Raw genomic sequence first — 56,662 nt, 5'->3', positions numbered from 1 at the left:
ACTACTTTGACCCATGCAAGGTGGAGGCAGAAGACATCCGATACGTCCTGAAGTTGCTTCTAAAGCGCCGGCTGATAGAGCCACTTGAGCCGGATCGCGACGACTACTACGATTCTTTGAAGGTTGGCATCACACATGCTGGAGAAGCTCACCAGGAACTCGCTTTTTGTGACGTGGTCTATGCTGAGCAGATGGCCGTCGCAACGGGTGTCCGGTCGGAGGCCTTAAGAAGTAAATTAGCGCTGTTGGCCCGTAATATGGGAGATAGAGAAACGAGAGGCGCCCTCTTAAGTACCTTCCTTGATCACCTCTCAGATGAGGATGCGCGCAAAATAGCTATCCCGCCGTCGGCGCCATACGCCGCCCAACGCAAACTGAGGTCCGAGCTCAAGGGAAGACGGACGTAGTCACCCTCAAAGCCGCCCACACTCCATCCGTCATCTAGATTTTTCAAGAGGGAGGCCGGCCTAGCGGATTACGCTGCGCTACCCGCCTCACCCGGCTGAGACTTAGTGGCCCGCGCTCCAACCCGCAGACAAGGCCTTACGGCTGGAGGATGGCCTCGATCTGCCCCACTCGTCATGCGCGGGGGGCTTGACCTGCGCATCCACGTCGTTCTTGCTCGTTGAGAGACGTGGATGGCCGGGTCAAGCCCGGCCATGACGATGGAGAGAGGCGGGCCATAACGCGCGTCAAGACCACAACTCGTAGGGCGGCTTAGCCGTAGGCGTAAGCCGCCGCGCTTTCGTCTTGGCTAACAATGGCGGATGACCTTGCGCTGATCCGCCCTGCTCTCTACGCCGCCTCAGCTCGCCTTCACGCTCACGATGAACGCGTCCACCTCGCGCTTCAGCGTCTCGGCCTGTTGCGACAGGTCGCCGGCGGCGTCGCGGGCCTCCGAGGCGAGGCGGCCGGTTTCGGCCGAGGTCGAGGAGATCTGGGCGATGTGGTTGGAGACGTCGAGGGTGCCGCGGGCGGCTTCCTGGACGCTCCTGGAGATGTCCTGGGTGGCAGTGCGCTGCTGCGAGGTGTCGACCTCGATGCCCGACATGATGGCGCTGATCTCCGACAGCGTGGTCGAGATGCCGTCGATGGCGCCGCGGGTCTCGGCGGTGATGCCCTGGATGCTGGCGACGTGGGCGGAGATCTCGTCGGTCGCCTTGCTGGTCTGGTTGGCGAGGTTCTTCACCTCCGACGCCACGACCGAGAAGCCCCGGCCGGCCTCGCCGGCGCGGGCGGCCTCGATGGTGGCGTTCAGCGCCAGCAGATTGGTCTGCGAGGCGATCGCCTGCACGAGCTGGACGACGGCGCCGATCTTCTCGGCGGCGTCCGACAGCGCGTGGATGGTGTTCTTGCTCTTCTCGGCCTGCGAGGCCGCGCCCTCGGCGCGCTGGGTCGCATCGGAGACGCGGCGGCTGATGGTGCCGATCGAGCTCGTCATCTCCTCGGTCGAGCCGGCCACGGTCTGGACGCTGCGATTGGCGTGGTTGGCGGCGGCCTCGACCGCATTGGCCTTGGCCGAGGTGTCGTTGGCGGCGCGCGACAGGGTCTCGGCATTGCTCTTCAGCCGGATGGCCGACGATGCCACGCTGCCGACGACGGATGCGACGAGGTCGTTGAAGGAATGGATGCGGCCGTCGAGAAAGCGCGAGCGCTCGCCCTGGCGCTGCGCCTCCTGCAGCTCGCGCGCGGTGAGGCGCTGGCGCTCGATGCCGTTGGTCTTGAACACCTCGAGCGCGCCGGCGAGCTGGCCGATCTCGTTGCTGAGGCCGAGGCCGGGAATGGGCGTGTCGTATTTCTGGCCGGCGACGTCGCGCATGGCCGAGACCATCGCGGCGAGCGGCCGCAGGATGCCGTTCTGCACGGCGGCATAGGTCATCAGGCAGACGGCGCTGGCGAACACGGCGATGGCGACGCAGGCCATCAGGAAATAGGAGAACGCCGACTGCGCCTGCTGATAGATCAGCATCGCATGGTCACGGGCGGGACCGCTGAGATTGGCGAAGTCCGACGACAGGCTGGTGATCTGGTTGTTGAGATAGAGCACCGCGATGAAGCCGGTGCCGCCGCCGATCGCCAGGAGCATGAGGAGAGAGGCGACGACGCCTCCCACGAGGAAGCGGATCGTCAGATGACTGTTGGAGAACATGGACCTTGCCCGGACGCGTCAGACGGAATGTGCTGCGCACCCTTCCAGACAAAGGTAAAATAAGCTGAAAGCGCGGGTAGGCGCGGAGCACGGGAAAGCACGGGGTTTTGCGGATCCACGGCGCGTTCCCATTTGCTGCGCTCGCTTCTTACTCGCGACAGCCGGCCTTCGCACCACGCGCTTTCAGCCCGCCTCTCTCCGTCGTCATGGCCGGGCCTGACCCGGCCATCCACGTCGTCCGGCACTTTGGGATCCACGTGGATGCCCGGGTCAAGCCCGGGCATGACGGAGTAACTAACTGGCAGGGGATCGTGGCGTTAGCGGACCATCATGTCGCCGGCGGCTGCTGCTCGGCGGCCATCAGCGCGGCGAGGCGCGCCTCCTCCTCCGCGGTCAGCTTCGGCGTGGCCTCCGGGCCGCGCTGGCCGCGACGGCGCACCTGCCACCACAGCGCCAGGCCGCCGCCGAGCAGCAGCACCGGCGGCAGCAGCCACAGCAGCAGGGTCTGGCGCTCGAAGCGCGGCTTCAGCAGCACGAACTGGCCGTAGCGCGCGACCAGGAAATCCAGCACCTGATTGTCACTGTCACCGGCGGCGAGCCGCTCGCGCACCAGGAGGCGCAGGTCGCGCGCCAGCGGCGCATCGGAATCGTCGATCGACTGGTTCTGGCAGACCATGCAGCGCAGCTCGCGCGACAGCGCGCGGGCGCGCTGCTCCTTGGCGGTGTCGGCCATGACCTCGTCTGGCTGCACGGCATGCGCCACCGGCGAGCTCAACAGCAGCAGCGCGAGCGCGAGGAGGCTGAGACTGCGTCGCATCCGCCCTACTCCGCCGGCTGCAGCGCGCGCGCCGCACGCGCCGGCCGCGGCGCGCCGACGCGCAGGCGCCGGTCGGACAGCGACAGCAGGCCGCCGAACGCCATCAGCACCGGACCGAACCAGATCAGCAGCACCAGCGGCTTGTGATAGATGCGCACGGCCAGCCCGCCGTCGGCGGTGGCATCGCCGAGCGAGACGTAGAGCTGGCTGACGCCGCCTGTCATCAGCGCGGCTTCCGTCGTCGACATGCCGCGGGTGGCGAAGCTGCGCTTGCTCGGCGTCAGGACGCTGAGCTGCCGGCCGTCCTGGCTGATGACGAAGGTGCTGACGACCTCGCTGAAGTTCGGGCCCTGGCGCTGGCTCATGCCGTCGAACTTGATCTGGTAGCCGGCGAGATTGCGGACGTCGCCCGGACGCAAGGTCGAGATCAGCTCGCTGTTCCAGGTGGTCTCGCAGACGATGCCGAGCAGCGCGACGCCGAGGCCGGCATGGGCGAAGGCGGTGCCCCACACCGACCGCGGCAGGCCGCGGGTCCGGTGCAGCGCGGTCTTGAACGGCACGCGGGCCACGCCGCTGCGCTCGACCAGATCGACGACCGAGCCGGTGATGACGAACACGCCGAGGCCGATGCCAAGCGGCGCCAGCGCGCTGCCCCCGCGCGCCCAGGCCCAGACGATCGCGATCGCCACCAGCGCGGTGACGCCGGCCGCGAGCAGCCGCTGCGTCGCCGCGACGAGGTCGCCGCGCTTCCACGCCAGCATCGGGCCGAACGGCACCATCAGCAAGAGCAGCGCGAACAAGGGGCCGAAGGTGATGTTGTAGAACGGCGCGCCGACCGAGAGCTTGAAGTCGAGCGCCTCCATGATCACCGGGTACAGCGTGCCGAACAGCACGGTGGCGCAGGACACGGTGAGCAGCAGGTTGTTCAAGACCAGCGCGCCCTCGCGCGAGATCGGCGCGAACAGCCCGCCCTGCTTCAGCGCGGTGGCGCGGCCGGCGAACAGCGTGAGGCTGCCGCCGATGAACAGCACGAGGATGCCGAGGATGAACACGCCGCGCGTCGGATCGCTGGCGAAGGCATGGACCGAGGTGATGACGCCGGAGCGCACCAGGAAGGTGCCGAGCAGAGACAGCGAGAAGGTCAGGATCGACAGCAGGATGGTCCAGACCTTGAGCGCGTTGCGCTTCTCCATGACGACGGCGGAATGCAACAGCGCGGTGCCCGCGAGCCAGGGCATCAGCGAGGCGTTCTCGACCGGGTCCCAGAACCACCAGCCGCCCCAGCCGAGCTCGTAATAGGCCCAGTACGAGCCCATGGCGATGCCGAGCGTCAGGAAGATCCAGGCCATCAGGGTCCACGGCCGCACCCAGCGCGCCCAGGCGGCATCGATGCGGCCTTCGAGCAGGGCCGCGATCGCGAACGAGAACGAGATCGAGAAGCCGACATAGCCGAGATAGAGCATCGGCGGGTGCACCGCGAGGCCGATGTCCTGCAAGACGGGATTGAGGTCGCGGCCCTCGATCGGCGGGTTGGCGAGGCGGGCGAACGGGTTCGAGGTGGTCAGGATGAACAGATAGAACGCGGTCGCCACCCAGGCCTGCACCGCGAGCACGCGGGCGCGCAAGGACAGCGGCAGGTTGTTGCCGAACATCGCGACCATGGCGCCGAACAGCGCCAGGATCGACACCCACAAGAGCATCGAGCCTTCGTGGTTGCCCCAGACGCCCGTGATCTTGTAGAGCAGCGGCTTCATCGAGTGCGAGTTCTCGAACACGTTGGCGACGGAGAAATCCGAGGTCACGTGCAGGGTGACCAGCGCGATGAAGGAGAGACCGGCGAACAGCAATTGCGCCAGCGCGGCCGAGCGGCCGACATTCATCAGGGCGATGTCACGTTGATGCGCGCCGAGCATCGGCACGGTGGACTGGATCAGCGCCAGCGCGAGCGCCAGCACCAGGGCGTAATGTCCGCTCTCTGCAATCACTGCGTCGCTCCTGCCGCCGTCTTCTCGGCGCCTTCGCGCATCGACACCGGGCTTGGCGTGGCTGCGCCGGCTGGCTTGGCCGCCGCGCCGGGTTTGCCGTAATCGTCCTTCCAATGGCCCTGCTTCTTCAGGGCATCGGCGACTTCCTTCGGCATGTAGGTCTCGTCATGCTTGGCGAGCACGGTGTCGGCCTTGAACACGCCGGCGGCATCGAGCGCGCCCTCGGCGACGACGCCCTGCCCTTCGCGGAACAGATCCGGCAGAATGCCCTTGTAGGCGACCGGCAGCTTGGCGCCGCCATCGGCCACTTCGAACGTCACGGCGAGATCGTCGCCCTTCTTCAGCGAGCCCGGCTGCACCAGGCCGCCGAGCCGGAAGCGCTTGCCCGGGCCGATATGCTTCTCCGCCACCATGGTGGGAGTCGAGAAGAACACGATGGAGTCGCGCAGCGCATTCAGCACCAGCCCGGCCGCGACCGCGAGCACGAACAGCGCCCCGCCGATGATCGTCAAACGCCTCTGCTTGCGTGTCATCCCTTGATCCCGTTGGCGGCGGAAGCGCCGCTCATCCATCCAAGCCGAAAGTCTTCACGCCCTCGTTGAGCTGCCGCAACCGCTCGGCGTCGCCGGACACCGCCTGCCGCGCATCCGACAGCGCGCCCTTGGCCTTGTCGAGATCGCCCATCACGACATAGGCGCGCACCAGCCGCAGCCAGCCCTCGACGTCGTCGCCATTCTGCTTCAGCCGCGCCGCCAGCCGGTCGACCATGCCGCGGATCATCGTCTCGCGATCGCCTGCGCTCATGTCCTTGGCCGCGGCGACCGTCTCGCTCGGCAGCGCCGGCACCTCGCCGCCGCCGACGCGGGCCAGCGCCGCCGTCACCAGCGGCCGCCACGGCGCATCCGCCGGCGCCTTGCCCAGCATCGCCCGCCAGATCGCGCCCGCCTCGTCCTTGCGGCCGTCCTGCTCGGCAGAGAGGCCGAGATAGTAGTTCGACTTCGGCTCGTCGGCCTCGAGCGCATGGGCGCGCTCGAACTCCGCCTTGGCCTCGGCGGTGACGACGCCGCCGGCGGCCGCGGTGATCATCTCGCCGAGATCGGCGCGCTTGGCCGCACCGTCGCCGGCGTAGGTGATCATGTTGCGATAGGCCCGAATCGCGTCATCGGTGCGGCCGAGCCGCGCCAGCACCGGGGCGAGCACGGTCCAGCCGCGGCCGTCGGTCGGGTTCTTCTGCAGGTGCTGCTCGACCTGCGCCACCAGCGTTTCCAGCGGCTGCGTCCCGTTGGGCGCCGCGCGGGCGGTGAGCGGGAAATCCGGCAGTTGCGGCGAGCCGAGCGGGAGGTAGACCGCGAGCGCCACGATCGGCACGCCGATCAGCGCCAGCACCGCCGACGCGCGGCGCAGACCGAGGCTCGGCTTCACCGCAGCCTCGTCCTCCTGGTCGGCCGCGGCCAGAAGGCGGCGGCTGATCTCGACCCGCGCGGCTTCCGCCTCGACCTTGCCGATCAGCCCGGTTTCGACGTCGCGCTCGATCTCCGCCAGCTGGTCCTTGTAGACGGCGACCTCGCGCCCGTCCGACGCGGCCCGCGCGCCCAGCCCGAGCGGCAGCAGGACGGCGAAGATCGCCGCGGCCGTCATCACGGCGAACACGAACCAGAGAGTCATCGGACAGGGTTCCAGTCAGCGCCTACCGGCAGGCGCGCCTCGCGCCGCTTTTAACCAGCACCGTTCCCGGCGGCAATTCACATTTGCCGCCGTGGTAGCCCAGCCGTCCGAGCCGAAAAACTCAGGACAATTACGTAATTAGGGGACCTCGAACTCGGCGCTCTTGGCGAGATAGCTGCCGTGCCCGTTCAGGGCCACCAGGAAATAGGTCCCCGGCCGGACATGGTCGGTGAGCCTGATCCGCAGCGACCCGACCGGGACCGGAGAGGCGATGGTGGTGACGGGATCGGGGAGTGGCGCCCCGCTCGTCTTGTCGACGAGCACGACCTTGGCCTTGATCATGAGGTTGCGATAGGTCGCGCGCACGACGCGGTTCTCGACCTCGACGAAGTTGATGACGGAAATCATGGTCTTGATGAAAACGGATGGAACCTGCGGGAACCTATGCGTGGCCCCGGGGCGGGGTCAACCTGAAATTGCAAAAATCAAAACGTGGACAGACTAGCAGAAAATCTCAACCGGCGCGCGAGGATTTTCGCTCGCCGTTCATCGCGTTCTCGGCCGCCCTGCTCATCAATTGGGCGTAGTCGTTGCCGAACAGGACGTGACAGAAGCGGATCGCCGCCGACACCTGCGACTGCCGATAGGCGCGCGCCCGCGCGTCGCCCGAGCGCAGCGACTGCACCAACGCTTCGGTGGCCTTCTCGACATATTGCTGCAGATCGGAATAGGTCCGCAGCGTCACCTCGTTGATCGCGAGCTCGCTGGCATAGTTGCGGCAGACCGCGACGAACTCGATCAGCGCCGCCACCTCCTCGACCTCGCCGCCGTCGACGCCGGCGCCGGCCGGAATGTCCTTGTCGGCGCGCTGGCGCAGGATGCGGCGGACGCGGCCCGGCACGCTGTCGATCTCCGATTGCAGGGCATTGGAGATGTCGGCGCGGATCGCGGTGAGCTGCTTGCCCCAATTCGATTCCGAGCGCAGGTCGAGCTCGGTGCGCAGGCCGCGAACGCCGTCATGCAGCGTCTTCAGCGTATCGCCGAGATTGGAGAAATGACCGCGCCGGATGTCGGCGCGCAGCACCGAGGCGAGGCCGGCGAGATCGTTGAGCGCGATGGTGACGGCGACGCCGAACGGGGTCGCCGCCACGCGGATCTCATCGTCCGATGCCGCGATCTTGGTGGCGAGCCGGATGATCTGCCAGGGCGCGGCGAGCCGCTGCATCACCAGCGACAGTGCGAACGGCAGCATCGAGGGCGTCTGCAGTGACGGCACGTTGATGGCTTCGGTGACGGAGGCAATCTGCGAATCGCCGAGCACGCGGATGATGCCGGGCAGCCGGCCGTTGAGGCCGTCGAGCGCCTCGCGATTCTGCAGCACCAGCCCGATCGGCAGCAGATCCTCGATCACGCTGGGTGCGCCGATGCGGGCGAGCGCGCGCTGGCGGTCGCCGGTCGCGTTGGGGCCGACGAGGTTCATCAGCGCCTCGGCGGCGGCGCGCTGCAGCTTGCGTGCGGCCATCTCGACCTCGCGCGAACTGTCGCCGGCGACCGACATCGCGGCCTCGAATTCGGCGTAGCGCTCCGGCGCGCCTTCGCGGCCGAGCCACTGCCAGACCGGCAACAGCGAGGCACGGCGGATCTGGCCGGGACGGAGAGGACCAGTGGAATCGGTGAGGAACGGGTCGAGCGGCCGGAACAGCCGACGCGGGCCATCGCCACTCTGGCGGCGCTCCTCGCGGGCCGGCGGACGAGCGACCTCGATGGCGGGTTGGGGACGCACGGGATCCAATGTTGGAGCGGGAGCCGGCGGCGCGACGGGCCGCACCACCTTGCGCAACTGCTCGAGCACCAGGGTCGCCACGGCGACGTCCTGGCCACGCTCGATGGCGCGCTCGAATTCGCGCATCAGGAGCGACTGCGCGTTCGGCGGCAGCTGCCCGAGATATTCCCTTAACCGCTCGTGAGCTGTCTGACCCATGCGCCGGCGTGCAAATTTCCACGGCGAGAGCGCACATCGCGCACCCCTGCCCGGACCATACGGTCCGCGGTATTAAGAACACCTTTAGGATGGCGAAATTCGCCGCCCCGTCAAACGCCGGGCAATCTCAGCTCCGCCCGCAGTCCCCCGGTCGGGGCATCGCCCAGGGTCAGGCGGCCGCCATAGAGCGCGGCCAGATCGGTGACGATCGACAGCCCGAGCCCCGACCCCGGCTTGGATTCGTCCAGCCGCTGGCCGCGCCGCAGCACCTGGGCACGCTCGGCGGCCGAGAGGCCACGGCCATCGTCATCGACCACGATCCGCAGCATCGGCGAGGCCCCGGACTGGGCCGGCGGCTCCACGGTGAGCTCGACCGAGACTCGCGAGGTCGCCCATTTGCAGGCATTGTCGACCAGATTGCCGACCATCTCCTCCAGATCCTGGCGCTCGCCACGAAATCTCGCCGCGGGATCGGCGGTCGCCGCGACCACGATGCCGCGGTCGCGGTAGATCTTTTCCATGGTGCGGCGCAGCGCCTCGATGGCCGGCGCCACCTCGGTCACGGTGGACACGATGGTGACGCGCGCGGCGATCCGCGCCCGCTCGAGGTGGTGGGCGACCTGGTCGCGCATGACGTCCGCCTGCTCCATCACCTTGGCGGCGAACGGGTCCGCCGCATGGGTCGCCGCTTCATTCACGATGACCGAGAGCGGCGTCTTGATGGCATGGGCGAGATTGCCGACATGCGTGCGCGCCCGCTCGACGATCTCGCGATTGGCATCGATCAGGGCATTGGTCTCGCGGGCCAGCGGCGCGATCTCCACCGGGAACTCCCCTTCCAGCCGCTCGGCGCGCCCGGACCGGATGTCGGCGATCGATTCGGAGATGCGTTTCAGCGGCGCGAGGCCATAGCGGACCTGGAAGATGGTCGTGAGCAGCAGCACGATCCCGAGCGCGGTGAAGGTGCCGCCGAGGTAGTAGTCGAAGCTGCGGGTCTCGTCGAAGATCTCCGAGGCATCGCCTGCGACGCTGACCAGGAACTTGCCGTCGGAGCCGAGATCCACCGGGCGCTCGACCATGCGCAGGTCCTGGTTCTCCGGCCCCTCGACATAGCCGATCCGGATCCCGGCCGCCGTCAGCTCGATCCCCTGCTCCTCCAGCTTGGGCAGCTTCTTGTCCCACAGCGAGCGCGAGGCCCGTACCTCCGGCTTCTCGGCGTCGGTACGGGTGATCTGCCAGTACCAGCCGGACAGCGGCAGCTCGAACAGTGGCTCGCCCAATGACTGGAATTGGCGGTCCGGCGGATCGTCGGGGGTGGCGACCTCGGCGATCAGGGTGCGCAGATAGAGATTGAGCCGGCGATCGAAGGCGCGCTCGGTCGCGTTGCGATACACCGAGGACAGCACGATGCCGGTGATGGCGAGAATGACCACGAGCCACGCGGTCGCGGACAGGAACAACCGGGTGGCAAGTGAGCTCTGGCGCATGACCGCAAACTAGCGAAACGGCCGGCGCCCGGCCACCGCGAATGGCTGGCTCCGGAAACGGATCAGGCGCCTGCGGCCGGCGGCGGGGTCAGCAGATAGCCGAGGCCGCGCACGGTCTGGATGACGTCGCAGTCGAGCTTCTTCCTGATGCGGCCGACGAACACCTCGATGGTGTTCGAGTCGCGGTCGAAGTCCTGGTCGTAGAGATGCTCGACCAGCTCGCTGCGCGAGACGACGCGGCCGGAATGATGCATCAGATAGGACAGCAGGCGGTATTCATGTGAGGTCATCTTGACGGGGTTGCCCGACACGCTGACCTTGCCGGTGCGGGTGTCCAGGGTGACCGGCCCGCAGGTCAGCTCGCTCTGGGCGTGGCCGGCCGAGCGGCGCAGCAACGCGCGGATGCGCGCCAGCACCTCCTCGAGGTGGAAGGGCTTGGCAACGTAGTCGTCGGCGCCGGCGTCGAAGCCCTGGACCTTGTCGCTCCAGCGGTCGCGCGCGGTGAGAATCAGGACCGGCATCGCCCGGCCATTGCGCCGCCACGCCTCCAGCACCGAGATGCCGTCCATCTTGGGCAGGCCGATATCCAGCACGACAGCGTCATAGGGCTCGCTGTCGCCCAGATAGTGCCCTTCCTCCCCATCGAACGCACGGTCCACGACGTAGCCGGCGTCGCTCAGGGCCGTGGTGAGCTGACGGTTGAGATCCGGATCGTCCTCGACAACGAGCAGACGCACGCTTGCCTCCAAAGCTGAACTGCACGATTTCCGCCCTCAAGATGAACCGGAAGGCCGTGAACCGTGCATGAACGGAACCCGAGCGACCAGGTTACTTTTTGGTCATCTCGATCGGGACCGCCGGCAGGGGCCGACAGAATTGGGGCGGATATAAGCTCCGGGACACCACGATGAAAAGCCCGGCCATGGGAATGGCCGGGCTGGATTTCGTGACCAGGCGAAGGGCGTCGGCCGCGGCGTCACGCAGCCGGCCGACCTCGCGATGTGCCTCTCAGGTGTGGAAGAACACGAACCACACGAGGCCCAGGACCAGCAGTGCCAGCCCCGTGGAGATGGCCAGCATCGCGAGGACCGACGGGCCGGGCTCGCCCTGCCGCGCTTCGGTTGGAGTTTCGACGATCTGCGACCCTCGTCTTGTTGCCATGGCGCCCTCAGCTCGCTGCTGTTCGATATCGAGCGCGGTATCGCGCTCCCTCACTTGCTCCCGTTGGCAACGTCGACCGCCAGATGATGTTCCGGGACGGACACGGCTGCGACCAGTTAACGCCGCTCTCAGAATCTGCAGCTACGCTTGTTGAATCCGGGGCCTGCGGTGTTATCCTCGCGGCAGCTACCGACAACTATGTCCGCAGCAGCCCGGTCCCGGGGGAGCACGCCCGTCAGTTTGCAGTTGAGTGGAGTTGAGGAATGGCCCCGCGCGCCAATTGGAAGGGTTTTCTGCGCCTGTCGCTCGTGACCTGTCCGGTCGCGCTCTATCCGGCGACGTCCGAGTCCGAGAAGGTCTCCTTCAACCAGATCAACCGCAAGACCGGCCACCGCATCAAATACAGCAGGGTCGACGCCGAGACCGGCGAGGAAGTCGCCAGCGACGACATCGTCAAGGGCTACAAGGTCGACACCGACACCTACATCGAGGTCACCAAGGACGAGCTCGACGACATCGCGCTGGAATCGACGCACACGATCGAGATCGACGAGTTCGTGCCGCGCACCGACATCGACAGCCGCTATCTGATCCGCCCCTATTACCTCGTGCCCGACGGCAAGGTCGGCCATGATGCCTTCGCGGTCATTCGCGAGACCATCCGCAGCATGGACAAGGTCGCGATCGGCCGCGTCGTGCTGACCAACCGCGAGCACATCATCGCGCTGGAGCCGCTCGGCAAGGGCCTGATGGGAACGCTGCTGCGCTACCCCTACGAGGTGCGCAGCGAGGACGAGTATTTCGACGACATCCAGGATGTGAAGATCACCGGCGACATGCTGGATCTCGCCAAGCACATCGTCGAGAAGAAATCGGCCGACTTCCAGCCGGAGACCTTCGAGGATCACTACGAGGCCGCGCTGATCGAGCTCATCAACAAGAAGCGCAGCGGCGTGACGATCGCCGCCAAGACCGCGCCGAAGTCGAGCGGCAACGTCATCAACCTGATGGACGCCCTGAAGCGCAGCCTTGCCGGCGAGGGTGACAAGGCGCCCGCCGCGGCCGCCCCCGCGCCGAAGGCCAAGGCCAAGAAGCCGAAGAAGCGCGTCGAAGGCCAGCGCGAGATGCTGCTGCCGATCAGCGGCAAGAAGGCCAAGGACGAGCCGAAGAAAGCCGAGGAGCCGAAGAAGTCGGACAAGACCGCGCGGACCACCGCACGCTCGCGCAAGGCCAGTTGAGAGCGACCTCCGAACCTTCGCACGGCGTACCGATCCTGTGCATCACGATCGCTCGGCGGCGAGTTCCGAGTGTTGCCGCGGGTTCGCCACCGCGTGTGGCGCCACCGCGTTCCGATTGGCGCAGGAAATATCTGCGTTGGTCAGGTAAGTCGATCCGGCGATGGCGATCCGGCGATCAGGCGCGGATTCGTGATCGTTTCGACATCACTTGGATGCTTGCGGAATGATCACGTCGCGCCTAGCTCTGCCCCGCGGGATGGTGATCCGGGCGTCAGCTTCCTGACGGAAGATCGATGTGCCTGATCGGTCGGGACGACGCTGGCGAAGTCGTCCCAGCCGCACGACGCGGCGTATCAAGGGGATGTGGATGTTTCAGCACGATGCGGACCAACGCCGGGCGCAGTACGCCTAGCGATGGCACGGGTTCAGCTGTCCGAGCTCTCCGCTTTCGCAGCCGTCGCGGATTCGTTGAGCTTCACCAAGGCGGCCGCTCATCTCGGCTGCTCCTTGCCGACCATCAGCCAGACCATCAAGAGCCTCGAGGAGCGGCTGGACGTCAGGCTGTTCAACCGGACGACGCGCAGCGTGGCCCTCACCGAGGCCGGCGAGCGCCTGCTGGCGGAGATCCAGCCGATTCTCGAACGGGTCGACCAGGCCATCGAGAGCATCAACGCGTTCCGCGACAAGCCGATGGGCACCCTGCGCCTGACCGTATCGCGTGTGTTCGCCGTGAGAGGGCTCGGGCCCCTGATCAGGTCGTTCCTGGCCGAATACCCGGACATCCATATCGAACTGGCTGTCGACGACACCAACAGTGACATCGTGCGCAATCGCTTTGATGCCGGCATCAGATCCGGACACCGGGTGGAGCGCGACATGAAGGTCATCCGCGTGTTCGACGAGTGCAGCTTCGTTGCGGTTGCTGCCCCCGGCTATCTCGCGGCGCATCCCGCGCCGGCCGTTCCCGAGGATCTCCAGGCCCATAACTGCATCCGGCATCGGGTCCCTGCCGACGATACGCTGCAGCCCTGGATCTTCGAAAAGGGCGGCGAGCGCACCGAGATTGCCGTGGACGGCTCTCTTATCGTCAACGACTTCGATCTCGCGCTGAATGCCGCGCTCGACGGCATCGGCGTTGCTTATCTGGTCGAGCCGATGATCGAGTCGCATCTGGCCGAAGGACGGCTGATGCGGCTGCTGCCCGGCTGGCGCTACGCGACGCCCGGACTGTTCCTGTACCATCCGAGCCGCCGGCAACCGCCGATGCCGCTGCAGGTCTTTCTCGACTTCGTCAAGCGCTGGCGCAGCGGCGTCACGCTGGACGCAATGTCGCGCGCGGCGGATTACGATGCACGCGGGTTGGTAGCAGCGACGTCACACCGAGCGTCGATGCACGTCGAGCCCAACCGCCGTTGATATTTCACGTGTGGCCTGAGAATCTTCGCGCGTCACCGACGGCGCCGCGGAAGCACAATGACGTGCGCAGTTTGCGCTGAGCGCCCGGGATTGTTCGGGATTCCCATCTAGCCTATTCACGATTATCACCATTAACAAATCGACACCGCGAGGCCAAAACCGCGGCGTCACTGCGTCGATGCTGGTGCGTGCGAGCAGCGTGTTAACGACGATCGAGTGGGCTTCGAACAAGGCAGAGCACATTCATCAAATCGAAATTGGCTCATGCACACTTCATTCAACCATTCCGCCGGTCGCGCCGATCGAGCCGTCGTCGGAATCAGAGGTGTGAGAGCGGCAATCTGGCGAAGCCAGAGGCGACACGCGGGGGGCCGTGTGCATCGCCGTCAACCGGAGAAACGGAAATGAAGACGTTGAGGGGCCTGCTTCTCGGAACGGGAGCAGTGATACTGTCCGCCGCTGCGGCTCAGGCCGCGGACCTTCCGCTGAAGGCCAAGGCCGTCGAATATGTGAAGGTGTGCTCGCTCTACGGCACGGGCTTCTACTACATTCCCGGCACCGACACCTGCATCAAGCTCGGCGGCTATCTGCGTGCCGAGACCGCGCTGTGGACCAACAGCAACTATGGTGGCGCCTATTCGGGGCAGGCCGGCGCCGACAACCGCCTGAGCAATCGCTACCAGACTCGCTCGCGCCAGGATCTGAACATCGATACACGCACCGCGACCGAATATGGCGTGGTGCGCACCTACTTCGAAACCGTGCTGAACTGGACCTCGGGCTCCTACGGCGGCACCGGCGCCGGCGCGACGTCCTACACCGGCGACGCCATCTCGGGCGGCATCGTCGGCGTCTACTACGCCTTCATCCAGTTCGCCGGCTTCACGATGGGCAAGGCGGTGTCGACCTTCGACGCGCCCTGGACCAATTATCCCGGCAACAATTTCGACGGCCTGGTCGGCGGCAGCGGCTCCAACAACGGCGTCAACCAGTTCACCTACACCGCCGATTTCGGCCAGGGCATCACCGCCGCGATCTCGCTGGAAGACCAGACGCAGTTCTTCACCACCAACATCTGGAACACCTCCGGCATCACCGCGGCCGGCGTGCTCGGTGGCAACTACGGCTCGAGCGCCTTCGGCGGCACCGTCGCGCCCGACATCATCGGCATGGTTCGCGTCGACCAGGCCTGGGGCCTCTTCCAGGCATCGTTCGCCGCGCATGACAATCATGCCGCCTATTACGGTGCGGCCGAGACCTCGGGTCACCCCTCCGACAAATGGGGCTGGGCCGCGCAACTGGCGCTGTCCATCAAGAACATCCCCACCGGTCCGGGCGACGTCGTCAACCTGCAGGCGGTCTACACCGACGGCGCGAGCCGCTACAACTTCCAGAGCCTCGCCAACACGACCTATTCGATGTACGGCAGCACGGGCGTGGCCGGCGCCTATCAGAGCATCGGCTTCGCCGGCGTCGGCGACGCGGTGTTCGGCACCGGCACGGGCCTGTCGACCGTGCAGACCTGGGGCATGCGCGGCGCGTTCACCCACAATTGGGATCCGCGCTGGAATACGGCGCTGTACGGCGCCTACGCCCAGGTGAAGTATGGTCAGACGGGCTCGGCCCTCGTCTGCGCCGGCATTGCCGCCACCGGCATGCTCACGGCGGGCTCGACCTGCAATCCCGACTTCAATCTCGGACAGGTCGGCCTCATCACCCGCTGGACGCCGGTCAAGGGCCTGACCTTCTCGGCCGACGTGACCTACAGCCACCTCGACCAGAAATTCTCGGGCACGGCCATTGCTCCGGCCGTCACGAGCACGGCCAAGCCGGCCGCGACCTACCAGCTCAAGGATCAGGACACGGTGAGCATGCTGCTGCGTGCCCAGCGCAACTTTTGAAGCTGGGCCATTGAACCTCTGACTGCTCGACGAGCTTCCGGCGATGCCCCCGCCGGAAGCTTCGTTCGTGGAGACGAGCGGCGCGTCGCGGGGGATGGGGCGAAATGCGGCAGGCGTCGTGCGGGTCACGACGCCTGTGATTTGTCGGACGGTGCGCGCTGACCTGATCGCGCCGGCGGCGTGACCGGCCGGCTACTTGATCGAGGTGTTGATCGCGGTGAACTTGCTGCTCAGCCCCGAGCCCAGGCCATTCACGGCCGCCAGGATCACGATGCTCAATCCACCGGCAATGATGGCGTATTCGATCGAGGTCGCGCCAGCCTGATTCTTCAGGAAGCTCGCAATCAACTGCCGCATCTACCTCTCCGGTCGGGCTCGATCATGGGATCGCGCCGGAACGGCGCGCGCAGGCCGGGACGGACGCCCCAGCGAAAACCCTCGGTCATCCGCTTGAACAATCAGTTAACCCGATCAGGTACCTGGCGGGCCCGCCGCGCCGGCCCCCGGCCCCGCCCTTGCTCTCTGATCCGGCACGCAGCCGCGCCGCCGACTGATCCGCAAACATTTGGATTGATTGAGCTTTATTTCTGCTTGCCACGCCTTCGGCAGGCCGGCCCGGCGATCGCCGAGCTCGGCCCTTGCCCGGACATATTGAGAAAAAATTCGGTCGGCCCCGGGGGAGGCCGGCCGCATGATCTGCGTCAACGGCCATGGCGTGGACGGGCTTAAGGGGTATCTTGGCCGCCATGAGCACAACAGATTCCGCCCGTCCCCAGCTCAAGATCCGCAGCGTCGCGCTCGACACCGGCCGCGAGAACGTGGTCGTGATCTCCCGACGCTCGAAGGCGTTGCGGCCCGAGGTCTTCCGCGGCTTCAGCCGCGTCGAGCTGCGCTGCAACTCGCGGACGCTGCTGGCGACCCTCCTGATCACCGACGACGATGCGCTGGTCGGCCCCGACGAGATCGGCCTGTCGGAGCCGGCGATGCGGCGCTTCGCGGAAGCCGCCGGCACGCTGGCGACGGTGTCGCCGGCGACCCCGCCCGAGAGCCTGGAAGCGGTGCGTGCCAAGATCCGCGGCGAGACCCTGAGCGACCAGGCGATCGCGGCCGTGATCGACGACCTCGCCCACTACCGCTACTCGGACATGGAGATCGCCGCCTTCCTGATCGGCTCAGCCAGCTTCATGAGCTCCGGCGAGCTGCTGGCGCTGACCCGCGCGATGGCCAATGCCGGCACGCAGTTGAAATGGCCCGAGCCGGTCGTGGTCGACAAGCACTGCATCGGCGGCATCCCCGGCAACCGCACCTCGATGGTGGTGGTGCCGATCGTCGCCGCCCACGGCCTGACCATTCCAAAAACCTCGTCGCGCGCGATCACCTCGCCGGCCGGCACCGCCGATACGATGGAGGTGCTGGCGCGGGTGAATGTCGGCGCCGACGAGATGAAGTCGATCGTTGCGGCCTGCAATGGCTGCATGATCTGGGGCGGCCACGTCAATCTGTCGCCGGCCGACGACGTCCTGATCTCGGTCGAGCGCCCGCTCAGCCTCGACACCCGTGAGCAGATGGTCGCCTCGATCCTGTCGAAGAAGCTGGCCGCCGGCTCGACGCATCTGCTGCTCGACCTGCCGGTCGGGCCGACCGCCAAGCTCACCAGCGGCGCGGAGGCGATGCGGCTGCGCAAGCTGTTCGAATTCGTCGGCGACCGGTTCGGGCTCAAGGTCGAGGTGATCACGACCGACGGCCGCCAGCCGATCGGCAACGGCATCGGCCCCGTGCTGGAGGCGCGTGACGTGATGGCGGTGCTGGGCAACGAGCCGTCGGCGCCTGCGGACCTGCGCGAGAAGTCGCTGCGGCTCGCCGCGCATCTGCTCGAATATGATCCGAAGCTGCGCGGCGGCGCCGGCTATAACAGGGCGCGCGAGCTGCTCGACAGCGGCGCGGCGCTCAGGCAGATGCTGAAGATCATCGATGCCCAGGGGCCACCGGAATGCCGCAGCGAGCTCGGCGATCTCGCCTTCGACGTCAAGGCCGAGCACGACGGCATCGTCTCCGCGATCGACTGCCTGCGGCTCAATCGCCTGGCGCGTACCGCCGGCGCGCCGGTGAACAAGGGCTCCGGGATCATGCTGTTCAAGAAGATCGGCGATCGCGTCGACCAGGGTGAGCCACTTTATCGCGTGTTCACCTGCGATCCGTCGGAGCATGATCTGGCCGCAGCCGCAGCCGCCGCCAACCACGGCTATGGCTTCGCCGACGGCGCGAATGGTCGTTCGTGATGAACCGTCAGCAATCGTCGATCCAGAGTTCTCGGGAGACCGCCGCATGAGTGTGACCGTTCGCTTCTGCGGGGCCGCGCATACCGTGACCGGGTCGTGCTGTCTGGTGCGGAGCGGCAAGAGCCAGTTCCTGATCGATTGCGGCCTGTTCCAGGGACAGAAGACGCTGAAGGAGCTCAACTACGGCGACTTTCCGTTCCGTCCCGCCGACATCGACGCGGTGCTGCTGACGCATGCGCATATCGACCATAGCGGCCTGCTGCCGAAGCTGGTGCGCATGGGCTTCGACGGCAAGATCTTCGCCACCCGCGGCACCATCGATCTCTGCTCATGGATGCTGCCCGATGCCGGCAACATCCAGGAGCAGGAGGTGCTGGCGCTGAACCGCCGCAACATCGCGCGCGGCCGCGGCGAGGTCAGCCCGATCTATACCCAGGCCGACGCCATCGCGGCGATGCAATACTTTCAGCCGGTCGCCTATGAGACCTGGACCGACATCGTGCCGGGCGTTCGCGCCCGCTACTGGAATGCCGGGCATCTGCTGGGCTCGGCCTCGATCGAGATCGAATTCGCAGGACAAGGCGCCGACGGCGCGCCGCTGCGGCTGCTCGCCTCCGGCGACGTCGGGCCCGACGCCAAGCTGCTGCAGCCGGACCCGAAAGCGCCCGAGGGCTTCGACTACGTGATCTCGGAAGCCACCTATGGCGACCGCATTCGCGAGCCGACCACGCCGGAGCTGCGCCGCGGCCGTCTGGCCGGCGAGGTGCGCGACGCGGCAGCAGCCAAGGGCGCGCTATTGATCCCGGCCTTCGCGGTCGAACGGACGCAGGAGCTGATCGTCGATCTGGTCGGCCTGATGGAGCGCGGCGAGATTCCGGCCGCACCGGTGTTCCTGGATTCGCCGCTTGCGATCCACGCCACCGAGGTGTTCCGCGCGCATACCGAGAGCCTCGACGGCGGCAGCGATGTCGGCCGTCTGCTGTCGTCGTCGCATCTGCGCTTCACCGAGACCGTCGATGAAAGCAAGGCGATCGCCAAGCTGACCGGCTTCCACATCATCATCGCCGCCAGCGGCATGTGCGATGCCGGTCGCATCCGGCACCATCTCAAGCGCTGGCTGTGGAACAACCGCGCCACCGTGCTGCTGGTCGGCTACCAGGCCAACGGCACGCTGGGGCGCTTCCTGCAGGACGGCGTCAAGGCGGTGCGCATCCAGGGCGAGGAGATCAAGGTCGCGGCGCGCATCCGCATGATGGACGACTATTCCGGCCACGCCGACGCCGCCGAGATCGCCCGCTGGATCGCGGCCCGCCGTCCGATCGCGCGCGGCCTTTTCCTGTCCCATGGCGAGGAGGCCGCGATCACGGCGCTGGCAGCACGCGTCGCCGAGCGCATCGTGCCGACCGCGAAAGTGTTCTCCCCCCTGCTCGACGACGTCTACGAGCTGACGACCGCGGTGCCGACGCCGCTCGACGTCGCACGCCGGCGACGGCTGGCGCCGGAGGCGGTCACCCGGCTGGACTGGCACAACGACATGTCGGGCCTGCTGCTCGACATCCACGAGCGGATCGAGCAGGCCGCCGACGACCGCGCCCGCGGCGTCATCATCCGCCGCCTGCGCCGGGCGCTGGAAGAGTGATGCGAGCGGCGCCGCCGCGAAGGCTGCGCGCCTGCGATGTTCGTCGTCGAACGGTCACACTTTGATCGCACCCTGAGGACGATCAGGTGCGGTGCGAAGCTCGCAGACGGCGACGCTCCTGCAGCTTGTGCATATTGAAACACACAACGTGCCGACGGCTGGTCTCCGGGAGCTGTTCTGATAGGCTTGGCACGTGGTTCATAACAACGGAACGATCCGGGTGAACCGGGCGCAGGTGGGGAAACGAGGGGCTCTCACATGCATCAACCATCGAAATGGTGGGCGGGACTGATCGCTGTTGCCGTGCTGTGGCTCGCCGCCATGAGCTTCAAGACGGCTGATGTCGAGGACGACATTGCGCCGCGGGCCCGCGCCGCCATTGCCGCCGCCGCCCCCGATACGGCCGCGGCGCTCAAGGTCTCGGTCGCGGGCCGCGACGTTCGCATCGCAGGGCCGGAGTTCAGTCCCGACCAGTCGACGAAACTGGCAGACGCCGCCACGGTCAATGGCGTCCGGCTCGTCGACGGCACCTACGACAAGCTGCCGACACCGAAGCCCTATGCTTTCCGCGCCACGCGAAACGGCGGCCAGCTCGTGCTCGAAGGCGCGGTGCCGACGCCCGCCGTTCGCAATGCCGTGCTCAATGCCGTCCGTTCGTCCGGCGGTGAGGTGGTCGATCGCCTCTCCTATGCACTGGGAGCTCCGGCCGACTTCGCGGCCATCGCAAGCCACGGAGCGGTCCAGGCCGCCAAGCTCAATGGCGGCACGTTCGCGCTCGCGGACAAGGCCTATTCGATCGCAGGCGTCGCCGCCTCATCGGACGTCTACGAGGCCGCCGTCGCCGCGACGCGGCAGCTGCCGGGCGGCGCCGTGCTCGACAAAATGGCGATCCTGCCGCCGGAGGCAAAGCCCTTCATCTGGAGCGCGGTCCGCGAGGGCAACACGCTGGTGATGTCCGGCGTCGTCCCGAACGACGACATCAGGCGCGCGCTCGAGGCCGCCGCGATCAAGGCCTGGCCCGGCACGTCGGTGATGCATCAGATGCAGATCGCGCGCGGCGCGCTTGACGGCGATTTCGATGCCTACGCCTCCTATGCGCTTGCGGAGCTCGCCAGGCTGAGCACGGGCCGGGTCGTCATCTCCGACGCCACCTACGCGATCTCGGGCGAAGCACCCTCGACCGCCGCCTACGACGAAACGATGGCCGGCGTCGGCAAGCTGCCGGCCGGGCTGACCTTGGCCAAGGCCGACATTCTGCCGCCGGAGATCAAGCCCTATCGCTGGTCGGCGGAGTTCGACGGCACCGGCCTGAGCCTCACAGGTCTCGCGCCGAGCGCGACCGCCCGCGAGGCGATGCTGGCCTCTGCCAGCGGACAGTTCGACGGCAAGCCGATCAAGAGCCAGATCGGCATCGCCCGCGGCGCCCCCGATGGCGACGTTGCCAAAGCGAGCGCGAGCCTGCTGCAGCAGCTCGCCAGGCTTGCGCAGGGGCGGGCCGAGATCAACGACACTCAGGTCTCGCTCAGGGGCGTGGGACTCGCCAATGTCACCGGCGCGACCGTGCGCGAGCAACTGGCCGGCGCCCTGCCCGCGCCGTTCGCGCTCGCATCCATCGACGTCCGCGACGGCCCGGTCTCGCCCTACGCGTTCGGACTGCAGAAGCAGGACGGCCGTGTCCTGCTGAGCGGCTATGTGCCTGATGACGCCGCCCGCCGCGATCTCGTCGACGCCGCCACGACGACCTTCATCACCGAGACGGTCGAGGACGGCCTGAAGATCGGCGACGGTGCGCCAAAGGATTACGTGCAGTCGCTGAAGGCGACGTTCCCGGCGCTGGCGCGGCTGTGGTCCGGCGCGCTGACGGCGAAGGATGCGGCGATCACGGTCGACGGGCTCGCCATCTACGACAAGTCGGCCGAGCAGGTCCGCAAGGAGCTGGCCGACGCGGTCGGCAGCGGCTTCAAGCTCGACGACGTCAAGATCGGCCTCAAGCCGGAAGGCCCACCATTGGCGGTCGCGGAGTGCCAGCCGGCGTTCAACGGGCTGCTCGCCAAGGGCCGCATCCGCTTCAGCACCGGCAGCGCCGAGCTGAGCCGCGCCTCGCTGGCGCTGCTCGACCACCTGATCGAGGTTGCGCAGCGCTGCAAGGACGCCGAGATCGCGATCGAGGGCCACACCGACAATGTCGGGGACGAAGCTGACAACATGGACCTCTCCAAGCGCCGGGCGGCGGCGGTGGTCGGCTATATCGGCGACGCCGGTATCGACACCTCGCGCATGACCTCGGAGGGCTACGGCCAGAACAAGCCGGTCGCCTCCAACGACACGGCCGAAGGCCGCGCGCAGAACCGCCGCATCGAATTCGTCGTCAAGTGAGGCGCTGACATCATGATGTACGACCTTGCGACATTTCCGTTCTGGATCATCCTCGCCGCCGGCATCGGCGGCTTCGTCGGCTGGCGCACCTGGTCGGACGAGCCGCGGCCGGACTGGCTGAGAAGCTGGCTGCTGCCGGCGACGCTCGCCCTTGTCATCGGGATCCTGATGGCGCTGCTGAGCGTGCTGCCCGGACGTGCCGGCCTGTGGCTCGAGGTCGGCCTGCTGATGGTCGGCGCCTATGTGCTCGGCTGCCTGATCGGCGGACAGCTCAAGGAATATGTCGGGCTGGGTGACACCAGTGCGATGTCGCCGGGCGGTCCTGGAAACAGCGTCGCGTTCGCCGGCGCAACCGCGGCGGCTCGTCCTTGGGCGGACAGCCCTTCCCCGGCTTCGCAAGCTGCAGCCAGCGTCGAGGCCGACCGCCTCGCCACTGAAGCTGCCGCAAAGGCTGAAGCCGAACGTGTTGCGGCCGAAGCCGCTGCAAGGGCGGAGGCAGAGCGGCTGGCCGCCGAAACGGCCGCAAAGGCCGAGGCTGAGCGGCTCGCCGCGGAAGCCGCGGCAAGGGCCGAGGCTGATCGTCTGGCGGCTGAAGCCGCAGCGAAGGCCGAAGCCGAACGTCTCGCTGCCGAGGCGGTGGCGAAGGCCGAGTCCGATCGCCTTGCTGCGGAGGCCGCCGCGAAAGCCGAATCCGACCGCCTCGCTGCGGAAGCCGCCGCGAAAGCAGAGGCCGATCGTGTTGCGGCAGAAGCGGCTGCAAAGGCCGAAGCTGAACGCTTGGCCGCCGAAGCAGCGGCGAAAGCCGAAGCGGACCGTCTTGCGGCGGAGGCCGTTGCGAAGGCCGCGGCGGAAGCCCAGCGTCTCGCGGCCGAAGCGACCGCCAAGGCCGAGGCCGATCGCCTGGCCGCCGAAGCGGCCGCACGGGCGGAAGCCGATCGCCTCGCCGCCGACGCCGAGGCGGAACGGCTCGCAGCCGAGGTTGCCGCATCAGCGGCCCCGGAGAGCCCGGCCGCGGCCGACGACAGACCGCCGGCCCTGCCCGCCCCCGAAGGCGCCGCGGACGATCTCAAGCTCATCAAGGGCATCGGACCCAAGAACGAGCGCATCCTGAACGACATCGGCGTGCATCATTTCAGCCAGATCGCGGCGTGGTCGCCCGCGCATGCCGACTGGGTCGGCCATCACATGGCCTTCCCCGGCCGCATCGAGCGCGAGCATTGGATCGCGCAGGCCAAGCTGCTCGCGGCCGGCCTCGACACCGCGCATTCCAGCGCGGTGAAGTCCGGCGCGATCACCATCGACGAACACGCCGACACGCCGCTGAGCGAGGACGAGGCGAGCTACCTCCTGGCCCACCTGCCGGCGCTGATGCCGCCCGTCGAGAACGAAGACGCCCATGGCGGCGCCCGCCCGCTCGGGCTCGTCGCGCCGCGCGGCGGCCAGGCCGACGATCTCAAGCTGATCAAGGGCATCGGCAAGCAGAACGAGGCGCGGCTGCACGGCCTCGGCATCTGGCATTTCGCGCAGATCGCGGCCTGGACCGCCGAGCACGCCAAATGGGTCGGCTCGTATCTGGCGTTCGCAGGACGGATCGAGCGCGAACAATGGATCAGCCAGGCCAGGGAGCTGGCGAGCGGCGGCACGACCGAATTCGCGAAACGCGTCGAGGCCGGTCTGGTGAAGTCATCGCTCGACGATGGCTCGCGCGGGCAGGACAACATCGAAATCGTGCAGCCGCGCGAGTAGCTGCGCCCACGGGCGAACCGTAGGGTAGGCAAAGGCGCTGTCGCGCCCTCGCCTCACGCGCGCTCGTGGTGGCGCCGTGCTCACCGTCTCGCCGCGGCCGTGCTGGACGATGGTGGGCACGGCGCGCGACAGCGTGCTTCGCAGGGCTGTCCTGCCGGGCGCCTTTGCCCACCCTACGGCCCTATTCCGCCAGCTCCACGGCCTCATTCCGCGACGGGCCGGCCAGCGGCCGCTCCTCCATCAGCATCATGCAGACGGAGGCGCAGGCGAGCATCGCGGTGGCCGCGGCATAGACGAAGCGGAAGGCATGGATCATGTCGGCTTCCGCAATGCCGCTGACGGCGCCATGAGCGCCCTCTGCCAGCGAGATGTCGGCGCCCAGCGCCATCAGCAGGATGGCGCTGAAGGCCGCGACCGTGAACGAGGACATCATCGAGCGGAAGAAGTTCATCGCGCCGGTGATGGTGCCGATCTGGGAGCGGTCCACCGCGTTCTGCAGCGACACCACCGAGATCGGGAACGCAGTGCCAAGCCCGATGCCGTAGATCGACAGCAGCACCATCAGCACCCATAGCGACGGCGTCGTCACCGTCATGACCGCGGCGGCGATGGTGCCGATGATCGTGCCCACGATGGCGACGCGCTTGTAGTGCTTGACCCGGGCCATGGTACGACCAGCAATCGCGGCACCGAAGGTCGAGATCGCCGCGATCGGAATCAGGCCGAGGCCGGCCTGGCTCGGGGTCAAATGATAGACCAGCTCGTAGTACAGCGGCAGATGGACCGTGAGCCCGATCAGCGCGCCGAGTGCGCAGCCGCTGGCCAGCATGCCGTAGGGCACGACCGTGCCGCCCATCAGCGACAGCGGCAGGAATGGCTCATCGGCCCGCTTGGCGTGCCAGACGAAGGCTAAGCCCAGCGCCACCGCGCTGCCGATCATCGCGAGCAGCGTGGGCGACAGCCAAGCCAGCTTGTGCCCGCCCCAGGTCAGCACCAGCATGAACACGACGGCCGAGGCCATCAGCAGCAGGCCGCCGGCCCAGTCGACCTTGCGCAAGCGGTGATAGACCGGCAGCCGGCCCATCTTGGGCAGCAGCAGCGCCAAGGCCGCGACCGCCAGCGGCACGTTGATCCAGAAGATCATCGACCAGTGCAGATGGTCGGCGAAGAAGCCGCCGATCACCGGCCCGAGCAGGCCGGCCAGCAGCCAGACGCCGCTGAAATAGGCCTGATACTGGCCGCGCTCGCGCGGGCTGACGACGTCGGAGATCACGGTCTGGACCACCGGCATAATGCCGCCGCCGCCGAGCCCCTGCAGGCCGCGGGCAAGGATCAGCACCGGCATGTTCGGTGCCAGCGCGCAGACCACCGAGCCGACCACGAACAGGCTGAGCGCGGTGATGATCATGGAGCGGCGGCCATAGATATCGCACAGCGTGCCGAACACCGGCGCCACCGCGGTCGACGCCAGCAGGTAGGCCGTGATCACCCAGGACAGGTTGGTCACGTCCTGGAACTCGCGGCCGATGGTCGGCAGCGCCGTCGCCACGATGGTCTGGTCGAGCGCGGCCAGGAACATCGTCAGCAGCAGGCTCATCAGGATGGTGCGCACCTCGGCCTGGGTCAGCGGCACCGGCGGCGCAAGCGATGGCGCATCCTCGATCGCCTGCACCTGCGGCGGAATGGCCGGCAGCTCGGCGGCAATCTCTTCAGGCAAGGACTGGGACGCGGCAGGGTAATGCGTCTGCCGATCAAACTTGTTCATGGGATGAATGCTGTGCCCGGGCGCGACATCGCCGCGCGGATTCGCCGACTGGCGAACTACTTAAGGCATAATTTTCCCGTGCGGCAGCGGGTCGGGTGCATGGGTGCATTCCGACAGCACGGGAACGGTCGCATCATCGTGACTTGCTGCGGGCGCGAGGTGATCGCGCTATTTCGGCCGACGCTTCAGCTTGGCCCGCTTCGGCAGCAGCACCGGCCACTGCACGATGTGGTCCTCGAGCTGGTCGTCCGGAACGTCCTCCTCGGTGCCCTCGACCCGGCCGCGCACCGAGACGCCGGCTTCATGTACCGTCTGAGGATCGCCCGAGATCAGAGGATGCCACCAGTAGAGATCGCGCCCCTCCGCCACGAGGCGGTAGCCGCAGCTCGGCGGCAGCCACGTCAGGGTGCGGACGTTCTCAGGTGTCAGTCGAACGCAATCCGACACCTGTTCGGAACGATTCGGGTAGTCCTTGCAGGCACATAGCCCCGCATCCAAGAGTTTGCAGGAAATGTGGGTGAAGTAGATGTCGCCGGTATCCTCGTCTTCCAGCTTCTCCAGGCAGCACCGCCCGCAGCCATCGCAGAGGCTTTCCCATTCCGCCTCGGACATCTCTTCCAAGATCTTGGTTTTCCAGAACATTCCCTCCTGGCCCGAGGGACGTTTGAGCGGTGCGGTCATCGGAAGATTCTCAAAGAGGGCGTGTGGCGTGGCCGCCATCTAGGTGCCCGGCCCCGAGCCGCGCAAGGGGCTTTGCCGGCTTCAGCGGCACGTTAGCTTTGTGCATCAAATTGTGAGCGGAACCATTGGTTTGTGACCCCCGCTCGGCTAGATAGATGATTGAGTCACTCCGGCGGCGGCGCCGGCACGCGGCTTGGGGTCAGGTGCTCGGGTTCGGGCGGCTGACTGTGCAGTGCCATGGGTTTGCCGCAACAATCGCGCAAGACCCTTCGATGGCCCCCAGCCCACTTGCTGAGTGCTTTCGAAGCCAGCTGACACGCTTTCGAAACGACCAGGGTTCCCGTGCGGCAGATCATTCCAGACGATTGGAAGAAGCGGATCAACAATTTCCGCCTGGATCTCGACGCCCGCTTCGATTCGGCGCTGTTCTCCTCCCTGCGCGGCACCCGTGAGCTCTACGAGCGCTATTCCGCGTTCATGGACCGCTTCTATGTCGGCGGCTGGAAGCGCTGGGTGTTCGTCGAGCCATTGTCGGAGGCGGCCACGATCGGCCTCGGCGGCCTGGTGCTGATGCTGGCGCTGGCGATTCCCGCCTTCCGGGAGACCGCCGACGAGGACTGGCTGAAGAAGTCCGACCTCGCCGTCACCTTCCTCGACCGCTACGGCAACCCGATCGGCAGCCGCGGCATCAAGCACAACGATTCGATTCCGCTGGAGGACTTCCCGGACAATCTGATCAAGGCGACGCTCGCTACCGAGGACCGCCGCTTCTACGACCATTTCGGCATCGACATCGCCGGCACGGCGCGTGCCCTCGTCACCAACGCCCAGGCTGGCGGCGTCCGCCAGGGCGGCTCCTCGATCAGCCAGCAGCTCGCCAAGAACCTGTTCCTGTCCAACGAGCGCACCATCGAGCGCAAGGTCAACGAGGCGTTCCTGGCGATCTGGCTGGAAACCCGCCTGACCAAGAACGAGATCCTCAAGCTCTATCTCGACCGCGCCTATATGGGCGGCGGCACCTTCGGCGTCGACGGCGCGGCACACTTCTATTTCAACAAGTCGGTGCGCGACATCAACCTCGCCGAAGCCGCGATGCTGGCCGGCCTGTTCAAGGCGCCGACCAAGTTCGCCCCCCACATCAACCTGCCCGCCGCCCGCGCCCGCGCCAACGTCGTGCTCGACAACCTGGTCGATGCCGGCTTCATGACCGAGGGCCAGGTGTTCGGTGCCCGCCGCAACCCGGCGTTCGCGGTCGACCGCCGCGACGAGAGCTCGCCGAACTACTTCCTCGACTATGCGTTCGACGAGATGCGCAAGCTGGTCGACACGTTCCCGAAGTCCTACACCGAGCGCGTCTTCGTGGTGCGGACCTCGATCGACATGACCGTGCAGCATGCGGCCGACGAGGCGATCGAGAACCAGTTGCGCCAGTTCGGCCGCGACTATCACGCGACCCAGGCGGCAACGGTCGTTTCCGACCTCGACGGCGGCATCCGCGCCATGGTCGGCGGCCGCGACTATGGTGCCAGTCAGTTCAACCGCGCCGTCGACGCCTACCGGCAGCCGGGATCCTCGTTCAAGCCGTATGTCTACACCACCGCGCTGCTGAACGGCTTCAAGCCGACCTCGATCGTGGTCGACGGCCCGGTCTGCATCGGCAACTGGTGCCCGCAGAATTATGGCCATTCCTATTCGGGCTCGGTGACGCTGACGCAGGCGATCACCCGCTCGATCAACGTCGTGCCGGTCAAGCTGTCGATCGCGCTCGGCGGCAAGGAGGGTCCCAAGGCCGGCCGCGCCAAGATCGTCGAGGTCGCGCGGCGCTTCGGCATCAAGGCGCCGCTGCCCGACACCCCGTCGATGCCGATCGGCTCCGACGAGGTCACGGTGCTGGAGCATGCGGTCGCCTATGCGACCTTCCCGAACAAGGGCAAGGCGGTGACGCCGCATTCGGTGCTCGAGGTCCGCACCGGCGCCGGCGACCTGGTCTGGCGCTGGGACCGCGACGGGCCGAAGCCGAAGCAGGCGATTCCGGCCTCGGTCGCCGCCGACATGGCCGGCATGATGAGCCACGTCGTCAGCGAGGGCACCGCGCGCCGCGCCGCGCTCGACGGCATACCGACCGCCGGCAAGACCGGCACCACCAACGCCTATCGCGATGCCTGGTTCGTCGGCTACACCGGCAACTTCACCTGCGCGGTGTGGTACGGCAATGACGACTACTCGCCGACCAACCGCATGACCGGTGGCTCGCTGCCGGCGCAGACGTGGCACGACATCATGCTCGCCGCGCATCAGGGCGTCGAGGTCAAGGAGCTGCCCGGCGTCGGCATGGGCGAGAAGCTGCCGCAGTCGGCGTCCGCCGCGATGGCACAGGCTGGCCAGCCGAAGACCCTGGAGATCAAGCCCGGCCCGCCGCCGATCCTGACCCGCCGCGGCGCCGAGGTGCTGGTTCAGGTCGAGAAGATGCTCGACGATGCGGCGCGCGTCGCCGAGAAAAACGCGCCGGCCGATCCACGCAAGCCGAGCAAGCCGGTCTCGTCGAGCGCGTTGGCCTTCCCCGAGAACTACGCCGCGGCGACGGCCGACGGCGTCGCCACCCCTGCCCTGCGCAAGAACTGACGTCAGCGATCCCCGTGCGGCTGCTCTTCATCACCTTGGTTACGCTCCTGATCGCCACCGGCGTCGGCATCGGCGCGACCTGGATGACGACGACCCGCGGCACCGAGTTTGGTACGCTGACGATCGGCGCCTGGACGGCGCGTCCGAAAACCGGCACGGCCGATGTCGACCCCTATGCGCGCGCGACCATCACCCGCAATGGCGAATTGCCGATCGGCACCGGCGACGGCGTGGCCTTCACCGCCACAAGAGACGACAAGGGGAAGCCGCTCGACGGGCGCTGCGACATCCTGGTCAGCGGCGTCACGCCACCCGCCCGCTTCTGGACGCTCACGCTGTACGACCGCAAGGGCCACCTCGTCGCCAATACGCTGCAGCGCTACGGCTTCACCAGCCAGGAGTTGGTGCGAGGTGCCGATGGCTCGTTCGAGATCCGCGTCGCCGCGCGCTCGCGCTCCGGCAACTGGCTGCCGACCGGCGGCATCGAACGCTACGCGCTGATGCTGCGGCTCTACGACACGCCGGTCGGTGTCGCGACCCGCACGCAGCGTGACGCGCCGATGCCCTCGATCACGACAGTAGGCTGCCCATCATGATCCGGCTGCTGTTCACGGTCGTGGTCGGCGTGCTGCTCGGCGGCGTGGTCCATCTCGTCAGCGTGCTGGCGCTGCCGCGGATCTCGACCCAGGACGCCTACTCCCGGCTGACGCCGATGACCAAGCTGAACGCCGTGACGCAGTTGCCATTGGCCGATCCCGGCAATTCACCGATGCCGTTCATGGATCCGGCGTTCGCCATGGCGATCTGCCGCTACGATCTGTCCGACGGACCGCTGAAGCTCACGGTCCCGGTGAGCCAGGCCTATACGTCGGTGTCGTTCTACACGCGCAACGAGATCGCGTACTACGCCATCAACGACCGCTCCGCCGGCAAGCGCGTGATCGAGCTCAACCTGATGACCGAGGCGCAGCACGAAGACCTGCCCGAGGACGAGGAGATCACGGCCGCCGACCGGCTGATCATCGATTCGCCGACGACGACCGGTTTGATCGTGCTGAAGGCCCTGGCCGCCGAGCCGGGTCTCATGCCGCAGGCGCAGGCCTCCCTTGCAGCGGCGAGCTGCGGCGTACAGACCGAGGCACCGGCCAAGGCCGAGAAGCCGCGCGGCAAACGATAAGTCAATACGACGTCCGGAATGAATTCGACAACGCTCTCTTCATCCTTGGTGGCATAGTCGTCGTCGCGCGCCGCTGCTATGACGTATCAGGACGGCGGCGCTTCGCTCAACATCAGGTCATGCCTCTCGAAATCGAACGGAAGTTTCTCGTCAAGTCCGATGCTTGGCGGGATCAGGCGACGCACAGTGAACGCCTTCGCGACGGCCTCGTCGCACGTCAGGACGGCCTCAAGGTCCGCGTTCGCTGCTATGGCAACCGGACGACGCTGTGCGTGAAGAGCGGCCGCCGCGGTCTGGCCCGGGATGAATTCGAGTACGATATTCCCGCGGACCACGCAGCGGTGCTGTTCGCGCATTGCGACGGACGCATCCTCGAAAAGACGCGTCACTACGTGCCGGCCGAAGCCGGCGTCTGGGAGATCGACGTCTACCACGACCCGCTCGAAGGCGTCGTCATCGCCGAGATCGAGCTGCCGACCGAAACGACCGTCGTGACCCTTCCTGACTGGGTCGGCGACGAGGTCACCGGCGATCCGCGCTACAGCAAGGCCAACATGCTGACGGAGCGCTCGCGGGCGGCGAAAGTCCGGGAACTGCGGCGCGCGCGCCTTGCAGGGCTGTGATGCACGCACGGCCCGTTGCGGCTTGACCCCTGTCAAATCACCCGTCGAGGGCACACCTTAAACAGCGCGGACTTGGCGGTCCGAACGATCGCGCATGGAGTTTGCACGATGAGTTCATCGCAGGTGATGTCACAGGCGCTGCGCGCCAAGATCATGTCGGCCGACGAGGCTGCCGCGCTGGTCGAGCCCGGCAACCATGTCGGCATGAGCGGTTTCACCGGGTCGGGCTATCCGAAAGCGGTGCCGCTCGCGCTGGCGCGCCGGATCGAAGCCGCGCATGCGCGCGGCGAGCCGTTCCGCGTCGGCGTGTGGACCGGGGCGAGCACCGCGCCCGAGCTCGACGGCGCGCTCGCCCGGGCTGATGGCATCGACCTGCGCCTGCCCTATCAGTCCGATCCGGCGACACGACAGCGCATCAACGCCGGCAGCATCGACTATATCGATCTGCATCTCAGCCATGTCGCGCAGTTCGTGTGGTTCGGTTTTCTCGGCCATCTCGACGTCGCCGTGATCGAATGCGCCGGCATCCTGCCCGACGGGCGGCTGATCCCCTCGACCTCGATCGGCAACAACAAGACGTGGCTCGATCTGGCTGACCGCGTCATCATCGAGGTCAATTCGTGGATGAATCCGGCGCTGCTCGGCATGCACGACGTCTACTACGGCACCCGCCTGCCACCGCATCGCAAGCCGATCCCGATCGTGGCGCCCGGCGACCGCATCGGCGAGACCACCTATCGCTGCAATCCGGACAAGGTGATCGCGGTCGTCGAGACCCATGCGCCGGACCGCAACACCAGCTTCGCCGCGCCGGACGACGTTTCCCGCGCGATCGCCGGGCACATCCTGGAGTTCTTCGAACACGAGGTGAAGCAGGGCCGCCTGCCGCGCAGCCTGCTGCCGCTGCAATCCGGCGTCGGCAACGTCGCGAACGCCGTGATGGCCGGGCTCGACGACGGGCCGTTCCCGCATCTGACCGCCTACACCGAGGTGCTGCAGGACGGCATGCTGAACCTGATCCGCTCGGGCCGCATGGATCTCGCCTCCGCGACGGCATTGTCGCTGAGCTCGGAAGCTGCGGTCGAATTCAACCGCGAGATCGAATTCCTGCGCGACCGCATCGTGCTGCGGCCGCAGGAGATCTCCAACCATCCCGAGGTGATCCGCCGGCTCGGCGTCATTGCCATGAACGGCATGATCGAGGCCGACATCTACGGCAACGTCAACTCGACCCACGTGCGCGGCAGCAGCATCATGAACGGCATCGGCGGCTCCGGCGACTTCGCCCGCAACGCCTATCTGTCGATCTTCATGACGCCCTCGACGGCGAAGGATGGCACGATCTCCTGCATCGTGCCGATGGTCACCCATGTCGACCACACCGAGCACGACGTGCAGGTTCTGGTGACCGAGCGCGGCCTCGCCGACCTGCGCGGCCTGTCGCCGAAACAGCGCGCCCGCACCATCATCGACCAGGCGGCGCATCCGAAATTCCGGCCGGCGCTCGCCGACTATTTCGAACGCGCCTGCCGCGATTCGACCGGCAAGCATACGCCGCATCTGCTCGAGGAGGCGTTCCGCCTGCTCAGGCCGGACTGAGCGAAGCGGCGTGCGACCGCGTGCGGGCTAGCCCCGCGTCGTCAGCGGCCGTTCGATCAGGGGCCGCGCCGCGACCGGCGGATTGGCGGTCTGGGCTGCCAGTTCATGGATCAGGCGATCGGCCTCGGCGGCCATGCCGTCGGGCGCCTGCAGCACCAGGCGCTCCAGCGCCCAGCGATAGGACGAGACGCGCTGCTCCAGGCTGATCTGCACCCACTGTACGATCAGCGAGTTCTCCTGCATGCGCGCGACCGCGTCGGCCTTCTCGCGCGGCGAGAGCTCGGTCATGTATTTCATGCTGGCATCGCGCTTGCGGTCGAGATCGATGACGCGGATCGCCGAGGCGAAGAACGGCTCGAAGCGGGTGATGTCGTCGCGCACGTCGTCGATCAGTTGGGTGTAGCGCGAGGCGTGCGAGCGGTGCGGCTCGTCGATCAAGGCGCGGCCATAGGCGGTGCGGTCGAACACGACCTTCTGGCGCCAGGGCGAGGCCGACGGCTGATAGTCGCCGAACACGCTCTTCCAGGCGGGGCGCGAATGCGGCGGCTCGATCAGCGGATAAGCGAGATCGCGCAGCTGGCGCTCATTGTCGGTGAGCTGGAACTGCGATGGCATGACACCGACGCTGGCGGTGGCTTCCGCGCCGATCCATTTGTGCATGTCGTCATTGCGCATGTCGGCGCGGGTGCGGCCAAAATCGCCGCCGCTGCAGGCGCCGAGCAGGCCGCCGACGAGGACGAGCGCGAGGACCGGCAGCGCGCGCCGGACCGGATTGACGATGGCCGGCATTCCCATGTCCCCCGACCTGTCAGCGGCGACGGCGGCGGCGGCTTGGCGCTGTGCCCTCGCGGGGCCCGCGATCGTCGGTCGTGGTCTCGCGCTCGATCCGAACGACGGGAAGAATCAGGATCGTTCCCATGCCCTCCTGCGGCGCGCCGGTCACGGCAGGCCGCGCGCGACGCGCAACGTCCGCCGGGAATTCAATGATGGTCGCCATGTCCACTCTCTTTCGTGCCCGAAGTTCTTACCCCCTGAAAACTCCCCGTCGCCCGAACTTCGCAGGCAAGAGGGCACGCAGAACTGACGATCACGAATGCCGGCGCATGACGCTGCACTTTGGCATTCGGCGCGGCGAAGATCAGGCTGGGCGCGAGACGCGGCCAAGGCGAGATCATCGAACGGATCGATTAAGATCAGGACGTGGTTAAGAGGATATTAATGCGCGGGCCGCCCGACACGGATCGCGTGCACCGGCGGGAGAGAAGGCAAGCCGGCGTTGCGCCTTTGTCTCACCGGGTCATTTCGACCCATCTTCACCGATTGTTTTCCTTAACGCCGCATTAAAACAACTCCGCTCTAATCGGCGCAACGATTGCCGAAGTTGCGTACCCCGACATGACAAGATCATCGCTGTTCCCCGGCTTCGACGGGTTGCTCACGCTCTCGCGCCGCGAGGGCGTCGACATCAAGCCCACTCTGCTGCGCGTGCTGACCGACCTCTATGTCCAGGCGAGCGCGCATTCCGCTGACGAGGAGCGGCAGTTCGTCGAATTGGCTTCCCGTCTGGTGGACGACGTCGATGATGCGACCCGCGCGGCGGTGCGTGCGCGGCTGGCGATCTATCCGGCGACGCCGATCGAGATCCTGAACAAGCTGGGCTTGCGCCCGGCGCAGAGCGAGCCGGCGCCGCCGCTCGCCGGCCCCATTCCCGCATCGCTTCGCCCCTCGTCTCCGATGCCGCCGCGCGACGACGCATCGTCCGGACTGTCGATGCAGCCGAAGGATGCCGCCGAGCTGAGCGAGATGTTCATGCGCGCCGCCTCGCACGAACGCATCGCCATCCTGCAGAACCTCGCCACCACGCCGCTGAGGCCCGCCGCGCCGACGCCGTTGCACCGCGCGGTGCATGCGATCGAGGCATTGGAGATGGCCGCCTTCAACGCCGACGTCGAGACGTTCACGGCCGAGCTCGGCGAGAGCCTGATCCTGCCGTCGCGCATGACCCACGAGGTGGTCAACGATCCCCATGGCGAGCCGCTGGCCTGCGCCGCAAAGGCGCTCGGCATGCCGGCGCCGGTGTTCGAGCGCGTGCTCTTGTTCCTCAAGCCGGAGATGGGCCAGTCCGTCCAGACCGTGTTTCGGCTGTCACGCTTCTACGAGCGCCTCAGCGAGCGCGCGGCGCTGATCATGCTGGCGGCCTGGCGCGGCTCGGGCATGGCGGCGATCAGGGCCAAGCATCGCACGATGCTGTACGACGACGAGCGCCAGTCTGTCCGCGCAGGCGGAGCGCGGCCCGGCACAGCGACGCGGCCGATCGTGCGCACGGGGACCGACGGCTTCAAGCGCTGACGCGAACACATTCGCGGATCGTGAGGATGATCAGGGACGCTCTCGCACGAGATCAAGAAAATGACGGCCCTGCCTGTCCTCGGTCTCGATGATCCAGGCGTCGGGATCGAAGCGCAGCTCCTTCACGAGACGCTCCTCGACCTGCGCTTCAGCGATCGGCTGCGGCGATACCGGTACGAAGAAGCGGTCGATGGGCCGGCTGTCGTCATAGACGGTCTGCGGCGCGGGGACATAGAGCTGCGCCGTACCGTCCATCAGCGCGACCTTCACGAACACCGCACCGGCCTCCTCGGCGCCGCGGTGGCGGATCGCGCTGAACGCGCCGGCCGACTGGCAGCGCCGCAGATAGGCGCTCACCCAGATGCTGGTCTTCAATCGCATGGTGGTTCGATGCAGGTGCAAGCGCGCTGCACGTCGCAGCCGCCCTGCTCTATTCGATCGGGTGACCGATGACAATCGCAAGCTCGCGCACCAGGCGGTCCGACACCTGGCCGGTCACCGGCAGCTTGCGCTCGCGCTCGAACTTCTGGATCGCGGCCTGGGTGTCGGAGCCGACCATCCCGGTCGGCTTCAACTGGCCATAGCCGTATTCGGTCAGCGCACGCTGGACCGCGGCGACACGGCGAACATTGCCGCCCTGCTGCGTCGGCTGCGGACGCGGCAAATTGCCCTGCCCGCCACTGACCGAGCGGACGAGATCGGCCAGCGGATCGGCATATTTCTGATCGGGACGCGCCTCGGTCACGCGCGGCTCGGACGCCCTCTGCTCGGCCGCCCTGGTTTCGGCGGGCCGCGTCTCGATCACCTTCGGATCGAGCGGCGAGATGTCCATCGGCCGGGGCCGCGGCAGCGGATTGGAGCTCGTCAGATGCGGCGGAATGGTGACGATCGACCCGAACATCGGCGCCGGATGCGGTCCCGATTGCAGGAACACGGCATTGACGATGATGGCGCTGCCAGCCGCACAGGCCAGCAGGCCCGCGAACAGATCCTTCGGGCTGTAGAGCATGGCCCGCAGCAGCCAGCCGCGCTCCTCCGCCACGTCGACGACGGCCGCAGCCGCAGCGGCGCGCTTGCGACGGCGCGGCGGCGCCGGATCATCCTCTGCAGCTCGTCTAGGCACTCTTCTTCACCTGCATGACCTGCCCTGGCTGGGCGGAGCGCGAGGGTGACAGCGGCGTGACGGTGGCGCCGGCGGCCGCCTCGGCCACGAAGTTGATCGGCAGCGCGATCGTGACCGTGGTCCCCTCGTCGATCTTGCTTTCTATCGACATTTCGCCGCCGTGCAAGTTCACGAGGCTCTTGACGATCGACAGCCCGAGCCCGGTTCCCTCGTGGCGGCGCTGGTAGGTCTTGCCGGCCTGGAAGAACGGATCGCCGATGCGCTTGAGATCGTCGGCGGCGATGCCGACGCCGGTGTCGGTGATTCGCAGCAGCAGGCGCGCGCCGTCGACGCCGGCAGAGACCGTGACACGGCCGCCGCGCTCGGTGAACTTGATGGCATTGGAGACGAGGTTGAGCACGATCTGCTTGAAGGCGCGCGGATCACCGGTGACCATCGGCAGGTCCTGCGGCACGTCGGCCGACAGATCGACACCGTTCTCGCGCGCCCGCAGCGCCAGCAGGTTGCAGCAATTGATCAGCGCAGCGCGCGGCGCAAACGGCTCCGGCGTCAGCTCGAAATTGCCGGACTCCATCTTCGACATGTCGAGGATACCGTTCACGACCGACAGCAGATGCTGGCCGGAATCGTTGATGAGCTGCGCGTATTCGCGGCGCCGCGCCGCATTCAGCACCAGAACCTGCTCCTGCATCAGCATCTCGGAGAAGCCGATGATGGCGTTCAAGGGGGTGCGCAGCTCGTGGCTCATGGTGGCGAGGAATCGCGTCTTCGCGGCGTCGGCGCGCTCGGCGGCGCTGCGCGCCAATTCGAGCGCCTGCTCCTGCAGCTTGCGGTCGGTGACGTCGCGCATGACCGCGACCACCTCCTGCTCCGACCCGCCCGGCATCACGCCGATGCGGTCGAGCGGGCGGCAACGCATCTCGACCCAGATGAAATCGACCGGATGATGAAAGCCGCGGCCCTCGCCCGGCGCATCGCGGCGCAGGCGGAACTCGACGCTCGAGGCTTCGCTGCCGCCCGCCGCTTCCGACAGCGCCGTGAGGTAGGCCGGCCGGTCGGCGACATGGACCCGTTCGAACAGGCCGTGGCCGTGCAACTGCGCGACCGGCGCGCCGAGCAGCGTCTCGGCCGCCGGCGAGATGAACATGACCGCGCCGTTGCGACGGTGACGGGAGATCACGTCGCTCATATTACGTGCGAGCAGGCGATAACGCTCCTCCTCCATCGACAGCAGCGTCACGCCGGTGCGCGCGAGCGTGTCGGCGGCAAAGGCGAGCACGGCCGCATAGAGCGTGGCCGAGGCGACGCCGAACGCGAGCAGCCCGGTGCGCAGGGCGGGGTTGATCTCGGGCTTCGGCAGCCACCCGAAATGACCGATGAGGATGAGCAGCAGCGCGCAGCACAGTGCGAGCCCCGCGGAGAACACGACGACGCGGCGCGAGGCCGAGAACGAGGCTTCCAGGGGTACGACGATCAGCCACACCGCGGCAAAGGATTCGATGCCGCCGGTCTCGATCGACACTGCCATGATCAGCGCAGACAGCGCCATCGACGACAGCGCGCAGGCGCTCTCGTAGCGGCCGGTGCGTGACAGATACCAGGACAGCAGAATGGGCGCGATCAGCCAGGACAGCGCGCCGACCTCGAGCGCGCTCGGCGCACCGCGTAGCGCGAGATAGGCGGGAAACACGGCGAAGGCGGCGAGGCTGCCCAGCAGGCGCGGCGCGATGAAGGCGCGATGACGCGCGCGCGTCATCGCATCAGTTCGAGCCGATGGATGCAATAACGCATCGAGACAATCGCGGATGATACTCAACACACTCACGGCTCTCGCGCCTCGGCCTAATCGGTGGTTCTCACAAAGAGAACGCGCCGGGACGCCCCCTGTCGTCGGAAGTCACCGTGTCAGACTCGCATTAAGCGAACGCTAAGGTCCAGACTGCGGTGAGCCCGCCATTCGGCCGGGATGGTGAATGCATCGTTTCCGGCCGGGCCTGCGGTTGCGAAAGCGGCGCGATCTACAGCCGGTTGCACGGCGCGGGCGCCCGGCGCCAATGAAAAATTGACTCCGAAATAAATCCAGCGCCCGGCTTCGCGAAATCTCAACCAATTAAGCCCAATGCAAGCAGTCGCGACATAGAACAATCAGCTGCGATCCCGTTGCGCGATTTGAGCACGCGAGATCAGCAGCACGGTCGGGGTTGCGTGATGTTCTTTCTGCTTCGGATGGCATTCTGGCTCGGACTCGTGCTGGTGCTGCTGCCGCGCGAGAAGAGCCCGGACGCCGACAAGCTGCCGCAGATCAATGCGCACGAAGCCGTGCAAGCCGCGACCGCAGCGGTCTCCGACATGAGCCAGTTCTGCAAGCGCCAGCCGCAGGCCTGCGAGGTCGGCGGCCAGGCCGCGACCGTCATCGGCCACCGCGCCCAGGAAGGCGCGCGCAAGATCTACCAGATCATCACCGACAAGGCCGAAGGTGCGGAGAAGCCGGCGGGCACCGACAAGGTCATCGGTCCGGTGAAGCCGGCCAGCCTCGACAAGCGCGGCAACGATCACACCGGCTCGATCGACGCCCCCGTGCTCGAGGAGATTCCGCCGGGTGACGCGCCGGCCGATACGCTCTCGGCCGACGATCTCGCCGCCGAATGGCATCTGCCGCCGACGCCCTGAAGCGGCGGAACCGACTGTCGCTTTCGTCGTCCCGAACGCCTATATGAAGGCCGACATCGGGATAGAAGAGCATCATGACGATCGACGACATCCGCGACAATTTCGCCCTGCTCGACGACTGGGACGACCGCTACCGCTACGTGATCGAGCTCGGCCGCACCCTGGCCCCGATGCCGGAGGACGAGCACTCCGCCGCGAACAAGGTGCAGGGCTGCGCCAGCCAGGTCTGGCTGTCCAAGCACGTCGATCACAGCAGCGCCGTGCCGGTCCTGAACTATCTCGGCGACAGCGACGCCCATATCGTTCGCGGCCTGATCGCAATTCTGCTGACGCTGTATTCGGGGCGGACGCCGCAGGAGATCATGACCATCGATGCGCCCGCGGTGTTCGACGAGCTCGGGTTCCGCGAGCATCTGACGCCGCAGCGCTCCAACGGCCTGCGCTCGATGGTCGAGCGCATCCGCGCCGACGCCCGCGAGGCGCTCGCCGCGGCGTCCTGATCGGCTCGGCTACTTCTCCCGCTCGGGCCGCTGCTGGCCCAGGCCCATCTTCTTGGCAAGCTGCGAGCGGGTGACCGCGTAGTTCGGCGCCACCATCGGATAGTCCGGCGGCAGGTTCCATTTGTCGCGGTATTGTTCCGGCGTCATGTTGTACTGCGTGCGCAGATGTCGCCGCAGCGACTTGAAGCGCTTGCCGTCCTCGAGGCAGACCAGATAGTCCGGATGAATCGATTTCTTCACCGGCACCGCGGGCCGCGCCGGCTCCGGCGCGGGCTCGCTTCGTCCCGCTGCGACCCGCGTCAGCGCCGCATGCACCTGGCTGATCAGAGAGGGAATCTCCGCCGCCGGGGTCGGGTTGTTGCTGAGATAGGCCGACACGATGTCGGCCGTCAGATCGATAAAGCTCTTGCCGACCGCTTCGGTCATTGACCCCTCATCCCGCTCCGCCCTGTGACCGTCGATCGCAAGTATCCCTCGATCGCAAGTATCACTCGCGCCGAGTGGCAGCGTTGTCTCGCGATTCTGCAAGCAATATGGGCAAATGACTGGCAAAATGACAAGATAGTGAGGACTTCTTCTTGAGAAGTCTGTCACCCGCCAAGTAGTGTGTACCGTATGCCAGCCGGGTTCAACCTGACCGTGTGATCCCGCTGCCTCAGGTCCGGCCTTCGAGATGGGCGCGCAGCTCGTCGATCGACGCAAAGCGCATCATCCCTTCGGGCATCTGCGCCTCGATCGAGCCGTCGGAATAGAGCGAATAGGCCATCCCATCCACCACGCCCGACTTGACGATGCTGACGGCCGGCGCGTCCAGATCCTTCGGCTCAGGCGGCGGCGGGGTTGGCTCGGGATCGACGAAGGCCGGGGCGGCCCGCGCCAGGCGCCGCGGGAACGGCGGGCGCAGAGGCTCCGGCGTCCGCTCCGGTCGCGACCAGCCGTCCGACGCGCCCGGCTCGGTCGCGGCAGGTTCGTCCAGCGGCACGGGCGGCGGGGCGCTGAGGGGCGGTGACCGGAAATCCGTCGGCAGCGGCTCGGCGCCGCGCTTCTCCGCGCGTTCCCGCTCCCGGCGCGACGACGCAAACAGCAGATTGCGCTTGGGCCGCTCGGCGGGTTCGGACGGCGACTCGGCGGGATCCCGCAAGGACTCGGAGGCGCGCAGCGAGCTTGACAAGGGAGACGAGGACAGCGGTGAGGACGACGACAGCCCCGAGGACAAGGGGGCCGACAGGTCCGGCATGCGGGGACGCGGACGCAGCGAACCGCCTTCGCGCCAGACATCTTCTGTCGGCGGCACCGGGGCGGTCTCGAAGTCGGTCGTCCCGGCGGCAGGTGGGAGCTGCAGGGGCCTGGCCTCGGACTCGGCGCCCGAACGCGACCTCAGCCGGCTCGAAATCACCTTCAGCTCGTTGAGGACGGCCGCCAGTCCGAACAGGATCAGCCCGCTGCACACGCCAAGGGTCCCCGACAGGATCAGCGTATTACCGACGCTGAACTCCTTGACCGGAATTCCCCAGGCGATCGCCCCGAGCCCGGCCAAGATGGCGAGGGCCCCGGCGGCCAACATTGCACTCATCATCGAACTCATCCCCTAATGCGCCGGCTCCGGGCGGTGTCCCGACCGAAATCACATTAGATAGCTGCGGTTGCGCGCGTCCTTGAATCCGGTTTCTAGTCCAAATCCGCGACGATTTGCAGCGGAAGTTCGTCCAAGACCGCCGAAGTTCGTATCCGACCTGCGCCGCCCGCCACGATCCCGCCACAATACGGTTCAGCCAACCCTGGGAATTCCTGGAGGTTCCTCTCGGGTTCTCCCGGTCCTTCTGGTTCAGCGGGCGTTCATTTGGCTGTGCCAATATGGCGCTTAGCAGCCGAAATTCGGGTCCCCGCTGCGCTGCGACAAGGCGTGCCTCCCATATTTTCGACACCTCCGAACACGGGACGCGCTATACGCAGGCGGGGAACACAAGCCTGAAACGCGGAAGCGGGGTCGCCAGGGGACGCCGGGTCACACTCAGCCATGACAACGATAACCACTTCGGTCCTCGAGACGCCGACGCGGCGGTCCCTCGAGCGGACGTATGACGATCTCGCCGTGTTCGTGCTCGCCGCAGTCGCGGTGGTGGCCGGACTGACGTTCCGGGATTACGGCCTCGGCTGGGACGATTACACCCATGCCGAATATGCCGATCTGTTGCTGCGCATGTACGGCTCCGGTTTCAGGGACCAGGCGGCGCTGTCGTTCGCCAACCTCTATATGTACGGTGGCGGCTTCGACATGGTTGCAGCCCTGCTGCACAAGATCATGCCGCTGGAATTGTTCGAGACCCGCCGGCTGGTCGGGGCCATCGTCGGGCTGATTGGCCTCGGCGTGACCTGGCGCCTGGCGCGCCGCATCGGCGGCCCCGTGGCCGGCCTCGCCGCGCTGCTGCTGCTGGCGCTCTGCCCGATCTTCTACGGCCACATGTTCATGAACCCGAAGGACGCGCCCTTCGCGGTCGCCATGGTGGTGCTGCTGATGGGCCTCGTGCGCCTTGCCGAGGAGTATCCCTACCCCTCGCCACGCACCATCCTGATCATCGGCCTCGGCGCCGGCTTCTCGATCGGCTCGCGGATCCTCGGCGGCATGGCCGTGGTCTACGCCATGGTCGGCTTCATGCCGCTGTTCATGGAGGAGTACCGCACGCAAGGGCCCCGCGAGGCGATCCGCCGCTTCGCCCACGTGCTCTACGTGCTGATCCCCGGCCTGATCCTGGGCTACCTGATCATGGGGTTGATCTGGCCGTGGTCGATCATCGAACCGGCCAACCCGTTCCGGGCCCTGACCTACTTCTCGCATTTCTTCGAGAAGCCGTGGAAGGAGATGTTCGACGGGGCGCTGGTCTCGGTGCCCGACATGCCCTGGTCGTATCTGCCGACGCTGTTCGCGCTGCAACTGCCCGAACTGATGATCGCGCTGTTCGTCGCCGGCGTCGTCGCCTCGATCATGTCGCTGTCGCGGCCCGACATGCCGGCGCGCCAGAAGAGCATCCTGTTGATGCTGACCCTGGCGGCGACGCTGCCGATCCTGATCGCGATCGTCAAACGCCCGGCGCTCTACAACGGCATCCGCCATTTCGTGTTCGTGATCCCGCCGATGGCGCTGCTCGGCGGCATCGCCTTCTCCTGGCTTCTGTCGTGGCTCAACGCCGACGAGCGCCGGAGCTGGCAGCCGGTGGCGATCGCCGCGTTCTGCTTCGGCCTGCTGCTGCCGCTGGCGGAGATGATCCGGCTGCATCCCTATCAGTACACCCACTTCAACTTCATCGCCGGCACCGTGCGCGAGGCCGACACCCGCTTCATGCTCGACTATTGGGGGCTGGCGCTGAAGCAGGCCTCCGACGGGCTGAAGGAACAGCTCGACGAGCGCCAGGAGGTGCCGCCGATCGGGCACAAATGGAAGGTCGCGGTCTGCGGCCCGCAGCGCCCCGCCCAGGTCGCGCTCGGCCCCGATTTCACCATCGGCTGGGACAGCCATGCGGCCGACTTCGCCATGACGCTCGGCGAGTTCTACTGCAAGGGACTGACCGCACCCGTGATGGTCGAGATCAAGCGCGACGATGTCGTGTTCGCCCGGGTCTACGACATCCGCGGCCGCAGCATCTCCAGCCTGCTGTCGATCCCGGCGCCCTGAGCGGCCTGCTCAGCCGAACGGCATGACTGCCCCCCTGCCCCGCGCCTTGTCGCGCGGCGGCGGGCCGCTTAGGCTCCGGTCAACTGTTGGAAATCGGAGAATGCCATGTCGCCAGCCGAAGCGCGCCTCAAGGAAGTGCCGTCGAACATGACCGAGGCCGAATGGTCGCAGCGGGTCAATCTCGCCGCCGCCTACCGCCTGGTGGCGCTGTTCGGCTGGGACGACCTGGTGGACACCCACATCTCGGCCCGCGTGCCCGGCCCCGAGCATCACTTCCTGATCAACCCCTATGGCCTGCTGTTCGAGGAGATCACGGCGTCCAGCCTGATCAAGGTCGACCTCTACGGCAACCAGTTGTCCGAGAGCGAGTACAGCATCAATCCCGCCGGCTTCACCATCCATTCCGCGATCCACGAGGTCCGCGAGGATGCCGGCTGCGTGATCCATCTGCACACGCTGGACGGCGTCGCGGTGTCGAGCTGCGCCGACGGGCTGCTGCCGCTCAACCAGATCGCGCAATACGTCACCCACGACCTCGCCTATCACGACTATGAAGGCGTTGCGCTGGACCACGACGAGCGGCCGCGGCTGCAGCGCGACCTCGGCAGCAAGAACCACATGCTTTTGCGAAATCATGGCACCCTGACGGTCGGCCGCTCCGTGGCCTCCGCCTTCGAGCGCATGTACCATCTGGAGCGTGCCTGCTCGATCCAGGTGCGCACGCGCACGCTCGGTCCTTCGGCCTATCCGGTGCGCGACGAGGTCATCGACAAGAACGCGAAGCTGTTCGACAACGAGGATCGCGTCGAGCTGCGCTCCAATCAGTTGGTGTGGCCGCCGCTGCTGCGCCGGCTCGATCGCGTCAACCCGGGCTACCGCAATTGATTTTTCGCCGATGATCGGCTAGCCTGGCGTTATCACCCTCTACGCTTTTCGGAATCAAACGCCGCCCAATTCCGGGCGGCGTTTTTGTTCGTGCGATCATGTGCTCCGTCAGCAGCATCCTGCCCGAGCCAGGCCCTGGCGCTCGGCCGGGCCGTGCGGTTGCTGCAGCTCCTCGGCCAGCCGCCGCTCGACGAAGCGCCGCTCGTGCTCGGCGAGGCGGGTGGCGAGCAGCTTGCGATAGCGCCGCACATTGGCCTCCCGCGAGAACCGCAGGCGGGCTGCGGGCCGCATCCGGCCGACCGCGGCGCTGTCCGTCGCAGCGCCATCGGCCTCGACATCGACGCGCGGAACGATGCGCATGGCCGCTCCGCCGCGCGGCCGCGGCGGCTGATCCTCGCGGTCGAGCTGACGCAGCGCGCCGAGCACGTCGGCCAGATGCAGCGGTCTTGAGAGGCCGGGAATCTTGCGCAGGCCCGGCTGCGACTCGACGGCATACATGTCTGACGCCCAGGACGACAGGATCAGCCGCTTCTCGGCCAGTGACAGCTTGCGATCGTTCAGCAGGTCGGCCGGCGACTCGTAGTGCGAGACCGGATGGAATCCGGCTCTGCCCGCGGTGATCGAAAAACGGTGCTCGCTCATGGCGTCTCTCCTCTTCCACTCCTTTCACAAGAGACAGATGCTGCAAGGGCGCGGGCGACACGCCGCCCGCGCCGCAACTCGAACAAGGCGTCAGGCCGCCTTCTGCTGCGCGATCTTTTCGACCGGCACTGTACCGATGGCGATGCGGCGCGGCTTCATCGCCTCGGGGATCTCGCGCACGAGCTCGATCCGCAGCAGGCCGTTGTCGAACGCCGCGTTGGTCACCTGCACGTAGTCGGCGAGATTGAACTGCCGCTTGAACGGCCGCGACGAGATGCCTTGATAGAGATATTCGCGGGTCTCCTTGTCGCCCTTGCGTCCTTCCACCGTGAGCACGTTGTGCTCGGCGGTGATCGACAGCTCGTCCGGCGCGAACCCCGCCAGCGCCAGCGAAATCTGGTAGCGGTCGTCGCCGAGCCGCTCGATGTTGTACGGGGGATAGTTGTCCTCGACCGCGCGCTGGGTCTCGTCGAGCAGATCGAACAGACGGTCGAAACCGATGGTCGAACGCCACAGCGGAGAGAAGTCGTAGGTCCTCATAGCCAAGTCCTCCTGAGAGCAAGATGGATACGAAGGAGCGCCGAGCCGATGCGGACTTCAAAGTCCCGGAGATGTCTGAGTACCAAGAGACTTGGTACAAGAGACTACTGAGTACCAGACAACCGGTCAGCGCCCAGATTTCGACCGGGCCCTGATGGCACCCGGCGCCGAAGCGGCAGCAGACGAATTAGAACAACCGATATCCATTTCAAGAGGGGAAGATCGAATTTTTTGTCGCAGCCTTTTCGCGGCGCAACACCCGTCAGGCGGCCACGGCAGACAGCCGCTGCAGCCGCATCGTCGCCTCGCGGAGCACGCTGACCAGCCGGTCGCGCTCGCGCTGATCGATGTCACCGCGCGACAGCACGGCCTGGCAGTGTGCCACCACGCGCTGTTCGCTCTCGATCAGAAACCGTGTCAAGCGACGCGGATCGCCCATGCTCATGACGGAGGTCGGGTTGGGCGGCGGATGATCGTATTGCCAGGCTGGCATGATCGGGCCTGCGAGCTCGCGCTGCTGATGAGACCGGGCGGCGCGACAGCGCTCAACCACACCTCCCGTCGACCGTCGGTCCGTTCTCAGCCGGCTCACCGAATGCAATTGTGGCCGGTTGTGGACGGATTGCGGTCGTTGGCCTGATTGATAGCTGCGCGTTGTGGCCGATCCACGACCTCACGGGGCAGCGATCAGTTGTTTGTCGATATTTCTTTCGGGAAGCCGGGGGTGGCTGCGGCCAACCGCCCCCGGCTGCATCGGATCAGAAGTCCATCGACGGCGCGGCCGCGGTGGCGTCGGCCTTCTTCGGCTTGTCCGCCACCAGCGCCTCGGTGGTGATCAGCAGCGAGGCGACCGAGGCCGCGTCCTGCAACGCGGTACGGACCACCTTGGCCGGGTCGATCACGCCGGCCTGCACCAGATCCTGGTACTCGCCGGTCGCGGCGTTGAAGCCCCAACCATAGGCATCCTTCTCCAAGAGCTTGCCGACCACCAGCGAGCCGTCCTCCCCGGCGTTCTGCACGATCTGCCGCACCGGCACCTGGATGGCGCGGCGGACGATGTCGACGCCGGCCTTCTGGTCGGCATTGGCGGTCTTGACGCCGTCGAGCACCTTGGTGGCGCGCAGCAGCGCCACGCCGCCGCCGGGCAGGATGCCCTCCTCCACCGCGGCGCGGGTGGCGTGCAGCGCATCGTCGACGCGGTCCTTGCGCTCCTTGACCTCGACCTCGGTGGCGCCGCCGACCCGGATCACCGCGACGCCGCCGGCGAGCTTGGCCAGCCGCTCCTGCAGCTTCTCGCGGTCGTAGTCGGAGGTGGTCTCCTCGATCTGCAGCTTGATCTGCTGCGCGCGGGCCTCGATGTCGGCCTTCTTGCCGGCGCCGTCGACGATGGTGGTGTTCTCCTTGTCGATCACGACCTTCTTGGCGCGGCCGAGCATCGACAGGGTCACGTTCTCCAGCTTGATGCCGAGATCCTCGGAGATGGTCGTGCCGCCGGTGAGGATCGCGATGTCCTCCAGCATCGCCTTGCGGCGATCGCCGAAGCCCGGCGCCTTGACGGCCGCGATCTTCAGGCCGCCACGCAGCTTGTTGACGACCAGGGTCGCCAGCGCCTCGCCCTCGACGTCTTCAGCCACGATCAGCAGCGGCTTGCCCGACTGCACCACGGCCTCGAGCAGCGGCAGCATGGTCTGCAAGCCCGACAGCTTCTTCTCGTGGATCAGGATGTAGGGATCCTCGAGCTCGACCCGCATCTTCTCGGAGTTGGTGACGAAGTACGGCGAGACATAGCCGCGGTCGAACTGCATGCCCTCGACCACTTCCAGCTCGGTATCGAGGCTCTTGGCCTCCTCGACCGTGATCACGCCCTCGTTGCCGACCTTCTGCATGGCCTCGGCGAGGAAACGCCCGATCTCATTGTCGCCATTGGCCGAGATGGTGCCGACCTGGGCGATCTCGTCGTTGCTGGTGATCTTCCTGGCGTGCGCCTTGAGGTCCGCGACGATCGCGTCGACGGCGAGATCAATGCCGCGCTTGAGATCCATCGGGTTCATGCCGGCGGCCACCGACTTGGCGCCCTCCTTCACGATGGCCTGGGCGAGCACGGTGGCGGTCGTGGTGCCGTCGCCGGCGAGATCGGCGGTCTTCGAGGCCACCTCGCGCACCATCTGCGCGCCCATGTTCTCGAACTTGTCCTCCAGCTCGATCTCCTTGGCGACCGTGACGCCGTCCTTGGTGATGCGCGGCGCGCCGAACGATTTCTCGATCACGACATTGCGGCCCTTGGGGCCGAGCGTGACCTTCACGGCATTGGCGAGGATGTCGACGCCGCGCAGCATGCGGTCGCGCGCGTCGGTCGAAAACTTCACGTCCTTGGCAGCCATGTTCATCGTCTCCTTTATCTCGATGACTGTCAGTTGAGGGAATCAGGCGGCCTTCTTTGCCGCGGCGGGCGCGTCGATGATGCCGAGCAGGTCGCTCTCCTTCATGATCAGGAGATCCTTGCCGTCGATCTTGACCTCGGTGCCCGACCACTTCGCGAACAGCACGCGGTCTCCCGGCTTGACGCCGAGGGCGACCTGCTGCCCCTGCTCGTTCCGCGCCCCCGGACCCGCGGCAACGATCTCGCCCTCCTGCGGCTTCTCCTTCGCGGTGTCGGGAATGATGATGCCGCCCTTGGTCTTCTCCTCGGCATCGATGCGGCGCACGAGCACGCGGTCGTGCAATGGACGGAAATGCATGCACATCCTCCTTTACAGATCAGCGATGTCATAAGCCTCGGGTCCCATCAGGCCCCCGGGCGAGCAACGACCTAGGAAAGCCGAACTTTTCGTTCAAGAGGGTCACGCAAATTTTTTGGCACTCTCGGGGAGCGATTGCCAGCCCGGCTCTTGAACCGGGCCGGCCGCTTTCCCAGCTCTGTCGTCGCCGAAAAATCCTGATCGCGCTTGTTGGGGATCACGATGCAGCTTCCGCCTTCTCTCCGGGCCGTCCTGGCGCCTGCCATCCTGCTTTGCCTGATGACCGGGCCTGCCTTGGCCCAAATTCCCGATCTCAAGCTCGGCCGGGTGCCGACGCTCGCGCCGCTGGTCAAGGAGGTGACGCCGGCCGTCGTCAACATCTCGGTCGAGGGCAAGGTCCGCCAGGACAACCCGCTCTACCAGGACCCGCTGTTCCGCGAGTTCTTCGACGTGCCGAAGCAGGTCGAGAAGCAGATCAGCGCGACCGGCTCCGGCGTCATCGTCGATGCGCAGCGCGGCTACGTGATGACGGCCAACCACGTTGTCGAACACGTCACGACAGCGCAGATCCGCACCAAGGACGGCCGCAAATTCGCCGCCCGCCTGGTCGGGCGCGATCCCGCCACCGACATCGCGCTGCTGCAGATCAGGGACCCGATCGAGCTCAGGGCCATCGCACTCGGCGACAGCGACGCGCTCGAGGTCGGCGACTTCGTGATCGCGGTCGGCAACCCGTTCGGCCTCGGCCAGACGGTCACCTCGGGCCTCGTCAGCGCGCTCGGACGCACGGGCCTGGGCAAGCAGGGCTACGAGGATTTCATCCAGACCGACGCGGCGATCAATCCCGGCAATTCCGGCGGCGCGCTGATCAATCTGCGTGGCGAGCTGGTCGGCATCAACACCGCGATCATCTCGCCCGGCGGCGGCAATGTCGGCATCGGCTTCGCCGTCCCGATCAACATGGCGCGGCGGGTGATGGAGCAGCTCGTCGCCAACGGCCGCGTCGATCGCGGCCGCATCGGCGTGACCCTGCTCGACCTCGACGCGCCGGCCGACGGCCGCATTCAAGGCGCGCGCGTCGCCGACGTCACCGTGGGCTCGCCGGCCGAACGCGCGGGGCTGCGCAAGGGCGACATCATCGTGAAGGCGAACGACATGCCGGTGCGCAGCGCCACGCAGGTGCGCAACCTGATCGGCCTCACGCCGGTCGGACAGCGCGTCCGTCTCGTGTTCGAGCGCGACCGCGCGCTCGGCAATGCGACAGTGGAGGTCGCGCCGGTCGCCGAAGAACGCGCGCGTGCGCGGACCTCGGGGTGACAATTCAACTTCAGTTCGCTGTGAGCTGCGCATACCACGTGGAGTAAATTTTTACCGTGCATCAAGCATGCAGCGAGACGCCGATACCTCCATAAACGCGTGTTAAGTGCCCTCGCGGTTAGTGCAACCCCGCGGAGGTATTGAAATGCGGGGTGATGGTTTGTCGTTCAGTTTGCCACGCTGGCGCGTGACGCGCTGGCTGGCCGACCCGGGATATCCGGTGTCATCAGATATCCGCGGCGCATTGACCGGCGAGCTCTACGGCTGCTGGTCGGTGTTCGCCGGCGGCGCCATCAACACCGTCGCCGTTGCTGCTGCGCTTGCGCTGCGCACGCCGAGCCCGCTGTTCATCACCTGGTTCGTGCTCGAGGTCGCGGTCTGCCTGTCGCGGCTGGTCGTGATGATGATCGCCTACCGCCGGGCGCGCGAGCGGCTGGCGACGCCGACCGACATCCACATCCTGCTGTCGGTGGCCTGGAGCGCCAGCGTCGGCTTCGGCGTCGGCATCAGCCTGGCGTCCGGCGACTGGGTGGCCGCGTCACTGACCTGCATCTCCTCGGCCGCCATGGTCGGCGGCATCTGCTTTCGCAATTTCAGCGCGCCGCGCCTCGTCGGCACGATGATCCTGTTCAGCATCGGCCCCGTGATCCCCGGCGTCGCGACGTCGCATGAGCCGTTGTTGTTCGCGATGTATCTGCAGATGCCGGTCTACTTCCTCGCCATGACCGGCGCGGCGTTCCGGCTCAACAGGATGCTGGTGGCGGTGATGCAGGCCAAACGCGAGAGCGACGAGCGGGCGCGGCTCGATCCGCTCACGGGACTGTCCAATCGCGCCGGCCTGATCGACGCGCTGCAGAGCAGGCTCAAGGGCAACGCCGGCGGCGATCGCAGCTTCGCCGTCCTGTATCTTGATCTCGATGGCTTCAAGCCGGTCAACGACACCTTTGGTCACGCCGCCGGCGACGAGTTGCTGAAGATCGTCGGCCGGACGCTGCGGCAGACCGCTTCTCCGGACGATGTCATCGCCCGGATCGGCGGCGACGAGTTCGTCGTGCTCGCCGGCGATCCGGCGATCGACCACGCGCTGGCACTCGGCGAGCGCATCATCGAGGTGATGACCGCGCCGATCGCGCTTTCCGGCGGCGCCTGCGTCAACATCGGCATCAGCATCGGCATCGCCGTCGCGCCCGAGCACGGCACCGATCCGGAAGCCCTGCTGTTCGCGGCGGACGCCGCATTGTATGAAGCGAAGTCGAGCGGCAAGTCATGCTGGCGGCTGGCCTCCGCCGAGGCCAATCTCGCAGCGCTGCGCAAGATCGCCGGCAGAGACCCGACCGCGAGCTCGGTCGCCAGCGCTGCGTGAGCTCAGCCTCAGGACAAGGACCAGCGCCATCGTGGCCCGGATGAGCGAAGCGACATCCGGGTTCTCACACCCTGCTGAGTTGACCCCGCATGGCGCTTCGCTCATGCGGGCGACGGACAACGAGCCCCTGTCGCCCTACCGCGGCATCTCCGCGAGCGCGGCGAGGATGCGGGCCCAGGAGCGGATGCCCTTGTGGTAGCTCTTCAGGTCGTACTTCTCATTCGGCGAATGAATGTTGTCGTCGTCGAGGCCGAAGCCGACCAGCAGTGAATCGAGACCGAGCGTCCTCTTGAAATCGGTGACGATCGGGATCGAGGCGCCCGATCCCATCAGGATGGTCTCCTTGCCCCACTCCTCGGTCAGCGCCTGCTTGGCAGCCGCCAGCGGCTTCATGGTCCAGTCGAGCGCGATCGCAGCGCCCGCCGAATGATCGCCGAACTCGACCGAGCAGTCGCCGGGAATGCGCGCCGAGACGTAGTCGCGGAACGCCTTGCGGATCTTCAGCGGGTCCTGGCCCTCGACGAGGCGGAAAGAGACCTTCGCATGCGCCAGCGACGGGATCACGGTCTTGGAGCCCTCGCCGATATAGCCGCCCCAGATGCCGTTGATGTCGCAGGTCGGCCGCGACGAGATCTGCTCGATCAGCAGACGGTCCTTTTCGCCGGCGGGAATCGACAGGCCGATCGGCTTGAGGAAGCTCTCGGGCGTCAGGTTCAGCTTCTTCCACTGCTCCAGCACCTCAGGCGGAACGTCCTTCACGCCATCATAGAAGCCGGGAATGGTGATGCGGCCGTCGGCGTCGAACAGGCCGCCGAGGATCTCCGTCAGCACGCGGATCGGATTGCGCGCGCCGCCGCCGAACACGCCGGAATGCAGGTCGCGATTGGCGGCCTTGATCTTGATCTCCTCATAGAGCAGGCCGCGCAACGAGGTGGTGATCGCCGGCGTGTTCGGGTCCCACATGCCGGTGTCGCAGACCAGCGCGAAATCGGCCTTGAACTCGTCCTTGTTGGCCTCGAGGAACGGCACGAAGTTCTTGGAGCCGACCTCCTCCTCGCCTTCGATCAGCATGGTGATGTCGAGCGGCAGCGCCCCCGTCACCTTCTTCCAGGCGCGACAGGCCTCGACGAAGGTCATCAGTTGGCCCTTGTCGTCCTCGGCGCCGCGCGCGACGATGATCTTGCGGCCGTCGGCGTGATCGGCGACCACAGGCTCGAACGGCGGCCGGTGCCAGAGGTCGAGCGGATCGACCGGCTGCACGTCGTAATGACCATAGAACAGGACATGCGGCTTGGCGGCGCCATGACCGTTGCTCTTGCCGACCACGGCCGGATGGCCGGCGGTCGGGCGCACCTCGGTCGCAAAGCCGAGCGTCGCAAGATCCTTGGCGAGGTGATCGGCCGCCACCCTGCAATCGTCAGCAAAGGCCGGATCGGCCGAAATCGACTTGATGCGGATCAGCGCAAACAGCCGTTCCAGGCTGTTGTCGAAGTCGGCATCGATGTGATCGAGAACGGATTGAAGCTGCGCATTGGCCATGGCCACCAGATCCTTCGCATGTAACGGCTATTGGCCCGCTTGTAGCTCCGTTGCGCGGTCCGGGCCAGCCTCATGCAAAGGCAGCAAATGCCACCTGCCCCCGAGTCGGCGCGGATGACATGACAAGGCCATCACGCCGACCGGGAGCACGACAGCATGTCAACGCCGCAGCAGTCCACCGAGCGCGCCACGCACGAGGGAACGGCCGATCGAGCCGCCCAGCGAGCCGCCGACCTGCTTGCCGAGATCGGCCGCGATCCCGCCCACCACCTTGTCGGAGACCGAGCGGGCGACGTTGCGCGCGATCACCTGCGTGGTCGAGAGCTGGCCACGCTTGACGTTGGTGCCGAAGATCGTCGCGGCGATGTCGCCGATCTTGCCGAGCACGCCTCCGGAGGAGGCTTCCGTCGTCACGGCGTTTCCCGCGATCCGCTTCTGCAGCAGCTCGTAGGCGGACTCGGCGTCGATCGCGGTGTCGTATTTGCCCTTGACCGGGCTCGCAGCGATGATCGCCTTGCGCTCCTCCGGCGTGACGGGTCCGATCCGCGCCGACGGCGGCCGGATCAGGACGCGCTCCACCATCGCCGGCGTGCCATTGCCCTCCAGGAACGACACCAGCGCCTCGCCCTTGCCGAGCTCGGTGATCACCTTGGCGGTGTCGAGCTTGGGATTGGGGCGGAAGGTGTCGGCGGCCGCGGCCACCGCCTTCTGATCGCGCGGCGTGAAGGCGCGCAGCGCGTGCTGCACGCGATTGCCCAATTGCCCGAGCACCCGGTCCGGAACATCGAGCGGATTCTGCGTGACGAAGTAGACGCCGACACCCTTCGACCGGATCAGCCGCACCACCTGCTCGATCTTGTCCATCAGCGCCTTCGGCGCATCGTTGAACAGCAGATGCGCCTCGTCGAAGAAGAAGACGAGCTTCGGCTTGGCGACGTCGCCGACCTCCGGCAGCTCCTCGAACAGCTCCGACAGCATCCACAGCAGGAACGTCGCGTAGAGCCGCGGGTTCTGCAGCAGCCTGTCGGCGACGAGGATGTTGATCATGCCGCGGCCGTCGCGGTCGGTCTTCATGAAGTCGGTGAGCGCCAGCGCCGGCTCGCCGAAGAACTTCGTGCCGCCCTGGTTCTCGAGCACGAGCAACTGGCGCTGGATCGTGCCGACGGTCGCGCGCGTGACATTGCCGAACGACTGCGCCGCCTTCCGGATCGGCGCCAGCGGGTCGGCGTCCGCATCCGCGCCCTTCTTGACGTCCGGAATGATGGCGTCGAGCAGCGCGCGCAGATCCTTCATGTCGATCAGGGCGAGGCCGTTCTCGTCGGCCACGCGGAACGCGACGTTGAGGACGCCTTCCTGGACGTCGTTCAGGTCGAGCATCCGCGCCAGCAGCAGCGGTCCCATCTCGGTCACGGTGGCGCGCACCGGATGACCCTGCTCGCCGAACACATCCCAAAATACCGTCGAGAACTGATCGGGCTGATAGGTGAGGCCGAGCTCGGCGGCGCGCTTGAGGATGAAGTCCTTCGCTTCGCCGGTTTGCGAGATGCCGGAGAGATCACCCTTGATGTCGGAGGCGAAGACCGGAACACCGGCACGGGCAAAACCTTCGGCCATCACCTGCAGCGAGACCGTCTTGCCGGTGCCGGTCGCGCCGGTGACCAGTCCATGGCGATTGGCAAGCGCAAGCGTCAACCAGGCCGGCTGCTCGCCGGCACCCACGAAGATCTTGTCGTCGGTATCAGCCAGGGGTTTTCCGGATGGTGCCATGATGATCCATCTTTCGAGAGAGAATGTTTCGCATCACACGTGGTGCGGAGCATCGCGTACGATAACATAGTTGAGTTTCGCGAATTGGAACCGGCGTCAGGTGCCTCACCTCTTCGCACGGCACGCACTTTTCTTAGCATTGGTGCTGCGCGATGCGCACGTTTGGTACGTAGATTCAACATCCGGTCTTGCATCGCTGCAACAGTTCATCGTCGATCGCGAATCGATTCGCGCACCGACCCGGCTCCTCGCTTGTAATTCACGGATCGTCCGATCAAGATGAATTCAGCGAGAGGACGTCCGGTCGTGGGGGACCGGATGAGACGGGGTTCACATGAACGAGTTGATTGAGCCGCTGGCCAGAACGGCCGGCATCAGTAAAGTCGTGGCTGAAATCATCGGCATCGAGCTGGACCTCCTCAGCGGCAATGGACGGCGTCGGCAGGCGCAGCAGCCGTCAGCCGGTGAACTTTTTGCGTTCGGCCGCGACCAAATCGAAGCCGATCAGTTGGCACGATCGCGACAGGCACACCCGGCCTGAGCCGGTTGCCCCAAGCCCGACCGCCCGGGCCAGATCATCTGAAGCACCTTCGCGCGCGCCGAGTATCATGACATATCCGATCACCGAACTCGAAGGCATGACGACCTTCTATGCCGCCAAGCTGAAAGCTTTGGGCATCCGGACCACCGACGCATTTCTCGAAGCCGCCCGGACCGTGAAAGGGCGCAAGGCGCTGGCCGCCAAGACCGGCATCAGCGAGCAGCAACTGCTCGATTGGGCAAACGCCGCCGATTACATGCGCATTCCCGGCATGGGCAAGGCCAAGGTCTGCCTCGTCCGCGCAGCCGGCGTGACCACCGTGCGCGAGCTGGCGCACCGCAATCCGGCCCGGCTGGCGCAGAACATCAAGGAAGTGAACACCCGGCGGAAGCTGGTTCGCATCCTGCCGTCGGAGAAGTCGGTCGGCCAGCTCATCGAAAAGGCGCGGCGGCTGGAGCCGAAGATCAGCTATTGATCGCCCTCTGGATTGACCGCGCTTGTGCAGTGCGACACCTTGACTTGACGGTGCCAACCGCGCAAAGCGGCGCTCATGAGCGCCATTTCGCCGCACTCCGCCCCGGACCTCGCGTCGAGCCACCCGCTGCTGCGGCCGTGGCTTTCGCGTCCATTCCCGGCGGTGATGGGCATTCTCAACGTCACACCGGATTCGTTCTCGGACGGCGGCCGTTTCGATGCGCCGGAACGGGCGATCGCGCAGGCCGAGCGCATGATCGCGGCCGGCGCCGACATTATCGACATCGGCGCCGAGTCGACCCGCCCCTACAAGGGCGCGGTGCCGGTCACGGCCGAGGAGGAACTGGCGCGCCTGCGACCGATCCTGCCTGCGATCGTCGCACTCGGCGTGCCCGTGTCGATCGACAGCATGAAATCTCAAGTTGCAGGTTACGCGCTGGACCATGGTGCCGCGATCGCCAATGATGTGTGGGGCCTGCAGCGCGATCCCGCGATGGCCACGGTCGTCGCCGCGCATGGCGCGCCGGTCGTGGTGATGCACAATCGCGCCGAAGTCGATCCGGAGATCGACATCATCGAAGACATGCGGGGCTTCTTCACGCGCTCGCTGGACATCGCGGCCAAGGCCGGCATCCCCATTGGGAACATCGTGCTCGATCCCGGTATCGGCTTCGGCAAGACGCCGCAGCAGAGCATGACGGCGCTGGCCCGGCTCGATGCATTCGCATGCTTCGGGCTGCCGCTGCTGGTCGGCGCATCGCGAAAACGTTTCATCAGCACCGTGGTGGCGTCGGAGCCGCAGGAGCGGCTCGGCGGCTCGATCGCGGCGCATCTGATTGCGGCTCGGCGCGGTGCTGCAATCATCCGGGCGCATGACGTCGCCGAGACGGTTCAGGCCGTGCGCGTGGCCGCGGCAATCGAGGCATCGCGATGACTGACACGATTTTCATCAAGGGCGTTCTCATCCACGCGCGTCACGGCGTGATGGAGCATGAGAGCGAGGTCGGCCAGCGCTTCGTCATCGACCTCGAGCTCTACACCGACCTGTCGGACTCCTCGCGCAGCGACCGCCTCGCCGACACCGTGTCTTATTCCGACGTGGTGGAGACGGCGACGGCGGCGTTCAAGGACACCAACTACCGCCTGCTCGAACGCGCGGCCGGCGCGGTCGCCGATGCGATCCTGTCGACCTTCGCCCGCATCCGCGCCGTCAAAGTGACCGTGCACAAGCCGCATGCGCCGATCGCCGCCATCTTCGAGGATGTCGGCGTCGTGCTGACGCGCTCGCGACATCCGTGACGGCGATGGCAAGCGCGCTGGTTGCTCTCGGCGGCAATATCGGCGACGTCAGGGCGACGTTCCGGCGCGCCATTCCGGAGATCTGCGCGCGTGCCTCGGCTGCGCTCGTCGCGCGGTCGTCCGACTACACCACGCCGCCTTGGGGCGAGGAGCAGCAGCCGCCCTTCATCAATGCCTGCATCGAGATCGCAACCGCGATGCCCCCACGGCGGCTGCTCAGCGCTCTGCACGCGGTCGAACGCATGTTCGGCCGCGATCGCGCGCAAGAGACGCGTTGGGGTCCGCGGACGCTCGACCTCGATCTGATCGCCTATGACGACATCGCGGTCGACACGCCCGATCTGACGCTGCCGCACCCCCGGCTGTTCGAACGCGGCTTCGTGCTGGTGCCGTTGTCCGAGATCGTGCCGGCGCGACGGATTGCCGGGCGCCGCGTCGACGAGGCCGTGCTCGCCGTTTCGCGCGACGGAATCCGGCCGCTGCCGTCAGCCGAATAGCTGACATCTCCGGCCAAACAACCGTTTGGCTTGGCCGCCCTGACGTGGCATTTTGCGCCACAACAATCGCGATAACAGACGCCCCGGGAGACGCGTGCCGACATGACGACCGAGACCGACGATCTGCGACTGGCTGCCGATTTCGCTCCGGCCGGCGAGGCGGACTGGCGCAAGCTGGTCGATGGCGTGCTGAAGGGTGCGGCCTTCGAGAAGCTGGTCGGCAAGACCTATGACGGGCTCGAAATCCAGCCGATCTATCCGCGCGCCAAGCATGCCGCGCCGGTCGCGGGCCGCGCACCATCAGCGCCGTGGCAGATCATGCAGCGCGTCGATCATCCCGATCCGGCCAAGGCCAATGCGCAGGCGCTGATCGATTTGGAAAACGGCGCGACCGGGTTGTCGCTGGTCTTTGCCGGATCGAACGCGGCGCATGGCTTCGGC

At 66.7% G+C, this 56,662-nt stretch carries 53 protein-coding genes (2 of these 53 only partly in view); 26 read left to right on the top strand and 27 right to left on the bottom strand.

Translation table 11 applies throughout. From position 1 onward, the window contains the following. Positions 1-407, top strand: the 3' portion of a protein-coding gene (locus ACQR2C_RS10865) for a hypothetical protein (protein ID WP_434881092.1). The gene continues 2,008 nt to the left of window position 1, outside the view; only the last 407 of its 2,415 coding nucleotides appear in the window; its start codon lies beyond the left edge, outside the window; the stop codon is at positions 405-407. 398 nt (positions 408-805) lie between these two features. On the opposite strand, the gene ACQR2C_RS10860 is transcribed toward ACQR2C_RS10865, so the two are convergent. From ACQR2C_RS10860 to ACQR2C_RS10815, 10 genes are all read right to left on the bottom strand, one after another. Next, complete coding sequence (locus ACQR2C_RS10860) at positions 806-2,149, bottom strand: methyl-accepting chemotaxis protein (protein ID WP_434881091.1); 1,344 nt, start codon at positions 2,147-2,149, stop codon at positions 806-808. 328 nt (positions 2,150-2,477) lie between these two features. Then, a complete protein-coding gene (locus tag ACQR2C_RS10855; RefSeq protein WP_434881090.1) occupies positions 2,478-2,966 on the bottom strand; it encodes a cytochrome c-type biogenesis protein in 489 nt (162 codons plus the stop codon). A gap of 5 nt (positions 2,967-2,971) precedes the next feature. Beyond that, positions 2,972-4,951 (bottom strand): heme lyase CcmF/NrfE family subunit, encoded by a 1,980-nt coding sequence (locus ACQR2C_RS10850; protein ID WP_434881089.1) that lies wholly within the window; start codon positions 4,949-4,951, stop codon positions 2,972-2,974. Beyond that, the gene (gene ccmE / locus ACQR2C_RS10845) at positions 4,948-5,484 is read right to left on the bottom strand and encodes a cytochrome c maturation protein CcmE (protein WP_434881088.1); all 537 of its coding nucleotides are present in this window, start codon (positions 5,482-5,484) and stop codon (positions 4,948-4,950) included. The genes ACQR2C_RS10850 and ccmE overlap by 4 nt, the downstream gene beginning before the upstream one ends. A gap of 31 nt (positions 5,485-5,515) precedes the next feature. Beyond that, positions 5,516-6,616 carry a c-type cytochrome biogenesis protein CcmI gene (gene ccmI, locus ACQR2C_RS10840; protein ID WP_434881087.1) on the bottom strand — a complete coding sequence of 367 codons (1,101 nt, stop codon included), beginning with the start codon at positions 6,614-6,616 and terminating at the stop codon, positions 5,516-5,518. 138 nt (positions 6,617-6,754) lie between these two features. Next, positions 6,755-7,024, bottom strand: a complete 270-nt coding sequence (locus ACQR2C_RS10835) for a hypothetical protein (RefSeq protein ID WP_315804188.1) — start codon at positions 7,022-7,024, stop codon at positions 6,755-6,757. Between the two features lie 106 nt (positions 7,025-7,130). Continuing rightward, complete coding sequence (locus tag ACQR2C_RS10830) at positions 7,131-8,597, bottom strand: hypothetical protein (protein ID WP_315804189.1); 1,467 nt, start codon at positions 8,595-8,597, stop codon at positions 7,131-7,133. A gap of 110 nt (positions 8,598-8,707) precedes the next feature. Further along, complete coding sequence (locus ACQR2C_RS10825; RefSeq protein ID WP_316218081.1) at positions 8,708-10,084, bottom strand: sensor histidine kinase; 1,377 nt, start codon at positions 10,082-10,084, stop codon at positions 8,708-8,710. Positions 10,085-10,146: 62 nt separating this feature from the next. Further along, positions 10,147-10,821, bottom strand: a complete 675-nt coding sequence (locus ACQR2C_RS10820) for a response regulator transcription factor (protein WP_006614547.1) — start codon at positions 10,819-10,821, stop codon at positions 10,147-10,149. A gap of 271 nt (positions 10,822-11,092) precedes the next feature. Then, entirely contained in the window at positions 11,093-11,245 is a 153-nt protein-coding gene (locus ACQR2C_RS10815; RefSeq protein WP_009027687.1) for a hypothetical protein, read from the bottom strand. 263 nt (positions 11,246-11,508) lie between these two features. On the opposite strand from ACQR2C_RS10815, the gene ACQR2C_RS10810 reads away from it, so the two are divergent. The 3 genes from ACQR2C_RS10810 to ACQR2C_RS10800 all read left to right on the top strand — a co-directional run bounded on the left by ACQR2C_RS10810 (position 11,509) and on the right by ACQR2C_RS10800 (position 15,800). Next, the gene (locus ACQR2C_RS10810) at positions 11,509-12,483 is read left to right on the top strand and encodes a Ku protein (RefSeq protein ID WP_315804191.1); all 975 of its coding nucleotides are present in this window, start codon (positions 11,509-11,511) and stop codon (positions 12,481-12,483) included. Positions 12,484-12,897: 414 nt separating this feature from the next. After that, complete coding sequence (locus ACQR2C_RS10805) at positions 12,898-13,899, top strand: LysR family transcriptional regulator (RefSeq protein WP_315804192.1); 1,002 nt, start codon at positions 12,898-12,900, stop codon at positions 13,897-13,899. Between the two features lie 404 nt (positions 13,900-14,303). Further along, complete coding sequence (locus ACQR2C_RS10800; protein ID WP_434872447.1) at positions 14,304-15,800, top strand: porin; 1,497 nt, start codon at positions 14,304-14,306, stop codon at positions 15,798-15,800. A gap of 192 nt (positions 15,801-15,992) precedes the next feature. On the opposite strand, the gene ACQR2C_RS10795 is transcribed toward ACQR2C_RS10800, so the two are convergent. Then, positions 15,993-16,157, bottom strand: coding sequence for a Flp family type IVb pilin (locus ACQR2C_RS10795; protein ID WP_315716136.1), 165 nt, complete (start codon positions 16,155-16,157; stop codon positions 15,993-15,995). A gap of 389 nt (positions 16,158-16,546) precedes the next feature. Here ACQR2C_RS10795 and ACQR2C_RS10790 point away from each other — a divergent pair, with 389 nt between their 5' ends. The 4 genes from ACQR2C_RS10790 to ACQR2C_RS10775 all read left to right on the top strand — a co-directional run bounded on the left by ACQR2C_RS10790 (position 16,547) and on the right by ACQR2C_RS10775 (position 23,840). Beyond that, positions 16,547-18,079, top strand: coding sequence for a thymidine phosphorylase family protein (locus ACQR2C_RS10790; protein WP_316218084.1), 1,533 nt, complete (start codon positions 16,547-16,549; stop codon positions 18,077-18,079). A gap of 46 nt (positions 18,080-18,125) precedes the next feature. Next, a complete protein-coding gene (locus tag ACQR2C_RS10785; protein WP_434881086.1) occupies positions 18,126-19,718 on the top strand; it encodes an MBL fold metallo-hydrolase RNA specificity domain-containing protein in 1,593 nt (530 codons plus the stop codon). 258 nt (positions 19,719-19,976) lie between these two features. Further along, a complete protein-coding gene (locus tag ACQR2C_RS10780; RefSeq protein WP_434881085.1) occupies positions 19,977-22,094 on the top strand; it encodes an OmpA family protein in 2,118 nt (705 codons plus the stop codon). Between the two features lie 12 nt (positions 22,095-22,106). Continuing rightward, a complete protein-coding gene (locus tag ACQR2C_RS10775) occupies positions 22,107-23,840 on the top strand; it encodes a cell envelope biogenesis protein TolA (RefSeq protein ID WP_434881084.1) in 1,734 nt (577 codons plus the stop codon). 181 nt (positions 23,841-24,021) lie between these two features. Here the strand turns inward: ACQR2C_RS10775 and ACQR2C_RS10770 are convergent, their stop codons facing one another. Further along, the gene (locus ACQR2C_RS10770) at positions 24,022-25,605 is read right to left on the bottom strand and encodes an MDR family MFS transporter (RefSeq protein WP_315804198.1); all 1,584 of its coding nucleotides are present in this window, start codon (positions 25,603-25,605) and stop codon (positions 24,022-24,024) included. Between the two features lie 168 nt (positions 25,606-25,773). Beyond that, positions 25,774-26,286, bottom strand: a complete 513-nt coding sequence (locus ACQR2C_RS10765; RefSeq protein WP_315804199.1) for a YcgN family cysteine cluster protein — start codon at positions 26,284-26,286, stop codon at positions 25,774-25,776. Positions 26,287-26,628: 342 nt separating this feature from the next. On the opposite strand from ACQR2C_RS10765, the gene ACQR2C_RS10760 reads away from it, so the two are divergent. From ACQR2C_RS10760 to ACQR2C_RS10740, 5 genes are all read left to right on the top strand, one after another. Then, on the top strand, positions 26,629-28,908 hold the full coding sequence (locus tag ACQR2C_RS10760; RefSeq protein ID WP_434881083.1) for a transglycosylase domain-containing protein: 2,280 nt from the start codon (positions 26,629-26,631) through the stop codon (positions 28,906-28,908). Between the two features lie 14 nt (positions 28,909-28,922). Further along, positions 28,923-29,504, top strand: a complete 582-nt coding sequence (locus ACQR2C_RS10755) for a DUF1214 domain-containing protein (protein ID WP_316182587.1) — start codon at positions 28,923-28,925, stop codon at positions 29,502-29,504. Next, positions 29,501-30,085 (top strand): DUF1254 domain-containing protein, encoded by a 585-nt coding sequence (locus tag ACQR2C_RS10750; RefSeq protein WP_315716127.1) that lies wholly within the window; start codon positions 29,501-29,503, stop codon positions 30,083-30,085. The genes ACQR2C_RS10755 and ACQR2C_RS10750 overlap by 4 nt, the downstream gene beginning before the upstream one ends. Positions 30,086-30,204: 119 nt before the next feature. Beyond that, entirely contained in the window at positions 30,205-30,708 is a 504-nt protein-coding gene (locus ACQR2C_RS10745) for a CYTH domain-containing protein (RefSeq protein ID WP_316238684.1), read from the top strand. Between the two features lie 108 nt (positions 30,709-30,816). Then, positions 30,817-32,307 carry an acetyl-CoA hydrolase/transferase family protein gene (locus ACQR2C_RS10740; protein ID WP_434881082.1) on the top strand — a complete coding sequence of 497 codons (1,491 nt, stop codon included), beginning with the start codon at positions 30,817-30,819 and terminating at the stop codon, positions 32,305-32,307. A gap of 27 nt (positions 32,308-32,334) precedes the next feature. Here ACQR2C_RS10740 and ACQR2C_RS10735 read toward each other — a convergent pair whose 3' ends face one another. Together ACQR2C_RS10735 and ACQR2C_RS10730 are read right to left on the bottom strand one after the other, a co-directional pair. Further along, positions 32,335-33,096, bottom strand: coding sequence for a hypothetical protein (locus tag ACQR2C_RS10735; RefSeq protein ID WP_316238686.1), 762 nt, complete (start codon positions 33,094-33,096; stop codon positions 32,335-32,337). Positions 33,097-33,115: 19 nt separating this feature from the next. Continuing rightward, on the bottom strand, positions 33,116-33,304 hold the full coding sequence (locus tag ACQR2C_RS10730; RefSeq protein ID WP_315739858.1) for a hypothetical protein: 189 nt from the start codon (positions 33,302-33,304) through the stop codon (positions 33,116-33,118). A 398-nt stretch (positions 33,305-33,702) separates the two neighbouring features. Between ACQR2C_RS10730 and ACQR2C_RS10725 the strand changes: the two genes are divergently transcribed. Next, complete coding sequence (locus tag ACQR2C_RS10725) at positions 33,703-34,656, top strand: DUF2336 domain-containing protein (protein ID WP_434881081.1); 954 nt, start codon at positions 33,703-33,705, stop codon at positions 34,654-34,656. A 30-nt stretch (positions 34,657-34,686) separates the two neighbouring features. On the opposite strand, the gene ACQR2C_RS10720 is transcribed toward ACQR2C_RS10725, so the two are convergent. Genes ACQR2C_RS10720 through ACQR2C_RS10710 form a run of 3 tightly spaced genes read right to left on the bottom strand, consistent with a single transcriptional unit; the run spans position 34,687 to position 37,535 of the window. After that, entirely contained in the window at positions 34,687-35,037 is a 351-nt protein-coding gene (locus ACQR2C_RS10720; protein WP_315804208.1) for a DUF1491 family protein, read from the bottom strand. A 49-nt stretch (positions 35,038-35,086) separates the two neighbouring features. Next, positions 35,087-35,779: a peptidoglycan-binding domain-containing protein gene (locus ACQR2C_RS10715; protein ID WP_434881080.1), complete on the bottom strand. Its 693-nt coding sequence runs from the start codon at positions 35,777-35,779 to the stop codon at positions 35,087-35,089. Beyond that, complete coding sequence (locus ACQR2C_RS10710; protein WP_316238689.1) at positions 35,772-37,535, bottom strand: PAS domain-containing sensor histidine kinase; 1,764 nt, start codon at positions 37,533-37,535, stop codon at positions 35,772-35,774. The genes ACQR2C_RS10715 and ACQR2C_RS10710 overlap by 8 nt, the downstream gene beginning before the upstream one ends. A 452-nt stretch (positions 37,536-37,987) precedes the next feature. Here ACQR2C_RS10710 and ACQR2C_RS10705 point away from each other — a divergent pair, with 452 nt between their 5' ends. Both ACQR2C_RS10705 and ACQR2C_RS10700 read left to right on the top strand, forming a co-directional pair. Further along, on the top strand, positions 37,988-38,449 hold the full coding sequence (locus ACQR2C_RS10705; RefSeq protein ID WP_434881079.1) for a DUF5330 domain-containing protein: 462 nt from the start codon (positions 37,988-37,990) through the stop codon (positions 38,447-38,449). A 74-nt stretch (positions 38,450-38,523) separates the two neighbouring features. After that, a complete protein-coding gene (locus tag ACQR2C_RS10700; protein ID WP_315804212.1) occupies positions 38,524-38,949 on the top strand; it encodes a SufE family protein in 426 nt (141 codons plus the stop codon). A 9-nt stretch (positions 38,950-38,958) separates the two neighbouring features. Here ACQR2C_RS10700 and ACQR2C_RS10695 read toward each other — a convergent pair whose 3' ends face one another. Both ACQR2C_RS10695 and ACQR2C_RS10690 read right to left on the bottom strand, forming a co-directional pair. After that, positions 38,959-39,375: a MucR family transcriptional regulator gene (locus tag ACQR2C_RS10695; RefSeq protein WP_315716114.1), complete on the bottom strand. Its 417-nt coding sequence runs from the start codon at positions 39,373-39,375 to the stop codon at positions 38,959-38,961. A gap of 229 nt (positions 39,376-39,604) precedes the next feature. Further along, entirely contained in the window at positions 39,605-40,525 is a 921-nt protein-coding gene (locus tag ACQR2C_RS10690) for a hypothetical protein (RefSeq protein ID WP_434881104.1), read from the bottom strand. Between the two features lie 441 nt (positions 40,526-40,966). Between ACQR2C_RS10690 and ACQR2C_RS10685 the strand changes: the two genes are divergently transcribed. Both ACQR2C_RS10685 and ACQR2C_RS10680 read left to right on the top strand, forming a co-directional pair. Beyond that, on the top strand, positions 40,967-42,619 hold the full coding sequence (locus tag ACQR2C_RS10685) for a glycosyltransferase family 39 protein (protein WP_316182575.1): 1,653 nt from the start codon (positions 40,967-40,969) through the stop codon (positions 42,617-42,619). Positions 42,620-42,724: 105 nt separating this feature from the next. Then, positions 42,725-43,504, top strand: a complete 780-nt coding sequence (locus ACQR2C_RS10680; protein WP_434881078.1) for a class II aldolase/adducin family protein — start codon at positions 42,725-42,727, stop codon at positions 43,502-43,504. Positions 43,505-43,612: 108 nt separating this feature from the next. Here the strand turns inward: ACQR2C_RS10680 and ACQR2C_RS10675 are convergent, their stop codons facing one another. The 5 genes from ACQR2C_RS10675 to groES form a co-directional block, all read right to left on the bottom strand. Beyond that, positions 43,613-44,146, bottom strand: a complete 534-nt coding sequence (locus ACQR2C_RS10675; protein ID WP_434881077.1) for a hypothetical protein — start codon at positions 44,144-44,146, stop codon at positions 43,613-43,615. 90 nt (positions 44,147-44,236) lie between these two features. After that, positions 44,237-44,686, bottom strand: coding sequence for an Hsp20 family protein (locus ACQR2C_RS10670; RefSeq protein WP_315804216.1), 450 nt, complete (start codon positions 44,684-44,686; stop codon positions 44,237-44,239). A 262-nt stretch (positions 44,687-44,948) separates the two neighbouring features. After that, positions 44,949-45,179 carry a hypothetical protein gene (locus ACQR2C_RS10665; protein ID WP_315716108.1) on the bottom strand — a complete coding sequence of 77 codons (231 nt, stop codon included), beginning with the start codon at positions 45,177-45,179 and terminating at the stop codon, positions 44,949-44,951. A gap of 265 nt (positions 45,180-45,444) precedes the next feature. Next, on the bottom strand, positions 45,445-47,067 hold the full coding sequence (gene groL / locus ACQR2C_RS10660; RefSeq protein WP_315804217.1) for a chaperonin GroEL: 1,623 nt from the start codon (positions 47,065-47,067) through the stop codon (positions 45,445-45,447). Positions 47,068-47,109: 42 nt separating this feature from the next. Further along, positions 47,110-47,424, bottom strand: coding sequence for a co-chaperone GroES (gene groES / locus ACQR2C_RS10655; protein WP_316182572.1), 315 nt, complete (start codon positions 47,422-47,424; stop codon positions 47,110-47,112). A 222-nt stretch (positions 47,425-47,646) separates the two neighbouring features. Between groES and ACQR2C_RS10650 the strand changes: the two genes are divergently transcribed. Then, a complete protein-coding gene (locus ACQR2C_RS10650) occupies positions 47,647-48,741 on the top strand; it encodes a trypsin-like peptidase domain-containing protein (protein WP_434837905.1) in 1,095 nt (364 codons plus the stop codon). Between the two features lie 145 nt (positions 48,742-48,886). Further along, a complete protein-coding gene (locus ACQR2C_RS10645) occupies positions 48,887-50,104 on the top strand; it encodes a diguanylate cyclase (protein WP_434881076.1) in 1,218 nt (405 codons plus the stop codon). A gap of 135 nt (positions 50,105-50,239) precedes the next feature. On the opposite strand, the gene ACQR2C_RS10640 is transcribed toward ACQR2C_RS10645, so the two are convergent. Together ACQR2C_RS10640 and ACQR2C_RS10635 are read right to left on the bottom strand one after the other, a co-directional pair. Beyond that, the gene (locus ACQR2C_RS10640) at positions 50,240-51,643 is read right to left on the bottom strand and encodes a M20/M25/M40 family metallo-hydrolase (protein WP_434881075.1); all 1,404 of its coding nucleotides are present in this window, start codon (positions 51,641-51,643) and stop codon (positions 50,240-50,242) included. A gap of 159 nt (positions 51,644-51,802) precedes the next feature. Beyond that, entirely contained in the window at positions 51,803-53,410 is a 1,608-nt protein-coding gene (locus ACQR2C_RS10635) for a helicase HerA-like domain-containing protein (RefSeq protein WP_434881074.1), read from the bottom strand. 334 nt (positions 53,411-53,744) lie between these two features. On the opposite strand from ACQR2C_RS10635, the gene ACQR2C_RS10630 reads away from it, so the two are divergent. From ACQR2C_RS10630 to ACQR2C_RS10605, 6 genes are all read left to right on the top strand, one after another. Further along, positions 53,745-53,951: a hypothetical protein gene (locus ACQR2C_RS10630; RefSeq protein ID WP_316182563.1), complete on the top strand. Its 207-nt coding sequence runs from the start codon at positions 53,745-53,747 to the stop codon at positions 53,949-53,951. A gap of 67 nt (positions 53,952-54,018) precedes the next feature. Then, positions 54,019-54,426, top strand: a complete 408-nt coding sequence (locus tag ACQR2C_RS10625; RefSeq protein ID WP_316182561.1) for a DUF4332 domain-containing protein — start codon at positions 54,019-54,021, stop codon at positions 54,424-54,426. Between the two features lie 75 nt (positions 54,427-54,501). After that, a complete protein-coding gene (gene folP / locus ACQR2C_RS10620) occupies positions 54,502-55,359 on the top strand; it encodes a dihydropteroate synthase (protein ID WP_434881073.1) in 858 nt (285 codons plus the stop codon). Then, positions 55,356-55,724, top strand: coding sequence for a dihydroneopterin aldolase (folB, locus tag ACQR2C_RS10615; protein ID WP_315804226.1), 369 nt, complete (start codon positions 55,356-55,358; stop codon positions 55,722-55,724). Before folP ends, folB begins: the two co-directional genes overlap by 4 nt. Positions 55,725-55,729: 5 nt before the next feature. Then, on the top strand, positions 55,730-56,221 hold the full coding sequence (gene folK / locus ACQR2C_RS10610) for a 2-amino-4-hydroxy-6-hydroxymethyldihydropteridine diphosphokinase (protein ID WP_434881103.1): 492 nt from the start codon (positions 55,730-55,732) through the stop codon (positions 56,219-56,221). 102 nt (positions 56,222-56,323) lie between these two features. Continuing rightward, positions 56,324-56,662, top strand: partial view of a methylmalonyl-CoA mutase family protein gene (locus ACQR2C_RS10605; protein WP_434881072.1) — the 5' portion only. Its footprint extends 1,530 nt past the window's final position; 339 of the gene's 1,869 nt are visible here — the first part of the coding sequence; it begins with the start codon at positions 56,324-56,326; its stop codon lies beyond the right edge, outside the window.

Source organism: Bradyrhizobium sp. HKCCYLRH3061 (assembly GCF_051168015.1).
Classification (GTDB): Bacteria; Pseudomonadota; Alphaproteobacteria; order Rhizobiales; family Xanthobacteraceae; genus Bradyrhizobium.
Note: the sequence above shows the minus strand (reverse complement) of the source record. Positions and strands in the feature narration are given on the sequence as shown.

Coding starts and splice junctions, on each gene's coding strand:
- ACQR2C_RS10630 (WP_316182563.1), top strand. CDS start 53,745: ATGAACGAGTTGATTGAGCCGCTGGCCAGAACGGCCGGCATCAGTAAA.
- ACQR2C_RS10725 (WP_434881081.1), top strand. CDS start 33,703: ATGACAAGATCATCGCTGTTCCCCGGCTTCGACGGGTTGCTCACGCTC.
- folK (WP_434881103.1), top strand. CDS start 55,730: ATGGCAAGCGCGCTGGTTGCTCTCGGCGGCAATATCGGCGACGTCAGG.
- ccmE (WP_434881088.1), bottom strand. CDS start 5,484: ATGACACGCAAGCAGAGGCGTTTGACGATCATCGGCGGGGCGCTGTTC.
- ccmI (WP_434881087.1), bottom strand. CDS start 6,616: ATGACTCTCTGGTTCGTGTTCGCCGTGATGACGGCCGCGGCGATCTTC.
- ACQR2C_RS10700 (WP_315804212.1), top strand. CDS start 38,524: ATGACGATCGACGACATCCGCGACAATTTCGCCCTGCTCGACGACTGG.
- groL (WP_315804217.1), bottom strand. CDS start 47,067: ATGGCTGCCAAGGACGTGAAGTTTTCGACCGACGCGCGCGACCGCATG.
- ACQR2C_RS10650 (WP_434837905.1), top strand. CDS start 47,647: ATGCAGCTTCCGCCTTCTCTCCGGGCCGTCCTGGCGCCTGCCATCCTG.
- ACQR2C_RS10675 (WP_434881077.1), bottom strand. CDS start 44,146: ATGAGCGAGCACCGTTTTTCGATCACCGCGGGCAGAGCCGGATTCCAT.
- ACQR2C_RS10855 (WP_434881090.1), bottom strand. CDS start 2,966: ATGCGACGCAGTCTCAGCCTCCTCGCGCTCGCGCTGCTGCTGTTGAGC.
- ACQR2C_RS10720 (WP_315804208.1), bottom strand. CDS start 35,037: ATGCGATTGAAGACCAGCATCTGGGTGAGCGCCTATCTGCGGCGCTGC.
- ACQR2C_RS10805 (WP_315804192.1), top strand. CDS start 12,898: ATGGCACGGGTTCAGCTGTCCGAGCTCTCCGCTTTCGCAGCCGTCGCG.
- folB (WP_315804226.1), top strand. CDS start 55,356: ATGACTGACACGATTTTCATCAAGGGCGTTCTCATCCACGCGCGTCAC.
- ACQR2C_RS10835 (WP_315804188.1), bottom strand. CDS start 7,024: ATGATTTCCGTCATCAACTTCGTCGAGGTCGAGAACCGCGTCGTGCGC.
- ACQR2C_RS10625 (WP_316182561.1), top strand. CDS start 54,019: ATGACATATCCGATCACCGAACTCGAAGGCATGACGACCTTCTATGCC.
- folP (WP_434881073.1), top strand. CDS start 54,502: ATGAGCGCCATTTCGCCGCACTCCGCCCCGGACCTCGCGTCGAGCCAC.
- ACQR2C_RS10640 (WP_434881075.1), bottom strand. CDS start 51,643: ATGGCCAATGCGCAGCTTCAATCCGTTCTCGATCACATCGATGCCGAC.
- ACQR2C_RS10830 (WP_315804189.1), bottom strand. CDS start 8,597: ATGGGTCAGACAGCTCACGAGCGGTTAAGGGAATATCTCGGGCAGCTG.
- ACQR2C_RS10825 (WP_316218081.1), bottom strand. CDS start 10,084: ATGCGCCAGAGCTCACTTGCCACCCGGTTGTTCCTGTCCGCGACCGCG.
- ACQR2C_RS10690 (WP_434881104.1), bottom strand. CDS start 40,525: ATGATGAGTGCAATGTTGGCCGCCGGGGCCCTCGCCATCTTGGCCGGG.
- groES (WP_316182572.1), bottom strand. CDS start 47,424: ATGCATTTCCGTCCATTGCACGACCGCGTGCTCGTGCGCCGCATCGAT.
- ACQR2C_RS10685 (WP_316182575.1), top strand. CDS start 40,967: ATGACAACGATAACCACTTCGGTCCTCGAGACGCCGACGCGGCGGTCC.
- ACQR2C_RS10795 (WP_315716136.1), bottom strand. CDS start 16,157: ATGCGGCAGTTGATTGCGAGCTTCCTGAAGAATCAGGCTGGCGCGACC.
- ACQR2C_RS10860 (WP_434881091.1), bottom strand. CDS start 2,149: ATGTTCTCCAACAGTCATCTGACGATCCGCTTCCTCGTGGGAGGCGTC.
- ACQR2C_RS10635 (WP_434881074.1), bottom strand. CDS start 53,410: ATGGCACCATCCGGAAAACCCCTGGCTGATACCGACGACAAGATCTTC.
- ACQR2C_RS10740 (WP_434881082.1), top strand. CDS start 30,817: ATGAGTTCATCGCAGGTGATGTCACAGGCGCTGCGCGCCAAGATCATG.
- ACQR2C_RS10785 (WP_434881086.1), top strand. CDS start 18,126: ATGAGTGTGACCGTTCGCTTCTGCGGGGCCGCGCATACCGTGACCGGG.
- ACQR2C_RS10775 (WP_434881084.1), top strand. CDS start 22,107: ATGATGTACGACCTTGCGACATTTCCGTTCTGGATCATCCTCGCCGCC.
- ACQR2C_RS10730 (WP_315739858.1), bottom strand. CDS start 33,304: ATGGCGACCATCATTGAATTCCCGGCGGACGTTGCGCGTCGCGCGCGG.
- ACQR2C_RS10670 (WP_315804216.1), bottom strand. CDS start 44,686: ATGAGGACCTACGACTTCTCTCCGCTGTGGCGTTCGACCATCGGTTTC.
- ACQR2C_RS10745 (WP_316238684.1), top strand. CDS start 30,205: ATGCCTCTCGAAATCGAACGGAAGTTTCTCGTCAAGTCCGATGCTTGG.
- ACQR2C_RS10665 (WP_315716108.1), bottom strand. CDS start 45,179: ATGCCAGCCTGGCAATACGATCATCCGCCGCCCAACCCGACCTCCGTC.
- ACQR2C_RS10790 (WP_316218084.1), top strand. CDS start 16,547: ATGAGCACAACAGATTCCGCCCGTCCCCAGCTCAAGATCCGCAGCGTC.
- ACQR2C_RS10780 (WP_434881085.1), top strand. CDS start 19,977: ATGCATCAACCATCGAAATGGTGGGCGGGACTGATCGCTGTTGCCGTG.
- ACQR2C_RS10645 (WP_434881076.1), top strand. CDS start 48,887: ATGCGGGGTGATGGTTTGTCGTTCAGTTTGCCACGCTGGCGCGTGACG.
- ACQR2C_RS10710 (WP_316238689.1), bottom strand. CDS start 37,535: ATGACGCGCGCGCGTCATCGCGCCTTCATCGCGCCGCGCCTGCTGGGC.
- ACQR2C_RS10770 (WP_315804198.1), bottom strand. CDS start 25,605: ATGAACAAGTTTGATCGGCAGACGCATTACCCTGCCGCGTCCCAGTCC.
- ACQR2C_RS10765 (WP_315804199.1), bottom strand. CDS start 26,286: ATGACCGCACCGCTCAAACGTCCCTCGGGCCAGGAGGGAATGTTCTGG.
- ACQR2C_RS10695 (WP_315716114.1), bottom strand. CDS start 39,375: ATGACCGAAGCGGTCGGCAAGAGCTTTATCGATCTGACGGCCGACATC.
- ACQR2C_RS10680 (WP_434881078.1), top strand. CDS start 42,725: ATGTCGCCAGCCGAAGCGCGCCTCAAGGAAGTGCCGTCGAACATGACC.
- ACQR2C_RS10750 (WP_315716127.1), top strand. CDS start 29,501: ATGATCCGGCTGCTGTTCACGGTCGTGGTCGGCGTGCTGCTCGGCGGC.
- ACQR2C_RS10705 (WP_434881079.1), top strand. CDS start 37,988: ATGTTCTTTCTGCTTCGGATGGCATTCTGGCTCGGACTCGTGCTGGTG.
- ACQR2C_RS10815 (WP_009027687.1), bottom strand. CDS start 11,245: ATGGCAACAAGACGAGGGTCGCAGATCGTCGAAACTCCAACCGAAGCG.
- ACQR2C_RS10810 (WP_315804191.1), top strand. CDS start 11,509: ATGGCCCCGCGCGCCAATTGGAAGGGTTTTCTGCGCCTGTCGCTCGTG.
- ACQR2C_RS10800 (WP_434872447.1), top strand. CDS start 14,304: ATGAAGACGTTGAGGGGCCTGCTTCTCGGAACGGGAGCAGTGATACTG.
- ACQR2C_RS10735 (WP_316238686.1), bottom strand. CDS start 33,096: ATGCCGGCCATCGTCAATCCGGTCCGGCGCGCGCTGCCGGTCCTCGCG.